This window comes from Pseudomonas sp. BP6, assembly GCF_017875935.1.
Classification (GTDB): Bacteria; Pseudomonadota; Gammaproteobacteria; order Pseudomonadales; family Pseudomonadaceae; genus Aquipseudomonas; species Aquipseudomonas putida_Y.
Map to the genome: position 1 here is coordinate 3,647,963 of NZ_JAGINI010000001.1, position 57,671 is coordinate 3,705,633.

Annotated in this window: 47 protein-coding genes and 5 tRNA genes (2 of these 52 running past the window's edge); 18 read left to right on the plus strand and 34 right to left on the minus strand. The window is 61.5% G+C overall.

Translation table 11 applies throughout. The annotated features are described in order from the left end of the window. Nucleotides 1-493, minus strand: the 5' portion of a protein-coding gene (gene cheR, locus J3A98_RS16535; RefSeq protein WP_004575768.1) for a protein-glutamate O-methyltransferase CheR. It extends 335 nt beyond the left edge of the window; 493 of the gene's 828 nt are visible here — the first part of the coding sequence; its start codon is at nt 491-493; the stop codon falls past the left edge of the window. Between the two features lie 52 nt (nt 494-545). Then, nucleotides 546-1,475, minus strand: coding sequence for a chemotaxis protein CheV (locus J3A98_RS16540; protein WP_010955104.1), 930 nt, complete (start codon nt 1,473-1,475; stop codon nt 546-548). A 77-nt stretch (nt 1,476-1,552) separates the two neighbouring features. On the opposite strand from J3A98_RS16540, the gene flgA reads away from it, so the two are divergent. The 4 genes from flgA (at nt 1,553) to J3A98_RS16560 (ending at nt 4,112) form a co-directional block, all read left to right on the plus strand. Then, complete coding sequence (gene flgA / locus J3A98_RS16545; RefSeq protein ID WP_209967381.1) at nt 1,553-2,293, plus strand: flagellar basal body P-ring formation chaperone FlgA; 741 nt, start codon at nt 1,553-1,555, stop codon at nt 2,291-2,293. A 164-nt stretch (nt 2,294-2,457) separates the two neighbouring features. Next, complete coding sequence (gene flgM, locus J3A98_RS16550; RefSeq protein ID WP_176685243.1) at nt 2,458-2,772, plus strand: flagellar biosynthesis anti-sigma factor FlgM; 315 nt, start codon at nt 2,458-2,460, stop codon at nt 2,770-2,772. Nucleotides 2,773-2,821: 49 nt separating this feature from the next. Next, nucleotides 2,822-3,289, plus strand: coding sequence for a flagellar protein FlgN (locus tag J3A98_RS16555; RefSeq protein WP_176685242.1), 468 nt, complete (start codon nt 2,822-2,824; stop codon nt 3,287-3,289). A 79-nt stretch (nt 3,290-3,368) separates the two neighbouring features. Beyond that, nucleotides 3,369-4,112 carry a flagellar brake protein gene (locus J3A98_RS16560; protein ID WP_209967383.1) on the plus strand — a complete coding sequence of 248 codons (744 nt, stop codon included), beginning with the start codon at nt 3,369-3,371 and terminating at the stop codon, nt 4,110-4,112. 93 nt (nt 4,113-4,205) lie between these two features. Here J3A98_RS16560 and J3A98_RS16565 read toward each other — a convergent pair whose 3' ends face one another. From J3A98_RS16565 to bkdR, 3 genes are all read right to left on the minus strand, one after another. Continuing rightward, on the minus strand, nt 4,206-5,546 hold the full coding sequence (locus J3A98_RS16565) for an MFS transporter (RefSeq protein WP_064614948.1): 1,341 nt from the start codon (nt 5,544-5,546) through the stop codon (nt 4,206-4,208). A gap of 132 nt (nt 5,547-5,678) precedes the next feature. Next, entirely contained in the window at nt 5,679-6,920 is a 1,242-nt protein-coding gene (locus J3A98_RS16570; RefSeq protein WP_209969879.1) for a glutamine synthetase family protein, read from the minus strand. A 229-nt stretch (nt 6,921-7,149) separates the two neighbouring features. After that, the gene (gene bkdR / locus J3A98_RS16575) at nt 7,150-7,635 is read right to left on the minus strand and encodes a Bkd operon transcriptional regulator BkdR (RefSeq protein WP_003254485.1); all 486 of its coding nucleotides are present in this window, start codon (nt 7,633-7,635) and stop codon (nt 7,150-7,152) included. Between the two features lie 198 nt (nt 7,636-7,833). On the opposite strand from bkdR, the gene J3A98_RS16580 reads away from it, so the two are divergent. Genes J3A98_RS16580 through lpdA form a run of 4 tightly spaced genes read left to right on the plus strand, consistent with a single transcriptional unit; the run spans nt 7,834 to nt 12,780 of the window. After that, complete coding sequence (locus J3A98_RS16580; protein WP_176685240.1) at nt 7,834-9,066, plus strand: 3-methyl-2-oxobutanoate dehydrogenase (2-methylpropanoyl-transferring) subunit alpha; 1,233 nt, start codon at nt 7,834-7,836, stop codon at nt 9,064-9,066. 1 nt (nt 9,067) lies between these two features. Beyond that, entirely contained in the window at nt 9,068-10,126 is a 1,059-nt protein-coding gene (locus tag J3A98_RS16585; RefSeq protein WP_012051588.1) for an alpha-ketoacid dehydrogenase subunit beta, read from the plus strand. After that, nucleotides 10,127-11,398: a dihydrolipoamide acetyltransferase family protein gene (locus J3A98_RS16590; protein ID WP_176685239.1), complete on the plus strand. Its 1,272-nt coding sequence runs from the start codon at nt 10,127-10,129 to the stop codon at nt 11,396-11,398. It begins immediately after the preceding gene. 2 nt (nt 11,399-11,400) lie between these two features. Next, nucleotides 11,401-12,780 (plus strand): dihydrolipoyl dehydrogenase, encoded by a 1,380-nt coding sequence (gene lpdA / locus J3A98_RS16595; protein WP_209967385.1) that lies wholly within the window; start codon nt 11,401-11,403, stop codon nt 12,778-12,780. A gap of 111 nt (nt 12,781-12,891) precedes the next feature. Here lpdA and J3A98_RS16600 read toward each other — a convergent pair whose 3' ends face one another. Continuing rightward, nucleotides 12,892-13,890, minus strand: coding sequence for a diguanylate cyclase (locus tag J3A98_RS16600; RefSeq protein ID WP_209967387.1), 999 nt, complete (start codon nt 13,888-13,890; stop codon nt 12,892-12,894). Between the two features lie 215 nt (nt 13,891-14,105). Here J3A98_RS16600 and J3A98_RS16605 point away from each other — a divergent pair, with 215 nt between their 5' ends. Continuing rightward, on the plus strand, nt 14,106-14,633 hold the full coding sequence (locus tag J3A98_RS16605) for a hypothetical protein (RefSeq protein WP_209969881.1): 528 nt from the start codon (nt 14,106-14,108) through the stop codon (nt 14,631-14,633). Between the two features lie 312 nt (nt 14,634-14,945). Next, nucleotides 14,946-16,328, plus strand: a complete 1,383-nt coding sequence (locus tag J3A98_RS16610) for an amino acid permease (RefSeq protein ID WP_209967389.1) — start codon at nt 14,946-14,948, stop codon at nt 16,326-16,328. A gap of 82 nt (nt 16,329-16,410) precedes the next feature. On the opposite strand, the gene J3A98_RS16615 is transcribed toward J3A98_RS16610, so the two are convergent. From J3A98_RS16615 to J3A98_RS16625, 3 genes are all read right to left on the minus strand, one after another. Beyond that, a tRNA-Arg gene (locus J3A98_RS16615) sits at nt 16,411-16,487 on the minus strand. A 111-nt stretch (nt 16,488-16,598) separates the two neighbouring features. Beyond that, nucleotides 16,599-17,192 (minus strand): phosphonate metabolism protein/1,5-bisphosphokinase (PRPP-forming) PhnN, encoded by a 594-nt coding sequence (phnN, locus tag J3A98_RS16620; RefSeq protein WP_209967392.1) that lies wholly within the window; start codon nt 17,190-17,192, stop codon nt 16,599-16,601. A 5-nt stretch (nt 17,193-17,197) separates the two neighbouring features. Next, the gene (locus J3A98_RS16625; RefSeq protein WP_176685190.1) at nt 17,198-17,467 is read right to left on the minus strand and encodes a hypothetical protein; all 270 of its coding nucleotides are present in this window, start codon (nt 17,465-17,467) and stop codon (nt 17,198-17,200) included. A 69-nt stretch (nt 17,468-17,536) separates the two neighbouring features. Here J3A98_RS16625 and J3A98_RS16630 point away from each other — a divergent pair, with 69 nt between their 5' ends. Next, entirely contained in the window at nt 17,537-17,863 is a 327-nt protein-coding gene (locus J3A98_RS16630; RefSeq protein WP_003254499.1) for an Arc family DNA-binding protein, read from the plus strand. Nucleotides 17,864-17,970: 107 nt separating this feature from the next. Here the strand turns inward: J3A98_RS16630 and mgtE are convergent, their stop codons facing one another. The 21 genes from mgtE to acs form a co-directional block, all read right to left on the minus strand. Then, nucleotides 17,971-19,413 (minus strand): magnesium transporter, encoded by a 1,443-nt coding sequence (mgtE, locus tag J3A98_RS16635; protein ID WP_176685234.1) that lies wholly within the window; start codon nt 19,411-19,413, stop codon nt 17,971-17,973. A 396-nt stretch (nt 19,414-19,809) separates the two neighbouring features. After that, nucleotides 19,810-19,886, minus strand: a tRNA-Arg gene (locus J3A98_RS16640). A 72-nt stretch (nt 19,887-19,958) separates the two neighbouring features. Beyond that, nucleotides 19,959-20,035, minus strand: a tRNA-Arg gene (locus tag J3A98_RS16645). Nucleotides 20,036-20,105: 70 nt separating this feature from the next. Continuing rightward, nucleotides 20,106-20,182, minus strand: a tRNA-Arg gene (locus J3A98_RS16650). A gap of 106 nt (nt 20,183-20,288) precedes the next feature. Continuing rightward, a tRNA-Ser gene (locus J3A98_RS16655) sits at nt 20,289-20,379 on the minus strand. 72 nt (nt 20,380-20,451) lie between these two features. Further along, a complete protein-coding gene (csrA, locus tag J3A98_RS16660) occupies nt 20,452-20,640 on the minus strand; it encodes a carbon storage regulator CsrA (protein WP_003254503.1) in 189 nt (62 codons plus the stop codon). Nucleotides 20,641-20,806: 166 nt separating this feature from the next. Next, a complete protein-coding gene (locus J3A98_RS16665) occupies nt 20,807-22,042 on the minus strand; it encodes an aspartate kinase (protein WP_176685233.1) in 1,236 nt (411 codons plus the stop codon). A 102-nt stretch (nt 22,043-22,144) separates the two neighbouring features. Further along, nucleotides 22,145-24,769, minus strand: a complete 2,625-nt coding sequence (gene alaS / locus J3A98_RS16670; RefSeq protein ID WP_176685232.1) for an alanine--tRNA ligase — start codon at nt 24,767-24,769, stop codon at nt 22,145-22,147. A 384-nt stretch (nt 24,770-25,153) separates the two neighbouring features. Further along, entirely contained in the window at nt 25,154-26,161 is a 1,008-nt protein-coding gene (gene astE, locus J3A98_RS16675) for a succinylglutamate desuccinylase (protein ID WP_209967394.1), read from the minus strand. A 10-nt stretch (nt 26,162-26,171) separates the two neighbouring features. Then, entirely contained in the window at nt 26,172-26,462 is a 291-nt protein-coding gene (locus J3A98_RS16680) for a topoisomerase II (protein WP_003254508.1), read from the minus strand. A gap of 14 nt (nt 26,463-26,476) precedes the next feature. Next, the gene (gene astB, locus J3A98_RS16685) at nt 26,477-27,826 is read right to left on the minus strand and encodes an N-succinylarginine dihydrolase (RefSeq protein ID WP_209967397.1); all 1,350 of its coding nucleotides are present in this window, start codon (nt 27,824-27,826) and stop codon (nt 26,477-26,479) included. 23 nt (nt 27,827-27,849) lie between these two features. Next, nucleotides 27,850-29,313: a succinylglutamate-semialdehyde dehydrogenase gene (gene astD, locus J3A98_RS16690; protein ID WP_209967399.1), complete on the minus strand. Its 1,464-nt coding sequence runs from the start codon at nt 29,311-29,313 to the stop codon at nt 27,850-27,852. After that, the gene (gene astA / locus J3A98_RS16695) at nt 29,314-30,342 is read right to left on the minus strand and encodes an arginine N-succinyltransferase (protein ID WP_176685229.1); all 1,029 of its coding nucleotides are present in this window, start codon (nt 30,340-30,342) and stop codon (nt 29,314-29,316) included. A gap of 78 nt (nt 30,343-30,420) precedes the next feature. Next, nucleotides 30,421-31,440: an arginine/ornithine succinyltransferase subunit alpha gene (gene aruF, locus J3A98_RS16700; RefSeq protein WP_209967401.1), complete on the minus strand. Its 1,020-nt coding sequence runs from the start codon at nt 31,438-31,440 to the stop codon at nt 30,421-30,423. Nucleotides 31,441-31,587: 147 nt separating this feature from the next. After that, nucleotides 31,588-32,808, minus strand: coding sequence for an aspartate aminotransferase family protein (locus J3A98_RS16705; protein ID WP_176685228.1), 1,221 nt, complete (start codon nt 32,806-32,808; stop codon nt 31,588-31,590). 602 nt (nt 32,809-33,410) lie between these two features. After that, nucleotides 33,411-34,391 carry a transcriptional regulator ArgR gene (gene argR / locus J3A98_RS16710; RefSeq protein ID WP_021783461.1) on the minus strand — a complete coding sequence of 327 codons (981 nt, stop codon included), beginning with the start codon at nt 34,389-34,391 and terminating at the stop codon, nt 33,411-33,413. Nucleotides 34,392-34,489: 98 nt separating this feature from the next. Then, nucleotides 34,490-35,254, minus strand: coding sequence for an ABC transporter ATP-binding protein (locus J3A98_RS16715; protein WP_028699586.1), 765 nt, complete (start codon nt 35,252-35,254; stop codon nt 34,490-34,492). 22 nt (nt 35,255-35,276) lie between these two features. Beyond that, nucleotides 35,277-35,975, minus strand: a complete 699-nt coding sequence (locus tag J3A98_RS16720; protein WP_176685226.1) for an ABC transporter permease — start codon at nt 35,973-35,975, stop codon at nt 35,277-35,279. Then, a complete protein-coding gene (locus J3A98_RS16725; RefSeq protein WP_176685225.1) occupies nt 35,972-36,661 on the minus strand; it encodes an ABC transporter permease in 690 nt (229 codons plus the stop codon). Before J3A98_RS16725 ends, J3A98_RS16720 begins: the two co-directional genes overlap by 4 nt. 88 nt (nt 36,662-36,749) lie before the next feature. Beyond that, complete coding sequence (locus tag J3A98_RS16730; RefSeq protein WP_012051577.1) at nt 36,750-37,535, minus strand: ABC transporter substrate-binding protein; 786 nt, start codon at nt 37,533-37,535, stop codon at nt 36,750-36,752. A 536-nt stretch (nt 37,536-38,071) separates the two neighbouring features. Then, nucleotides 38,072-40,033: an acetate--CoA ligase gene (gene acs / locus J3A98_RS16735; protein WP_176685224.1), complete on the minus strand. Its 1,962-nt coding sequence runs from the start codon at nt 40,031-40,033 to the stop codon at nt 38,072-38,074. A gap of 397 nt (nt 40,034-40,430) precedes the next feature. Between acs and J3A98_RS16740 the strand changes: the two genes are divergently transcribed. Continuing rightward, a complete protein-coding gene (locus tag J3A98_RS16740) occupies nt 40,431-40,685 on the plus strand; it encodes a DUF2790 domain-containing protein (RefSeq protein ID WP_021783457.1) in 255 nt (84 codons plus the stop codon). Between the two features lie 154 nt (nt 40,686-40,839). Here J3A98_RS16740 and J3A98_RS16745 read toward each other — a convergent pair whose 3' ends face one another. Further along, nucleotides 40,840-42,399 (minus strand): sigma-54-dependent transcriptional regulator, encoded by a 1,560-nt coding sequence (locus J3A98_RS16745; RefSeq protein WP_209967403.1) that lies wholly within the window; start codon nt 42,397-42,399, stop codon nt 40,840-40,842. A gap of 257 nt (nt 42,400-42,656) precedes the next feature. On the opposite strand from J3A98_RS16745, the gene phhA reads away from it, so the two are divergent. The 5 genes from phhA to J3A98_RS16765 all read left to right on the plus strand — a co-directional run bounded on the left by phhA (nt 42,657) and on the right by J3A98_RS16765 (nt 49,804). After that, nucleotides 42,657-43,445 (plus strand): phenylalanine 4-monooxygenase, encoded by a 789-nt coding sequence (phhA, locus tag J3A98_RS16750; RefSeq protein WP_003254528.1) that lies wholly within the window; start codon nt 42,657-42,659, stop codon nt 43,443-43,445. Between the two features lie 39 nt (nt 43,446-43,484). Next, nucleotides 43,485-43,841 carry a 4a-hydroxytetrahydrobiopterin dehydratase gene (locus J3A98_RS16755; RefSeq protein ID WP_003254532.1) on the plus strand — a complete coding sequence of 119 codons (357 nt, stop codon included), beginning with the start codon at nt 43,485-43,487 and terminating at the stop codon, nt 43,839-43,841. A gap of 186 nt (nt 43,842-44,027) precedes the next feature. Next, nucleotides 44,028-44,156 (plus strand): hypothetical protein, encoded by a 129-nt coding sequence (locus tag J3A98_RS27100; protein ID WP_003254533.1) that lies wholly within the window; start codon nt 44,028-44,030, stop codon nt 44,154-44,156. A gap of 157 nt (nt 44,157-44,313) precedes the next feature. After that, on the plus strand, nt 44,314-48,513 hold the full coding sequence (locus J3A98_RS16760) for a deaminase domain-containing protein (RefSeq protein ID WP_209967405.1): 4,200 nt from the start codon (nt 44,314-44,316) through the stop codon (nt 48,511-48,513). Between the two features lie 88 nt (nt 48,514-48,601). Beyond that, entirely contained in the window at nt 48,602-49,804 is a 1,203-nt protein-coding gene (locus tag J3A98_RS16765) for an MFS transporter (RefSeq protein WP_176685222.1), read from the plus strand. A gap of 132 nt (nt 49,805-49,936) precedes the next feature. On the opposite strand, the gene J3A98_RS16770 is transcribed toward J3A98_RS16765, so the two are convergent. Beyond that, a complete protein-coding gene (locus J3A98_RS16770; RefSeq protein WP_209967407.1) occupies nt 49,937-52,957 on the minus strand; it encodes an FAD-binding and (Fe-S)-binding domain-containing protein in 3,021 nt (1,006 codons plus the stop codon). Nucleotides 52,958-53,109: 152 nt separating this feature from the next. On the opposite strand from J3A98_RS16770, the gene J3A98_RS16775 reads away from it, so the two are divergent. Further along, entirely contained in the window at nt 53,110-53,994 is an 885-nt protein-coding gene (locus J3A98_RS16775; RefSeq protein ID WP_176685220.1) for a LysR substrate-binding domain-containing protein, read from the plus strand. A 673-nt stretch (nt 53,995-54,667) separates the two neighbouring features. Here the strand turns inward: J3A98_RS16775 and J3A98_RS16780 are convergent. Next, nucleotides 54,668-55,726 carry an IS110-like element ISPpu11 family transposase gene (locus tag J3A98_RS16780; protein WP_209969883.1) on the minus strand — a complete coding sequence of 353 codons (1,059 nt, stop codon included), beginning with the start codon at nt 55,724-55,726 and terminating at the stop codon, nt 54,668-54,670. Nucleotides 55,727-56,402: 676 nt separating this feature from the next. Continuing rightward, nucleotides 56,403-57,671: the 3' portion of an amino acid permease gene (locus J3A98_RS16785; RefSeq protein WP_209967409.1), read on the minus strand. Its footprint extends 150 nt past the window's final position; only the last 1,269 of its 1,419 coding nucleotides appear in the window; its start codon lies beyond the right edge, outside the window; the stop codon is at nt 56,403-56,405.

Genomic DNA, 57,671 nt, shown 5'->3' on the forward strand with positions numbered 1-57,671 from the left:
CAATCGCCAGGCTGTCGTATTCGCCAGTCTTGCAGTTGGTCAGCATGGTGCCGGAGAGGTCGGTGGCGACGATCTGCGCCCCCATCTTCAACTGGCCGAGGTTGCTGCGCTCGAACTCATCGATCGCCATCGAGATGGAATACGGCTCCTGCCCCGACGAACAGGCCGCCGACCACATGCGCAGTCGCTGGCCGGGGTTGTTGCGAATGAACTCGGGGATAACCTTGTTCTTCAGCACTTCGAACGGATAGGTGTCGCGAAACCACAGGGTCTCGTTGGTGGTCATGGCATCGACCACCTGCTCGCGCAAGCCGCCGCGCGGCTGGGCCTGAATGCGCTGCACCAGCTCACCCAGGCTCTTGATGCCCTGTTGTTCCATCAGCTTGTTGAGACGGCTGGAAACCAGGTACTGCTTATTCTCGCCCAGCAGGATGCCACAGGCTTTCTCCAGGAAGACCCGGAACTGTTCGAAATCCAAATTACCCGTAGACACTACTGCCGCCTCTTTTCAATCACTGGTGCCGAGGGGCATGCCCCCGGCTGCTTCAATGCGCTGCCTTGATCCGGTCGACCACCCGTTGGGCCAGGTCGTCCGGCTTGAACTTGGCCAGGAAGTCATCGGCGCCGACCTTCTTGACCATTGCCTGGTTGAACACCCCGGAAAGCGAAGTATGCAGGCAGATGTGCAACTTTTGCATGCGCGGATCGCTGCGAATCTCCGCCGTTAGCGTATAGCCGTCCATTTCCGGCATTTCAATGTCCGAGATCATCATCAGGAACTCTTCTTCCGGCTTTTTGCCCTCATCCACCAGCTGACGCAGGTAGTTCAGCGCCTGACGACCATCATTGAGCGCCACCACCTCGACCCCTACGGTCTGCAGGCAACGGCTGACCTGCTTGCGCGCCACCGACGAGTCGTCGACGGTCAGCACCCGCATCAATACCGCCTTGTCCTGCACCTCGGCATCGATCACACCGGCCGATACCGACTCGGACGACGGCGACACTTCGGCCAGCACCTTCTCCACATCGATGATCTCGACCATGCGGTTGTCCACCCGGGTGACCGCAGTCAGATAGTGGTCACGGCCGGTCCCCTTGGGTGGCGGATGAATCTCTTCCCAGTTCATGTTGACGATGCGCTCCACCGAATGCACCAGGAAGCCTTGGGTCTTGGTGTTGTACTCGGTGATGATCACGAAGCTGTTGCGTGTGTCTTCCTGCAGCGGCCGCAACCCGGTGGCCATCGACAAGTCGAGGATCGGGATGGTCGCCCCGCGAATATTGGCAACGCCACGCACCACAGGGTGCGCCTTGGGCAGCAAGGTCAGCGCAGGGCATTGCAGTACTTCCCTGACCTTGAACACATTGATGCCGTAAAGCTGTTCGCCATTGAGGCGGAACAGCAGCAATTCCAGGCGATTCTGCCCCACCAGCTGCGTGCGCTGGTTGACCGAATCCATAACACCCGCCATGCCAGACTCCTTAACGTTTCAGCCTTTCGTTGCCACTCAGGTAGCGAGTCGGCACGGGCTTTGCTTTTTTGAGTGTCATGCACACGAAAACGACATTTTCCCGACGATTGACACGCCTGCTGGCCACGCTGTGCCTGCTGATGCCCGGCGTTCGCACGGTAGCGGACGCGTTCACCTTGCCTGAACAGCTTATCGGTGTCACCCAAGGGTTTCTTGAATTCACCGTTGAAGATTATCTGTCCACCACCCAGACGGCCGGCCGCTATGAAATCCAGGTCAACCCGCTGGACCCACGCCTGCGCATGCCGTTGTGCAGCCAGCAGCTGGACGCTTCGTTGGAAAGCCCGGCCAAGCCGCTGGGCCGGGTGACGGTAAGGATACGCTGCAACGGCGCAGCACCGTGGACGGTATTTGTACCGGCCACCGTGCGACTTTTCCGCGATGTGGTAGTGGTAACCCGCCCGCTCAAGCGCGACAACACGGTCGGCGAAGGTGACGTGGCCCTGCGCGAGCGCGATGTCGGCACCCTGGGCCAGGGCTTTCTGACCGAACTGGACCAGGCGGTGGGCATGAAGATGCTGCGCCCCACGGTGATCGACCAGGTGCTCACCCCGCAACACCTGGAACAGGCCGAGGTGGTTCGCAAGGGTGACCATGTGGTGATCATTGCCCGCAGTGGCAGCCTGAGCGTGCGCATGCCGGGCGAAGCCCTGAGCAAAGGCGGCCTGAGCGAGCAAATCCGGGTACGCAACCTCAACTCCAAACGCGTGGTCAAGGCCAGGGTGACCGGGCCTGGCCAGGTCGAGGTCAGTATGTAGGCCAACCACCAGATTGCGCTGGCAGTGAGGAACCGCTTTTCCTAAACTGTGTCAGAACACGGGTTCGCGGGCTTGCCGACAGGCGGCAGTGCATTTGTGCCTAAAGTTTATATCGGGTTGGCCGAAAACAAGGCAAGCGTCCAAATACCCAGAGGTTTCTGATCATGGTCATCGACTTCAGTCGTTTGAATAACTCTCCGTCCGTCACGGGCGGCGTACGCGGCAACACCGCGTCCGGCAGCGCCGAAAAACCGGCAGCCAGCCAGGAAGCGGCAAGCGCCACCAATGCCAGCGGAGAAGCAGTACACCTCAGCCAGGAGGCCCAGCAGTTGCAGAAGATCAGCGACAAGCTGCGCGACGAGCCGGTGGTCAACAGCGCCCGCGTGGCCGAGTTGAAACAGGCGATCGCCGACGGCAGCTACCAGGTCGATGCCGGCCGGGTCGCCAGCAAACTGCTTGATTTCGAAGCCCAGCGCTGACCGTACGGCGCGCTGACTTCACGGACGCTAGAAAAGCCAAGAGTTAGCCATGCACGACACCACCTTGCTGCAACTGATCGAAGATGACATTGCCCCGATGCAGGAACTGCTCGACCTTCTGCACAAGGAAGCAATCGCCCTGCATGGCCGCGACATGCCGCTGCTGGAGCAAATCCTGGCGCGCAAGCAGTCGTTGATCATCTTGCTCGAGCAGCACGGCCAGCGCCGCAGCCAATTGCTCGGCAGCCTGGGCCTGAGTGCCGACCGCACCGGTGTGCAGGCTGTAGCCGCGCAGTCACCCCATGGTGATGTGATGCTGCAGCGGCTCGACATGCTGTCGCAACTGATGGACGACTGCCAGCAGGTCAACCAGACCAATGGCCGGATCATCCAGGTGCAGCAACAGGTCACCAACAACCAGATCCGCATCCTTCAGGGCGGCGATTCGCCCTCACTCTACGACAGCCGTGGCAGCACCTCGCCTCTGGCCAAGCCGCGTGCGCTCAGCCAAGTGTGATTTTTCTATCAAGGCACAGAACATAGTGGCAAAATGCCGTTACTTGCGTGTGTCGCTTTTGCCTGGAGAACGATAAGCTGTGTTCAATGAATCCGATGCCCCGCAGCCACCCAAGGTGTTGAGCACCCCCTTGGAGATTGCGGCCAACTTGCGGCAGCTGCAGGAAAGCCACGACCCCCTGATCATCACCTTCCACGACCGCAGCCAGCGCTTCCAGAGCTATGTGGTGCGCGTGGACCGCGAAAGCAACACCCTGGCGCTGGACGAGATGATCCCCCGTGACGGCGAGAAATTCATCGAGAACGGCGAGCACTTCCGCGTCGAAGGCTTCCACGATGGTGTACGCATCGCCTGGGAATGCGATCACGAGCTGAAAATCAGCGAAGTCGACGGCCACCGCTGCTACAGCGGCGCCCTGCCGCAAGAGATGACCTACCACCAGCGCCGCAACGCCTTCCGCGCCGCGCTGAAGCTATCGCAACTGGTCGACATCATCCTCGACGGGGCTCACCTCAAGGGCAACGGCGCCATGCGAGGCAAGCTGCTGGATATCTCGGCCACCGGCTGCAAACTGCGCTTCGAAGGCAATATCGAAGACCGCTTGCAACTGGGCCAGGTGTATGAGCGTTTCAAGGCGGGCAACCCGCTGGGCCTGGTGGATACCATGGTCGAACTGCGTCATCTGCACTATGAAGAGCGCATCAACACTACCTTTGCCGGCGTGCGCTTCCACAATCTGAGCGGGCAGGCTCAACGCAAGATCGAGAGTTTCGTGTACCAGCTGCAGCGTGAGGCGCGGCGGTTCGACAAGGACGATTATTGATCGTCAGTCGGTAAAACAGAAAACGCCACCTGCTGAGGTGGCGTTTTCATTTGTGTTTCTGCTGGGCTGGCCTCTTCGCGGGTAAACCCGCTCCTACACTGACTTGCTGACCTCTTCAGGTTCAGGCGCCTGTTGCTGCGCGCCCTTCTCTTCATCCTCGGTGTCTTCAGCCGCCACCGGCGCCTGCATCACGTCCTGCACGGTCTGCTCATCCACCCGCGGGTCCAGCGCCGCCGACAACGGCGAACCGGCCGCCGGCATCGCCACGTGGCCCAGCGGTGCATCCTGTACCTGATGCAGGCCGGTAACCGCTTTCGGCCGAATGCGCCAGACCAGCACCAGGGCAAAGAATACGAAGAAGGCATACAGCATCTGCGCACCCAATACCTTCATCAGAACCCCTGCCGCCAGCGGGCCGACACATGCACCCACACCGTAGGTCACCAACAGCATCGCCGTCAGCGATACCCGGCGCTCGCTTTCAACGTGGTCATTGGAGAAGGCAACCGCCAGCGGGTACAGGCAGAACTGCAGCAACGAGATCAGGAAGCCGATACCAAACAGCAACTCCAGCGGCACACTGGGCAGTATTGCCAATGGCGCAGCAGCCAGTGCCAGCCCCACCGCCACGCTACGAATCAGCACGGCCCGGTCATAACGGTCAGACAACCAGCCCAGCGGCCACTGCACCAGCAGGCCGGCAAAAATGCAGCTACCCATGAACAGACCGATCTGCTCGGTACTCATCCCCTGGCTTGACGCATATAAAGGCGCCAGACCGTAGAACGAGCCGACAATCAGGCCCGAGCCCAACACCGTACTGAGCGACTGCGGCACACGCTTGATGAAGAACTTCGGCTCCATCGGTGCCGGGCGCAAGGGCGCCGGGTGAATACGCCGGGTCATCGCCACGGGCACCAGGCACAGGGCAAAGCACATCGCCACCAGCATCAGCAACTCAGGGCCGAGCTGCGGGTGCACCACCAGGATCAACTGGCCAAGCACCAGCCCCAGGTACGAGGCAATCATGTAACCGCTGAACACCGCGCCCCGGTGTTTCACATCGGCCTGCTCATTGAGCCAGCTCTCGATGACCATGTATTGGCACATCATCCCCAGGCCGACGATCATGCGCAGCCCGACCCAGGCCGGCAGCCAGCTGGTCAGGCCATGACCGAGCACCGCAGCGCCGACGATACCGGCACAGGTGGCATAGGCGCGTATGTGCCCTACCCGCCCGATCAGCCGGTGGCCAACCTTGCCGCCAACCGCCAGGCCAAAGTAGTTGGCCGCCATCAAAGCACCCACCCACAGGCTGTCGACATGGTCGGCAGCCAGGCGCAGGGCCAGGTAGGTGCTGAGCAGGCCTGAGCCGATCAACATCATCAGCGCGGCGAAATACAACGACTGAAACGGCTTCCATACATTTCGCATACGTCCCGTGGAGCTCCCTGGTCAGGTGGCAGTTTTGGGTGCTAGCAGCATAAATGCAAAAACCGCCTGGCGCAGGCCCCCCGACAGCTATTTGGCTGTGCGGGGGCGTGCCCGGTGCAGGTTGTGTCGCGCTCAGGCCTGTGCCGCCAGCACCCGGCGCTCCCACGGCGTGATCTCGTCGAAGAAATCGCTCAGCTCAAGGGTCTTGCTGGCGATGTAGCCTTCGATGAACTCGCTGCCGAACAGTTCCCGCGCCAGCGTGCTGCGCTCGAGCCTTTCAAGGGCCGCGTGCAGCGTACACGGCAGGCTCAGGTGCTCGGGCACCTCGAATTCGCCCTGGATGGCCGGCGATGGCTGCAAGCGCTGCTCGATGCCATGCAGCCCGGCGGCCAGGCTGGCAGCAATGGCCAGGTACGGGTTGGCATCGGCGCCAGGCAGGCGGTTTTCCACCCGTCGCGCGACCGGCGCACTGGCCGGAATGCGCAATCCAGCAGCACGATTGTCCTCGGACCAGCATGCATTGTTCGGCGAGGCATAGGGGTGGCACAGACGCTGGTAGGAATTGACGTTGGGCGCGAACAGGGCGGTGAAGTCGGCCATGCACGCCTGCAACCCGCCGATGAAATGGTGGAAGGTGTCTGTCGGCAGGCCTTGTTTGTCACTGAACACGTTACGCCCGCTGCTGGCCTCGACCAGGCTCTGGTGAATATGCATGGAGCTGCCGGGCGTACGCGCCAGCGGCTTGGCCATGCAGACCACCGTCAGCCCGTGCTTGAGCGCCACTTCCTTGAGCAGGTGCTTGAACAGGAAGGTCTGGTCGGCCAACAGCAGCGGGTCGCCATGCAGCAGGTTGATCTCGAACTGGCTGACACCCATTTCATGCATGAAGGTGTCACGTGGCAGGCCGAGCGCGGCCATGCAGTGATACACCTCCTTGAAGAACGGGCGCAGGCCGTTGTTGGAACTGACACTGAACGCCGAATGGCCCAGCTCGCGGCGACCATCGCTGCCTACCGGCGGCAGGAACGGTTGCTGCGGGTCGGTGTTGGGGGCAAAGACGAAGAACTCCAGCTCGGTTGCCACTACCGGCGCCAGGCCCAGTACCGCATAGCGGGCTATCACGGCCTTCAGCTGGCCCCGGGTGGACAGTGCCGAGGGGCGGCCATCCAGCTCGTTGGCATCGCAGATGGCCAAGGCGCGGCCGTCATCGCTCCAGGGCAGGCGGTGGACCTGACCGGGTTCGGCCACCAGTGCCAGGTCGCCGTCGTCACTGCCATAGAATTTCGCTGGTGGATAACCGCCCATGATGCATTGCAGCAGCACGCCCCGGGCCATCTGCAGACGACGGCCTTCGAGGAAGCCGTCGGCGGTCATCACCTTGCCGCGCGGGACGCCGTTGAGGTCGGGGGTGACGCATTCGATTTCATCGATGCCCTGGAGCTGAGCGGTGCTCATGACGCTTGTCCTTGTTGTTGTAGGCTGACAACAACATAGGCTGCGGGTGTTTAAAATATCAAGCAGCCCATTGGGTGGCTGTACCGGCCTCTTCGCGGGTGAACCCGCTCCTACAGGTGGATGCGATCCTTGTGCCGGCGCCGCCCCCCTACTCCCGCAAGGTCATGCCATTGGCCGGCAACGGCAACGCCGTCTTGTAGCGCACCTGCTTCAGGGCAAAACTCGAGCGAATATTGGCTACCCCTGGCAAGCGCGTCAGGTAATCGAGAAACCGCTCCAGCGCCTGGATGCTGGGCAATAGCACCCGCAACAGGTAATCCGGGTCACCCGTCATCAGGTAACACTCCATCACCTCGGGCCTTTCGGCAATTTCTTCCTCGAAGCGATGCAACGACTGCTCCACCTGTTTTTCCAGGCTGACATGGATGAACACGTTCACATCCAGCCCCAGCACCTCCGGCGACAGCAAGGTCACCTGCTGGCGGATCACCCCCAGCTCCTCCATGGCCCGCACCCGGTTGAAACAAGGCGTGGGCGACAGGTTCACCGAGCGTGCCAGCTCGGCATTGGTGATGCGGGCGTTCTCTTGCAGGCTGTTGAGAATGCCGATATCGGTACGATCGAGTTTGCGCATGAGACAAAATCACCGGTTTTTTGTGTTTATGCGGAATGTTTATCTGCCCTGCTCAGCAAAGGCAATCAACTTGAGAGAAAAATTCTCCTGCCGGGCCACTAAGATGTAAGTGACGCTGACTTACCAGTCACAAGCCGGTACTCAGCGGCGGCCGCTTCAGAGCTCACAAAAACAAATACCCGAGCGAGCGTAAAAAGCATGAACGAGTACGCCCCCCTGCGTTTGCATGTGCCCGAGCCCACCGGCCGGCCAGGCTGCCAGACCGATTTTTCCTACCTGCGCCTCAACGATGCAGGTCAGGCCCGTAAACCCGCTATCGATGTCGATGCTGCCGACACTGCCGACCTGTCCTGCAGCCTGGTCCGCGTGCTCGACGAGCAAGGCGACGCGCAAGGCCCGTGGGCCGAGGACATCGACCCGCAGATCCTTCGCCAAGGCATGCGCGCCATGCTCAAGACGCGGATCTTCGACAGCCGCATGGTGGTTGCCCAGCGCCAGAAGAAGATGTCCTTCTACATGCAAAGCCTGGGCGAAGAAGCCATCGGCAGCGGCCAGGCGCTGGCGCTGAACCGCACCGACATGTGCTTCCCGACCTACCGCCAGCAAAGCATCCTGATGGCCCGCGACGTGTCGCTGGTCGAGATGATCTGCCAACTGCTGTCCAACGAGCGCGACCCCCTCAAGGGCCGCCAGTTGCCGATCATGTACTCGGTGCGCGAAGCCGGCTTCTTCACCATCAGCGGCAACCTGGCGACCCAGTTCGTGCAGGCGGTCGGCTGGGCCATGGCCTCGGCGATCAAGGGCGATACCAAGATCGCCTCGGCGTGGATCGGTGACGGCGCTACTGCCGAGTCGGACTTCCACACCGCCCTCACCTTTGCCCACGTGTACCGCGCCCCGGTCATCCTCAACGTGGTCAACAACCAGTGGGCCATTTCCACCTTCCAGGCCATCGCCGGTGGCGAGTCGACCACCTTTGCCGGCCGTGGCGTGGGTTGCGGGATTGCTTCGCTGCGAGTTGACGGTAACGACTTCGTCGCCGTGTACGCCGCCTCGCGCTGGGCTGCCGAACGCGCCCGCCGTGGCCTGGGCCCAAGCCTGATCGAGTGGGTCACCTACCGTGCCGGCCCGCACTCGACGTCGGACGACCCCTCCAAGTACCGCCCTGCCGATGACTGGAGCCACTTCCCGCTGGGTGACCCGATCGCCCGCCTGAAGCAGCACCTGATCAAGATCGGCCACTGGTCCGAGGAAGAACACCAGGCCACCACGGCCGAACTCGAAGCTGCCGTGATTGCCGCGCAGAAAGAAGCCGAGCAGTACGGCACCCTGGCCAACGGGCATATCCCGAGCGCCGCCTCGATGTTCGAGGATGTGTACAAGGAGATGCCCGAACACCTGCGCCGTCAACGCCAGGAACTGGGGGTTTGAGATGAACGACCACAACAACAGCATAAACCCGGAAACCGCCATGGCCACCACTACCATGACCATGATCCAGGCCCTGCGCTCGGCCATGGATGTCATGCTTGAGCGCGACGACAACGTGGTGGTGTACGGCCAGGACGTCGGTTACTTTGGCGGCGTGTTCCGCTGCACCGAAGGCCTGCAGAACAAGTACGGCAAATCGCGCGTGTTCGATGCGCCCATCTCCGAGAGCGGCATTGTCGGTACCGCCGTGGGCATGGGCGCCTATGGCCTGCGCCCGGTGGTGGAAATCCAGTTCGCCGACTATTTCTACCCGGCCTCCGACCAGATCGTCTCCGAGCTGGCCCGCCTGCGTTACCGTTCGGCCGGCGAATTCATCGCCCCGCTGACCCTGCGCATGCCTTGCGGCGGCGGCATCTATGGCGGCCAGACTCACAGCCAGAGCCCGGAAGCGATGTTCACCCAGGTGTGCGGCCTGCGCACCGTCATGCCGTCCAACCCTTATGACGCCAAAGGCCTGTTGATTGCCTCGATCGAATGCGACGACCCGGTAATCTTCCTGGAGCCCAAACGCCTGTACAACGGCCCGTTCGATGGTCACCACGACCGCCCAGTAACGCCGTGGTCCAAGCACCCGCACAGCGCCGTGCCCGACGGCTATTACACCGTACCGCTGGACAAGGCCGCCATTACCCGCCCTGGCAATGACGTGACCGTGCTGACCTACGGCACCACGGTGTACGTGGCCCAGGTGGCCGCCGAAGAAAGCGGCGTCGATGCCGAAGTGATTGACCTGCGCAGCCTATGGCCGCTGGACCTGGACACCATCGTCGAGTCGGTGAAGAAGACCGGCCGTTGCGTGGTGGTGCACGAGGCCACCCGTACCTGCGGCTTCGGTGCCGAACTGGTGTCGCTGGTGCAGGAGCACTGCTTCCACCACCTGGAGGCGCCGATCGAGCGCGTCACCGGCTGGGACACCCCCTACCCTCACGCACAGGAATGGGCTTACTTCCCCGGCCCTTCGCGGGTAGGTGCGGCACTGAAAAAGGTCATGGAGGTCTGAATGGGCACGCACGTCATCAAGATGCCGGACATTGGCGAAGGCATCGCGCAGGTCGAGTTGGTGGAATGGTTCGTCAAGGTCGGCGACATCATCGCCGAGGACCAGGTGGTGGCCGACGTCATGACCGACAAGGCCACCGTGGAAATCCCTTCGCCGGTCAGCGGCACAGTGCTGGCCCTCGGTGGCCAGCCCGGTGAAGTAATGGCGGTCGGTAGCGAACTGATCCGCATCGAAGTGGAAGGCAGCGGCAACCATGTGGATGTGCCTCAGCCAAAGCCGGTAGAGGCCCCGGCTGCCCCGATTGCAGCACAGCCGCAACCGCAGAACGATGTAAAACCCGCCGCGTACCAGGCGCCCGCCAACCATGAAGCTGCGCCCGTCGTGCCGCGCCAGGCGGGCGACAAGCCGCTGGCTTCGCCGGCCGTGCGCAAACGCGCCCTGGATGCCGGCATCGAACTGCGTTATGTGCATGGCAGCGGCCCGGCCGGGCGTATTCTGCACGAAGACCTCGACGCCTTCATGAGCAAGCCGCAAAGCACTGCCGGGCAAACACCTGATGGCTATGCCAAGCGCACGAACAGCGAGCAGGTGCCAGTGATCGGCCTGCGCCGCAAGATCGCCCAGCGCATGCAGGACGCCAAACGCCGTGTCGCACACTTCAGTTATGTCGAGGAAATCGACGTCACCGCCTTGGAAGCCCTGCGCCAGCAACTCAACAGCAAGCATGGCGACAGCCGTGGCAAGTTGACCTTGCTGCCGTTCCTGGTTCGCGCTCTGGTCGTGGCGCTGCGTGACTTCCCGCAGATCAACGCGACCTACGACGACGAAGCGCAGATCATCACCCGCCATGGCGCGGTGCACGTGGGCATTGCCACCCAAGGTGACAATGGCCTGATGGTACCCGTACTGCGCCACGCCGAAGCGGGTAGCCTGTGGGCCAATGCCGGCGAGATTTCACGCCTGGCCAACGCCGCACGTAACAACAAGGCCAGTCGCGAGGAGCTGTCCGGCTCGACCATCACCCTGACCAGCCTTGGCGCCTTGGGCGGCATTGTCAGCACGCCGGTGGTCAACACCCCGGAAGTGGCAATCGTCGGGGTCAACCGCATGGTCGAACGGCCAGTGGTGATCGACGGCCAGATCGTCGTGCGCAAGATGATGAACCTGTCCAGTTCGTTCGACCACCGCGTGGTCGATGGCATGGACGCCGCACTGTTCATCCAGGCCGTACGCGGCCTGCTCGAACAGCCCGCCTGCCTGTTCGTGGAGTGAGCATGCACCAGACTATCCAAACGACCCTGCTGATCATCGGCGGCGGCCCTGGCGGTTATGTGGCTGCCATCCGCGCCGGGCAACTGGGCATTCCTACCGTACTGGTCGAAGGCCAGGCACTGGGCGGCACCTGCCTGAACATCGGCTGCATTCCGTCCAAGGCCCTGATCCATGTGGCCGAGCAGTTCCACCAGACTTCGCGCTTTGCCGGGGCGTCCGAGCTGGGCATCAGCGTAGCCTCGCCGCGCCTGGACATCGGCCAAAGCGTGGCCTGGAAGGACGGTATCGTCGACCGCCTGACCACTGGTGTTGCCGCCTTACTGAAAAAGCACGGGGTCAAGGTAGTACATGGCTGGGCCAAGGTGCTCGACGGCAAGCAGGTCGAGGTCGATGGCCAGCGCATCCAGTGTGAGCACCTGTTGCTGGCCACCGGCTCCAGCAGTGTCGAACTGCCGATGCTGCCGCTGGGTGGCCCGGTGATTTCCTCGACCGAGGCCCTGGCACCGAAAGCACTGCCGCAACACCTGGTGGTGGTCGGCGGTGGCTATATCGGCCTGGAGCTGGGCATTGCCTATCGCAAGCTGGGTGCACAGGTGAGTGTGGTGGAAGCGCGTGAGCGCATCCTGCCGACCTACGACAGCGAATTGACCGCCCCGGTGGCCGAGTCGCTGAAAAAACTGGGCATAGCTCTGCACCTGGGCCACAGCGTCGAGGGCTACGAAAATGGCTGCCTGCTGGCCAGCGACGGCAAGGGCGGGCAACTGCGCCTGGAGGCCGACCAGGTACTGGTGGCCGTGGGCCGCCGGCCACGCACCCAAGGCTTCAACCTGGAATGCCTGGACCTGAAGATGAACGGCGCCGCCATTGCCATCGACCAGCACTGCCAAACCAGCATGCGCAACGTCTGGGCCATTGGCGACGTGGCTGGCGAACCGATGCTGGCGCATCGGGCCATGGCCCAGGGCGAAATGGTCGCCGAGATCATCGCCGGCAAGGCACGCCGCTTCGAGCCGACTGCGATTGCCGCCGTGTGCTTCACCGACCCGGAAGTGGTGGTGGTCGGCAAGACCCCGGAACAAGCCAGCCAGCAGGGCCTGGACTGCATCGTCGCGCAATTCCCGTTTGCCGCCAACGGCAGGGCCATGAGCCTCGAATCGAAAAGCGGTTTTGTGCGCGTGGTGGCGCGGCGTGACAACCACTTGATCCTGGGCTGGCAGGCGGTTGGCGTGGCGGTTTCCGAACTGTCCACAGCGTTTGCCCAATCGCTGGAGATGGGCGCGCGCCTGGAAGATGTGGCCGGCACCATTCATGCCCACCCCACGTTGGGTGAAGCGGTACAGGAAGCCGCGCTGCGCGCCTTGGGCCACGCCTTGCATATCTGACACTGAAGCGGCCGAGGCCGATTTGGCCCGCTGCGCCGAGAGGCGCTGCGGGTCTTTTTTCATTCAGGCCATGTAACCTTCCAGAAAACAGCGCCCTCTCCGAGGGGCGCGCTACTCGGCAATTGCGTTCTTGCCTGCCCTCTTGGCCCTGTATAGCGCCTTGTCGGCACGCGCCAGCAGCGCGTGCTGATCCTCCCCTTCCAGCCATTGCACCACGCCATAGCTCATGGTCAGCCGACAATCACCCACCGGCTCCACCTGCTCCAGCACCTGGCGCAAGCGCGCTGCCACCTCCAGCGCCTCCCCCAACGCGGTCTGCGGCAGCACGATGACGAACTCGTCGCCGCCCCAGCGCGCCAGCAGGTCCAGTTCGCGCAAGCAGGTGCGCAGGTTTTCGGCCACCCGCACCAGCGCCGCATCGCCACGGGCGTGACCGTAGCGGTCATTGATCGGTTTGAAATCATCCATGTCCATGGCAATCAGCGACAACGGCTGGCGGAAGCGCTGGGCGCGCTGGCACTCCAGTTGCAATGCGCTCTCCAGCCGGTAACGGTTGGCGACGCGGGTCAACGCATCGCGTTCGGCCAGTTCACGGTTTTCGTCCAGTTGCCGCTGCAACTGCTGGTTCACCCAGGACAACTCGCGAGTGCGTTCGGCCACCTGAAACTCCAGCGACTGGTTCTTCTGTTCCAGTTGAGCTACCAAGCGCTTGCCAGCGTCGATATTGCGATGCGCACCCAGCATGCGCGCCACGGAACCGTCCTCGTTATGCGCGATGATGTAGCCGCTGTCTTCGATCCAGATGTAGCTGCCATCCTGACAACGGCAACGGTATTCAATGCGGTAGCGCTCGTTGCGCTGATTGATATAGGCCTCGAAATGCGCCATTACCCGTGGGTAGTCTTCAGGATGGATCACGCTTTCCCAGGTAAATACCGAGTTGGCCATGGAATGGCTGGCATACCCCAGCATGCTGTACCAGCCCGGATTGCGATAAACGTAGCCAGTATTGGTACTCCAGTCCCAGATGCCATCGCTGATCAAATCGAACAAGGTGTGCAACTGCTGTTCACTGAAGCCGGCAGGTACCGGCCTGGTTTCTTGACTCATGGACACTCTCCCTGATGCCCAGCAACTGCGCTCCGATCAAGGGGCTGCCGACAGTGGTGGTAATTGCCGCAGGCGGCAAGATCATGCCTGACACGGGCAAGCATATGCCCGCTCGCGTGTAACGGAAATAGCGCAAAAGCCCTGATTTCGACCGGCACAGCGCTGGCATGGCTTTTGCGCTGGGTACCTGCCAACGAGATTTCCAAGGAGGAAACATGATAATCGCCCATAACGGCGTGAGCTGGCAGCCCACGCTCCATCAGCCTCGGCACGCCAGCGATGAGCAGGCAGTGGCCCAGATTGCGCCTGTCCGCACGCCAATATCCACCGCCAACACGGCAAGCCAACAGCAGAACGGAGGCAGTACCGCTCAGCAAAACGCTGAGGATGCTCGTGCAGAAGCCTTTGCCAAATTCAAGGTGATGCTGCAAAACCTGGGTTCTGCGACCACCGATCCGGTCATCGGAGAACCACTGCCGCCCAAGACTGCCCGGCAGGAATTTCATGACTTCATGTCCAAGTCGCCTGGCGAGATGATCAAGGAAAAGCTGCTGCGTGAAATAGGCCTGACCGAAGAAGAGTACGACGCCCTGCCGCCAGAAATGAAAGCAAAAGTCGACGAGTTGATTGCCCAGCGCATGAAAGAAGACATCGAGCGCAAGATGGAGGAGAAAGCGCAAGAGCAGGTCGCCAAGGTGGATGGCGGCCAGGATGAAGAGCAACAAGCGGCAAGCCCGGCATGAGGGAGTGGCAGCGCTCGACTGGTATAGCGCCGCGGTTCGTCCAAGGCTCCCCGACCTGACCGGTTTGAAGGCGTCAGGTGGCGTCGATGTTCAGGTGGTGCATGGCTTCGTCAACTGCACCGCTATCGGCGCCATCACCGGCCTCAGGAAAAATCGGCAGGATGTTGTGCAGAGAATTCGTTTGAGGTCCTTGGCCTTATTGTCCAGGGTGGCAGGCTGGTAGCTATTTGCCACGCGTGGACGCAGGCGCATGACGATGCCTGCGTTGGGGGACGATGTCGGATCCCTCCAAGAATAAGAGAGGACAAGGAAATGCAATCCAACAGTTTGAAGCAAAGCCTCAAGCAGCGGCATATCACCATGATCGCGCTGGGTGGGGTGATCGGTGCAGGCCTGTTCATGGGCTCGGGCTCACTGATCGCATCGGCAGGGCCCGCGGCCATACTGTCGTATTTCATTGGTGGCCTGGTGGTCACCCTGGTCATGTTCATGCTGGGCGAAATGGCCTGCCGCAACCCGGATGCAGGGTCGTTCTCGACCTACGCCAACACCTACCTCGGCGACTGGGCAGGGTTTGCGGTCGGCTGGCTGTACTGGTTCAAGTCGATGATGACCATCACCCTGGAAGCGGTACTGCTGGGTGCCATCCTGCATGACTTCCTGCCCTGGCTGCCGATCTGGGCAGGCGCCTTCCTGATGCTGGTGACACTCATGGCCAGCAACGCCTACTCGGTACGCTCGTTTGCCGAAGTAGAGTACTGGCTAGCCGCGATGAAGGTCGCCACCATCCTCATCTTCATGCTGCTGGGCATCTCGATCCTGCTCGGCCTGCACAGTGAGATTCCCGCCCCCGGCCTGGTCAACCTCACCGCCCATGACGGTTTCATGCCCAACGGCCTGTCACCGGTGATGGCCGGCGTTATCGTGGTGATCTTCTCACTGGGCGGCAGCGAAATTGCCGCTGTGGCCGCGGGTGAATCAGAGAACCCCCGACAGAACGTGATCCGCGCGATCAAGAGCGTGATCCTGCGTGTGATGCTGTTCTATGTGGGTTCCGTGTCGATCCTGATCCTTTGCCTGCCCTGGACCGACAAGGCCAACCTGGCCTCGCCCTATGTTTCGCTGTTCAGCCTGGCCGGGTTCGGTGGTGCTGCAGTGGCCATGAAACTGGTGCTGTTCGTCTCGTTCATGTCGGTCATGAACTCGTTCATGTTCTCCAACTCGCGCATGCTGTTCTCGCTGAGCCAGCGCGGTCACGCGCCCAAACTCTTCTCGCGCACCAGTGCCAAGGGCGTACCGATCAATGCACTGCTGCTGAGCCTGTCGATCTGCACGATGATCCTGACCGTGCACTTTGTCAGTGGCGGCGACCTTTTCATGACCTTGGCCAAGAGTACCGGCAGCCTGGTCATGGTCGTGTGGATCTTCATCATCATCGCCCACGTGGCCATGCGCAGGAAAACCCGCCACGAAGCGGTCGCCCCAAACGCCTTCCGTGCCTGGCTGTTCCCCTACACCAATATCATTGCGCTGTTCGCCTTGCTGGCAGTCATCGGCACCCAGGCGTTCGACCCAGCATCGCGTTTCCAGTTCTGGTTCACGGTGCTGACGGTACTACTGGTGGTGGCGGGGTACTTCCTGATGCGCCAGCGGCTGGCATCAAGCGCGGCGTTAGCCCACGGACGTGATGCATGACAGCGCTGGCCGAGCGCAGGTGCTGTCAACAGCAGCACGGCGGCAACAAAGGCGACGGAGACAATGATGGGAATGACGAGAATGGCGTCCCAGGCAGGAATTGAACCTGCAACCTTCCCCTTAGGAGGGGGATGCTCTATCCAATTGAGCTACTGAGACGCTACGACCGGCAGCGAGCGCTGCACAGCGGGATGGCCAGCATGTTAACCAGCATGCTGGCGTTTGTCATGCCTGAACTGGGCTTTTTCGCGTAATCCTTTTCTGCGGCTGCTATCCTCGCGGTAGCACGCCCTGATTGCGCAGCAGCGAAAGGAATGCAGCGACCGCCGCCTCCAGTGTGGAAGAATTATCCAGCACATGTACCGACGGGTCGGCTGCAGCCTGCAAGCGTGCGCTGCGCGCCAGGCGCTGCTCTACTTCTTCTGTGGTTTCACGGCCCCGGGCCAGCAAGCGCTGGCGCAGCACCTCAGGCTTGACCTGGACCAACACGACCAACAAATCCGGATAGCGCTGACGGGCCTCTGCCAGATAAGCCCGCGAGCCGTTCACCAGCACCGCCCTCCCCGCCGCCAACCACTGGTCCACCTGCCGGGGTATGCCATAGTCCAGGCCATTGGCCCGCCAGTGCATGGCAAAAGCACCCTGCGCACGCAGGGTATCAAACTGCTCGGGCGTGACCCCTTGGGCGGCTTCGCCTTTGGCTTCGGCCGAACGGGTGATGACCCGGCGGGCAATTTCTACCCCCGAGACGGCCAGTTGCTCACGCAAAGCGTCGATCAGGGAATCTTTCCCGGAACCCGACGGCCCAACCAGAAATAGCAACCGGCCTTTCCCTGATCGGCGGTCGCTTGCGTCATGTTGCATAGCCACTATGCTCTATGGAGGGAACCGGCGCATTCTAGGGTTTTTCCGGGCATTTTTCTGCGTTTTACCAATTGTTGACGGCAAAAGACTGACGGCCAGGCTAGCCAGAGCATGTGAAACTTTTCAAACCAGTGCTCATTTCTGATAATTGGTACTGGCATAAAGCCTTTATCCGGCTCACTATTTGTCACATAATTGACGCCAAGCAAACGGCGACCTTGAGGCAAGATGAGCATCCATTTTTCACTGGCGGTTGAACATTTTGTCGTCGCCACGGTCGTACTTCCATCCCGTGCGGCCAATTTGAGAACCGCTTCCCCTGAACTAAACTCCGGTCAATTTATATGCGCCCAATGAAACAGGCTATTTATTCGAGCCGCACCGCTGACAAGTTCGTCGTCCGCCTGCCAGACGGAATGCGTGAGCGCATTGCCGAGGTAGCGCGCAACCACCACCGCAGCATGAACTCCGAGATTATCGCACGCCTGGAACAGAGCCTTATCCAGGAAGGTGCGCTGGGTGACGAGCTGAGCATGCGCCTGGACAGCCCCGAACTGTCCCTGCATGAGCGCGAGTTGCTGCAGCGTTTCCGCCAACTGTCCCACCGCCAGCAGAACGCTCTGGTCGCCCTCATCGCTCACGATGTGGAAATGGCCGCAGACGCCTCCTGAGGCCTGCACCAAACACAAAAAAGCCAGCGTAAGCTGGCTTTTTTGTGGGCGACTGACTGACAGCAAACACATCTCCCTGCGGGATTGTTCCCACAGGGAGGATCGGCTTACAACAGGAACACCGTGGCCAGCCCAAGGAAGATGAAGAAACCACCGCTGTCGGTCACAGCAGTGATCATCACGCTCGCCCCCATCGCAGGGTCTCGCCCCAAGCGGGCCAATGTCATTGGGATCAGCACGCCCATCAGCGCCGCCAGTAACAGGTTCAAGGTCATCGCTGCGGTCATCACCACCCCCAGCGACCAACTGCCATACAGCCAGAAAGCCACCGCACCGATCACTCCACCCCAAACCAGGCCGTTGATCAGCGACACCGCCAACTCCTTGCGCATCAAGCGACTGGTATTGCCTGGCGACACTTGGTCCAGGGCCATGGCGCGGACGATCATGGTGATGGTCTGGTTACCAGAGTTGCCACCAATACCCGCCACGATCGGCATCAACGCAGCCAACGCCACCAGCTTTTCAATCGAGCCTTCGAACAACCCGATCACTCGCGAAGCAACAAAGGCGGTAATCAGGTTGATGGCCAGCCACGCCCAACGGTTGCGTAACGAACGCCAGACCGAGGCGAAAATATCCTCCTCTTCACGCAGACCCGCCATGTTGAGGACTTCGCTCTCGCTCTCCTCACGGATCAGGTCGACCATTTCGTCGATGGTCAGACGGCCGATCAGGCGTTCGCTCTTGTCCACCACCGGGGCGGATACCAGGTCATAACGCTCGAAAGCCTGCGCTGCATCGTAGGCATCTTCCTCGGGCTGGAAGGAGACAGGGTCGGTCGCCATGACCTCCGCCACCTTCTTTTCCGGGTCGTTGACCAGCAGGCGCTTGATCGGCAATACCCCTTTGAGGATGCCGTCGTAATCGACCACGAACAATTTGTCGGTGTGGTTCGGCAGTTCTTTCAGGCGGCGCAGGTAGCGCAGAACCACTTCCAGGCTGACGTCTTCGCGGATGGTGACCATCTCGAAGTCCATCAACGCACCGACCTGCTCCTCGTCGTAGCTCAGCGCCGAACGTACCCGTTCGCGTTGCTGGGCATCGAGCGTTTCCATCAGCTCGTGAACAACGTCACGCGGCAGCTCTGGGGCGAGGTCGGCCAGCTCGTCGGCGTCCATCTCCTTGGCGGCAGCCAGCAGCTCGTGATCGTCCATGTCGGCGATCAGCGATTGGCGAACCGAGTCGGAAACTTCCAGCAGGATGTCGCCATCGCGCTCCGAGCGCACCAGCTGCCAGACCGTCAGGCGATCTTCCAGGGGCAAGGCTTCGAGGATGTAGGCGATGTCGGCGGGGTGCAGGTCATCGAGCTTGCGCTGCAGCTCGACGAGGTTCTGGCGGTGGACCAGGTTTTCCACCAGGTCGTTGTGCGCGCCTTCCTGGCGATGGGTCAGGTCTTCGACCATGCGCTGGCGCTGCAGCAGTTCGACCACCTGGGCCAGGCGATCCTGCAGGCTTTCTTGCGCTTTTTTAACTTCTACTTCGGTCATAGGCGAACTCCACTCCCAGCAGCGGAGCACGCCGAGGGAATCAATCGGTCAGATCTTTCTGTATGAATCTTGTTAGCGAGTAACTACTGGGTAAGTCCATGGTGGTTTTCCACAAGCCCCGGCGGGGCTGACGGGCGCAATCATACACTGCTAAAGCTGTCAGATCGCTTAAATTTTTGGCCAGAACAATCGTTTGCGTGATAAAGCTGGGACAACGCTCGAAGCTATCAGTGCGACGGTTGTTATGGATGGGAAAGCACATTCGATTTTTGAGGCCGCGCAGCGGCTCCAAACTACACCGCAATCATTACAGAAGAGCGTAGATCGACATGATCAAGAATTCATTGGCGCACAAACAAAAAGCCCGCTCTATTGAGCGGGCTTTTTGAGGGGGTGTGGCGGACTCAGGAGGATTCGAACCTCCGACCGCTCGGTTCGTAGCCGAGTACTCTATCCAGCTGAGCTATGAGTCCGTGGTGGTAGTTTTAGACCAGGTTACCACTGGTTGACTGAAGCAGCTTTGCAAGCATAACCACTTCAAAAAGTGGCGGACTCAGCAGGATTCGAACCTGCGACCGCTCGGTTCGTAGCCGAGTACTCTATCCAGCTGAGCTATGAGTCCGCATTGGTATTTTTAGACCAGATTACCACTGGTTGTTTGAAGCAGCTTCTAAGCAAAGCCACTTCAAAAGTGGCGGACTCAGGAGGATTCGAACCTCCGACCGCTCGGTTCGTAGCCGAGTACTCTATCCAGCTGAGCTATGAGTCCGTGTCTTGCCGCGCATTATAGGTCGCTGAAACATTTTTGCAAGAACTTTTTCGTTTTAAATCAACTACTTAGCGTTCTTACCGTTTACAGCGCCCTAAGCGAATAATGGCGGTGAAGGGGGGATTCGAACCCCCGATACCCTTATGAGGTATACTCCCTTAGCAGGGGAGCGCCTTCGGCCACTCGGCCACCTCACCGCAACACGAGGCGAATATTAAAGAACCTCTTTCACCTTTGCAACCCTTTTTTTGAAAAAAACTTCAAAAAAATTAAAGGCTTGGCTCTTCATCCTTCTCCTTCTTGATCCGCAGGTAGATTTCCTCGCGGTGAACTGCCACTTCTTTCGGGGCGCTCACGCCAATACGCACCTGGTTGCCTTTGACGCCAAGCACCGTCACGGTGATCTCGCCGTCTCCAATGATCAGGCTCTCGGCGCACCGACGAGTCAGAATCAACATAGCTTTCTCCTTACGCAAAACATTCAGGGGTAACAGTCTTGGATATCGGGCCAGGTCGCGGACGACGACCACGGCCCCGGTTACTCGCCGCACAGGGCAGGACAGGGCCTGCGTGGCGAGCAGAAACGCGAAGGGCGCGGCAAGCCGCGCCCTTCCAGGCAGCGCCTTACTCGCCCTGTCGGGCAGGAGCATCCAGCTCGAACGCGGTATGCAGCGCGCGTACGGCCAGCTCCAGGTACTTCTCTTCGAGCACCACCGAAACCTTGATCTCGGAAGTGGAGATCATCTGGATGTTGATGCTCTCCTTGGCCAGGGCTTCGAACATGCGGCTGGCAACACCGGCGTGCGAACGCATGCCAACGCCAACGATCGAGACCTTGGCGATCTTGGTGTCGCCGATCACTTCACGGGCACCGATCTCGCGCGCAGTGTTTTCCAGCACGCTCTGGGCCTTCTCGTACTCGTTGCGGTGCACGGTGAAGGTGAAGTCGGTGGTGTTATCGTGAGCAACGTTCTGCACGATCATGTCGACCTCGATGTTCGAAGCGCTGATCGGGCCGAGGATCTTGAAGGCCACGCCCGGGGTATCCGGCACGCCGCGAATGGTCAGCTTCGCTTCATCACGGTTGAAGGCGATACCGGAAATGATCGGCTGTTCCATGGATTCCTCTTCATCAATGGTAATGAGGGTACCCGGACCCTCCTTGAAGCTGTGCAGCACGCGCAGCGGAACGTTGTACTTGCCGGCGAACTCCACCGAGCGGATCTGCAGCACCTTGGAACCGAGGCTGGCCATTTCCAGCATCTCTTCGAAGGTGATCTTCTCCAGGCGACGAGCCTGTGGCACGACGCGCGGGTCGGTGGTATAGACGCCATCGACATCAGTGTAGATCTGGCACTCATCAGCCTTCAGCGCCGCCGCCAGGGCCACGCCGGTGGTATCAGAGCCACCACGACCCAGGGTAGTGATGCTGCCGTGCTCGTCGACGCCCTGGAAGCCTGCAACCACGACCACGCGACCTTCCTTGAGGTCGGCACGAATCTTCTGGTCGTCGATTTGCAGAATGCGCGCCTTGTTGTGCGAGCTGTCGGTGAGAATACGCACCTGGTTGCCGGTGTAGGACACCGCTGGCACACCACGCTTGATCAAGGCCATGGTCAGCAAGGCAATGGTGACCTGCTCACCGGTCGACACGATCACGTCCAGTTCACGAGGAACCGGCTGATCGGTAATCTGCTTGGCCAGGTCGATCAGACGATTGGTTTCACCGCTCATGGCCGACAGCACAACCACCAGGTCGTCGCCCGCTTCACGGTGTTTCTTGACCTTTTCGGCTACCTGCTCGATCCGCTCGATGGAACCGACAGAGGTGCCGCCAAATTTCTGTACGATCAACGCCATTTCAATGGTGCCTCAGCCCATACAGGGCCCCAAAAAACAATCCAACATGAAGGGGTGGACGGGATTGGCCTGTGTGGCCACTAGACCATCCACCCCTTCATCTCAAAGTCCCTGCTCTGCGAATGGCACGGCCAGCGCCAGGGCCTGGTCCAGGGCAGCGACGTCGACGCCACCACCTTGGGCCATGTCCGGACGGCCACCGCCCTTGCCACCCACCGCCGCAGCGGCTTGTTTCATCAGATCGCCAGCCTTGAGTTGGCTGGAGAGGTCCTTGGTCACGCCGGCCACCAGCACAACCTTGCCCTCATGCTCACTGCCCAGCAGGATCACTGCGTGGCCGAGCTTGTTCTTCAGCTGATCGACCAGGGCCAGAAGGGCCTTGCCATCCTGCCCATCCAGGCGGGCGGCGAGGACCTTGGCACCCTTGACCTCAACAGCCGCGTTGGAGAGATCGTCCCCGGCGGCGCTGGCGGCCTTGGCCTGCAGCTGTTCCAGCTGCTTCTCCAGCTGGCGGTTGCGCTCAAGCACAGCCGACAGCTTGTCGATCAGGTTGTCGCGGTTACCTTTCACCAGTTGTGCGGCTTCCTTGACCTGCTCTTCGGCAGCGTTCAGGTAAGCCAGCGCAGCGGCACCGGTTACGGCTTCGATACGGCGCACGCCAGAGGCCACGCCGCTTTCGCTGATGATCTTGAACAGGCTGATGTCACCGGTGCGCTTGGCGTGGATACCGCCGCACAATTCCACCGAAAAATCGCCGCCCATGCTCAGCACACGCACGGTGTCGCCATATTTCTCGCCGAACAGCGCCATTGCACCTTTGGCCTTGGCAGTTTCGATGTCGGTCAGTTCGGTTTCAACGGCAGTGTTCTTGCGCACTTCGCGGTTGACGATGTCTTCCAGCGCCTTGATCTGCTCTGGCTTCACCGCCTCGAAGTGACTGAAGTCGAAACGCAGGCGCTGGCTGTCGACCAGCGAGCCCTTCTGCTGTACATGCTCGCCCAGCACCTGGCGCAGCGCTTCGTGCAGCAGGTGAGTGGCGGAGTGGTTCAACGAGGTAGCGTGTTGCACCTCTGCATCGACCTTGGCCTCGACTGGCGAACCGATCACCAGCGCGCCGCTGGCTACCACGCCGTGGTGCAGGAAGGCACCGCCGGTCTTGGTAGTGTCGCGCACGTCAAAGCGTGCAGCGCCAGCCTGCAGGAAGCCGGTGTCGCCAATCTGGCCGCCGGATTCGGCGTAGAACGGTGTGCGGTCGAGCACGACCACGCCCTGCTCGCCTTCACCCAGCTGGTCGACGGACTGGCCGTCCTTGTACAAGGCGATGATCTTGCCCTGGCCTTCAGTGGCATCGTAGCCGAGGAACTCGGTGGCGCTGTCGACCTTCACAAGGCTGTTGTAATCCATGCCGAAGGCGCTGGCGGAACGGGCACGCTCACGCTGGGCGTCCATTTCACGCTCGAAGCCGGCTTCGTCGATAGTCAGCTCACGCTCACGCGCGATGTCGGCAGTCAGGTCCATCGGGAAGCCATAGGTGTCGTACAGCTTGAACACCACGTCGCCCGGTACCACGTCGCCTTTCAGCTGGGCCAGGTCCTGCTCGAGGATGCGCAGGCCCTGCTCCAGGGTTTTGGCGAACTGCTCTTCTTCGGCCTTGAGCACCCGCTCGATGTGCGCTTGCTGGCTCTTCAGCTCTGGGAAGGCTTCGCCCATTTCAGCGGCCAGTGCGGCAACGATCTGGTAGAAGAAGCTGCCCTTGGCGCCCAGCTTGTTGCCGTGACGGCAAGCGCGGCGAATGATGCGGCGCAGCACGTAGCCACGGCCTTCGTTGGACGGCAGCACGCCATCCGCAATCAGGAAACCGCACGAACGGATGTGGTCTGCGACCACTTTCAGCGAGGCCTGGCCGTCATTGCTGCAACCGATGGCCTTGGCTGCGGCAGCCAGCAGGTTCTGGAACAGGTCGATCTCGTAGTTCGAATGCACGTGCTGCAGCACGGCGCTGATGCGCTCCAGGCCCATGCCGGTGTCCACCGACGGCGCTGGCAGCGGGTGCAATACGCCGTCGGCGGTGCGGTTGAACTGCATGAAGACGTTGTTCCAGATCTCGATGTAGCGGTCACCGTCTTCTTCTGGCGAACCGGGTGGGCCGCCCCAGATATCCGCGCCGTGATCGTAGAAAATCTCGGTGCACGGGCCGCACGGGCCGGTATCGCCCATGGTCCAGAAGTTGTCGGAGGCGTACGGGGCGCCCTTGTTATCGCCGATGCGCACCATGCGCTCGGCCGGCACGCCGACTTCCTTGGTCCAGATGTCGTAGGCTTCGTCGTCGGTGGCGTAGACGGTGACCCAGAGCTTTTCTTTGGGCAGGTTCAGCCACTGCTCAGAGGTCAGGAAGGTCCAGGCGAAGGTAATGGCGTCGCGCTTGAAATAGTCGCCGAAGCTGAAGTTGCCCAGCATTTCGAAGAAGGTGTGGTGACGCGCGGTGTAACCGACGTTTTCCAGGTCGTTGTGCTTGCCACCGGCACGCACGCACTTCTGGCTGCTGACAGCACGCGTGTAGGCGCGCTTCTCCGCACCGAGGAAGCAGTCCTTGAACTGGTTCATGCCTGCGTTGGTGAACAGCAGGGTCGGGTCGTTGTTCGGGATCAGCGAACTGGAGGCGACTCGGGTATGTCCCTGCTCTTCGAAGAAGCGAAGGAAGGCTTCACGGATTTCTGCGCTTTTCATAGGTTCTTCCACGGAAACGGCGGCCCTGTTGGGCAAACGCGTCGACGAAACGACGGCAAAGGGCCGCATTATATCGGTCCTGCAGTCTCGATGCAGTGTGTTTATACGATAGAAGCCATCGTTTGGACGGTTTTTCGGGCTACGCAAACGAAAACGACATGACCGGATGCTAAATCCTGTGTTTCGCCACTGGCAAGCCAATTACCGCTCAAGGGAAGGGAAAATGGAACAGGCGGTGAATTAAAAGGTTTTCATCATGGATAGGATCCGAAATCGTGTCGCCTGCTTCGCGGATAAACCCGCTCCTACGGGCACGGCGCCACATTGAGACCTTGCACATATCTCGTAGGAGCGGGTTCACCCGCGAAACAGGCGACACCGGTCTCACCCCAGGTGCTGCCCCGAATCCGGCACGATCAGAATGCCGGCGCGCAAGCCATTCTTGACCTTGGGGTTGGGGAAGATGATGCGTGCGCCCTCCTCCTCGACCACCCAGCGCATCTCGGCCAGGTCTTCAGCCAGCAGGTAACCCTTGCTCAGCTCGGAGAAGTTTTCGATGTCCGCCGGCAGGTGCAGATGGAAACTGTCGCTGTGCTTGATGACTTCTCGGGAAACCCTGAACAGTTGCAGGCCATCCAGCGAACTTTCGTCCTCTGGCTCGGTAGCCTCGATGATGCGGACCAACCGCTCTTCGAGCTTGTCGAGGTTGACCTGCTCGTTCTGGCCGAACGGACGGGCCCTGCCCAGCTCCAGGGTGAAGGCTTCAGCCTCAAGCTGTTCGTAGGTGAATGCGCTGAAGGTGATGGACGACTTGCTTTGCAGCAACACCGCTTCCATACCTGCCGCCGCCAGGCGCGCCAGTTCGCGACGGGAGTGCTTGCGCCCCTCTTTATAAGGGTACAAGGCGAATTGCTCGATCTTAGAACCGCGGATGGCAGTATGCAGGTCGTAATGCAGGCGGTTGCGCCCCGGTTTGCTGAAAAACACCCGGGCAAACTGCTCCAGCTCGGCAGCACGCAATGCTTCGAAGCCGCTGGACAGCTCATGGCGGCCATTGAACAAGCGGTTGATGTCCTGTTCGATAAAGCGCTCACCCTTGCGGATCGCTGGCGGGTTGCCGAACAGGAACAGCACTCGAGCCCTGGGTTTGATCTTGCCGTTGGCCACGCCGTGCAGCAGCCGCTCGAGCAATTCGATCGGCGCTGTTTCGTTGCCATGAATGCCGGCGGACAACAGCAAGTCCAGCCCGCAGTCTTCGCTTTCGGCCGGACGCACTTCGAGCGCGCCCTCCCCCAGCCACCGCAAACGCGCGCCCTTGGGTGTCACTTGGGTCTTCTCGGCCGGTTCGTGATCGGTGAGGGTCAGCTCAAGCAATTTGCCAAGGGCGAGCATAGGTGCTTCCTTAGTGGTGGTGACCGCAGTCAGGGCCATGAACGTGATCGTCGTCTTCGCCAAGCTCTGCCGGTTCCATTTCCAGCTGCAGGCTGACCAGGTTGGTGGCCATCGGGCGTAGCAGCAAGTTGGCATACTCAGTGTCGTCTTCCTCGACATCCACACCGATCAGCAGCTGGCCACGGCCATCCTGCTGAATCCACACTTCCTTGCCTTGCCAGACCACAGCAAAGCGGGTGCAGGAAGTTTCCAGCTGGGTGCCGTCTTCATCTTCGAGGATCAGGCGCAAGGCGTCGGTCATTACAGAGTCTCTCTTCAAGGTTGGCGTTGGAACGGATACACCGAGCCCAACTTCAGGATCTGGGTCAATTCGTCCAGTGCCGTACGGCACTCCACCAGCAGTTGCGGGTCAGCCAGGTCAGCTTCGCCAAGGCGATCGCGGTAGTGCCTGTCCACCCACTGCAGCAGCGTGTCATACAGCGAGGCCGTCATGATAACGCCTTGGTTGACCGCCGCCAGTTCCGATTCCTTCAAAGCCACGCGCAAACGCAGGCAGGCTGGGCCGCCGCCGTTTTGCATGCTCTGCTTGAGGTCGAACACCTTGACCTCCTTCACCGGGCCTCCCTGGCTGGTCAACTGGCCGAGATAAGCCCAGACCCGCTCGTTGTTGCGGCACTCTTCCGGCACGACCAACAGCATGGAACCATCGTCGCGGCTCAGCAGCTGGCTGTTGAACAGGTAGGAACGCACCGCATCCTCCACCGCCACCGCGGCCCTGGGCACGCAGATGGCCTGGAAGTTGCCACCCTTGCTGGCCAGTTTAGCTCGCAACTGCCCAAGTACCGCGTCGGTCTCGAGGAACGCGTCCTCGTGGTAGAACAGCACTTCGCCGTTACCCACCGAAATCACATCATTGTGGAACACGCCCTGGTCGATCACCGACGGGTTCTGTTGAGCGTAGACCACTCCGTCATCGCTCAGGCCGTGCAGCCGGGCCACAGCCTGCGAGGCCTCCAGGGTTTGCCGGGCCGGGTACTTCTGTGGCGCCGGGTAACGGCTGTCGAAAGCGCTGCGGCCGTAGACAAAGAACTCCACACCAGGCTCGCCATAGGCGCGGCAGAAGCGCGTGTGGTTGGCCGCACCCTCATCACCGAACTGTGCCACGGCAGGTAGCGCGCCGTGGTGGGCAAAGTGCCTGTCGTTGTTGAACATGGCGCCCAGCACGCGGCTGGTGGTCGGGTGCTCGATGCTGCGGTGATATTTGCAGTTGAGGTTGGCGGCGGTGAAGTGCACGCGACCGTCAGCAGTGTCGGCACTCGGGCTGACTGTCGCGGCGTTGGCCACCCACATGCTCGAGGCCGAGCAACTGGCCACCAGCAACGGCATGGCCTCGCGGGCGGCGCGCTGGATAACTTCGGCATCGCTACCACTGAACCCCAGGCGGCGCAGCGCCGCCACGTCCGGGCGCTCTTGTGGCGCCAGAACACCCTGCTTGAAGCCCATGTCGGCCAGCGCTTTCATCTTCGCCAGGCCCTGGCGCGCTGCCTCACGCGGGTTGGACCCCTGCTGGCTGTTGCTCTGCGAAGCCACGTTACCGTAAGACAGGCCGCCATAGTTGTGGGTAGGCCCCACCAGGCCATCAAAATTCACTTCATAGGATTTCATCGGCTAGGCTCCGTGACCTGTTGTTATAGGGTGACGCCCGGCGTCAGGGTCGCCGGCAAGGCAAGGCTGGCGGTCTCCAGCGAAGCCACGGGGTAAGCGCAGTAGTCGGCTGCGTAATAGGCACTGGCGCGATGGTTGCCACTGGCTCCCACACCACCGAACGGCGCGCTGCTGGCAGCCCCCGTCAGCTGTTTGTTCCAGTTGACGATGCCGGCGCGACTGCGTAGCCAGAAGTACTGGTAGCGGGCTCGCGAATCAGACAATAAGCCAGCGGCCAGGCCATACTGGGTGTTGTTGGCTTCATCGATGGCAGCATCGAAGTCGGCGTAGCGGATCAACTGCAGCAGCGGGCCGAAAAACTCTTCGTCCGGGCGGTCAGCCACGGCGGTGACATCGACAATGCCCGGGGTCAGCAGTGCGGCATCGGCCTGTGGCTGGGTCATTTCCAGCAGTTTCACGCCACCTTTGGCGGCCAGTTCGGCCTGGGCCGCAAGCAGCGCCCGAGCCGCCTGCAGCGAAATCACCGAGCCCATGAAAGGCGCCGGCTGCTCATCGAACGCCCCCACCGTGATGGTTTTGCACACCTCGACCAGGCGCGCGATCAGCGCATCGCCCCAGGCGCCTTGCGGTACCAGCAGGCGCCGCGCGCAGGTGCAGCGCTGGCCAGCGGAAATGAACGCCGACTGGATAATGGTATACACCGCCGCGTCGAGGTCCTTGACCTCGTCCACCACGAGCGGGTTGTTACCCCCCATTTCCAGGGCCAGGATCTTGTCTGGGCGCCCTGCGAACTGTTGATGCAGCAGGTTGCCGGTACGGCTGGAGCCGGTGAAGAACAGGCCATCGATACCTGGGTTGGCGGCCAGAGCCACACCGGTTTCGCGTGCGCCCTGCACCAGGTTCAGCACACCCGCCGGCAGGCCGGCAGCAATCCAGCAGTTAACGGTAAGCTCAGCGACCTTGGGGGTCAGCTCGCTGGGTTTGAACACCACGCAGTTGCCTGCCAGCAGCGCCGGCACGATATGGCCATTGGGCAGGTGCCCGGGGAAGTTGTAGGGGCCGAACACTGCCACGACGCCGTGAGGCTTGTGCCGCAGCACAGCCGTGGCATCGGCCAGCGGGCCACTCTTTTCGCCGGTGCGCTCGCGGTAGCTCTGTACCGAAATCGCCACCTTGTTGATCATGCTGGTGACTTCAGTCGCAGATTCCCACAGCGGCTTTCCGGTTTCCTCGCCAATGCACTGGGCCATGGCTTCGGCATGCACTTTCAACTGCGCGGCAAACTTCTCCAGCACATCGATACGTGCCTCCAGGCTCAACTGCGCCCAGGCCGGGAAAGCCTGCCGCGCAGCCTGCACGGCAGCGTCGACCTGGCTGGCGTCAGCGCCCTGCCCTTGCCAGATCACGGCCTGTGTCACCGGATTGAGCGACTGCAGGGTTTCACCCTGGCCGGCCTGCCAACTGCCTGCGATGTAATGCGTGGTCATTTACTGGGCCTCCCGGCTGGCCGACAGCGGCACGGCGCGCACATTGTCGCCGACGCCCATGCGCAGGCGCTTGGCGGTCAACGGGTCGACCACCAGAGTACCGGCAGCCAACCGTGCAGGTGCAGCAGTGATACGGCAGTCGTCGCGCTTGCGGTTGTGGATGATGAAAGGGGTCGCGTCATCGCCTGGCGTACCGATCGCCAGCACCAGGGTCTGGCTCTCGCGCACGGCGCGGATCTTGGCAGTGTCACATTCGATGGCCGGGCCGGCGTCGAAGATGTCGACGTAGCCCTGGTAGTTGAAGCCTTCCTGCTTGAGCATGGCCAGCGCCGGCTCGGTGTCTTTGTGCACGCGGCCGATCACGTTGCGCGCGGCCTCGGACAGGAAACAGGTGTACAGCGGGAACTTGGGCATCAGCTCGGCGATGAACGACTTGTTGCCCACACCGGTGAGGTAGTCGGCCTGGCTGAACTCCATCTTGAAGAAATGACGACCCAGGCTTTCCCAGAACGGTGAACGGCCCTGCTCGTCAGACATGCCGCGCATCTCGGCAATGATTTTCTTGCCGAAAAGCTCCGGGAACTCGGCAATGAACAGCATACGCGCGCGCGACAGCAGGCGGCCATTGAGGCCGGAGCGGTGGTCGCTGCGCAGGAACAGCGAGCACAGCTCGGAGTTGCCAGTCAGGTCGTTGGCCAGGAACAGCGTCGGGATTTCGCGGTAGATCTTCAGCTCCTGCGAGGCGCTGACCGTCAGGCCGACCCGATAGTTGTACCAGGGCTCACGCAAGCCGACGGCGCCGGCGATGGCGCTGATGCCCACCACCAGACCTTCGTCGTTTTCCAGCACGAACAGGTAATCGGTGTCGCCACGCTCAGCCTCGCCACGAAAGCTTTTTTCCGCCCAACCAACGCGATGCCCCAGGCGCTCTTCGTTGGCCGGCAGCGTAGTCAGCCCGGTGGTGCCGGTGCTGCGTGCCAATTCGATCAACGCAGGCAAATCGCTGCTGCGTACAGGACGAACGATCATGCTATCTCCTTGTGCGGCGGCATCGGCCGCCGCGAAACTCTGCTAACGCATCAATCCCGAAACGTCTGTTGCCAGACCTCAAACCGCAACCAGGCGCACGCTGGCGCCCTCGCCCACGCCCAGCGCGTCGGCTGCAGCCACGCTCAGGCCGACCGGTTTGCCAGGCACCCAGTCCAGGTCCAGCAACACCGCGCGGTAGTCTTGCAACAGACCGTTGCACACCAGGTACGGGCGCCCGCCCTTGGCCGGGGCCTCTTCGATCTTCACCGGGACCACCCGGCTCTGAGCGATCGAGCGGATGCCAGAGGTGCGCGCATGCAGGGTCGGGCCGCCGTCGAAAATGTCGATGTAGTGCTCGGTCTCGAAGCCTTCGCGCATGAGTATGTCGAAGGTGATCTGTGCCCGCGGATGTACCTGGCCCATGGCTTCCTGCGCCAGGTCTGGCAGCAACGGCACGTAGATCGGGTAATGCGGCATCAGCTCGGCGAGAAAGGTACGGCTCTTCAGGCCGCACAGCCGCTCGGCGTCGGCATAGTTGAGGTCGAAGAAGTTGCGGCCGATGGCGTCCCAGAACGGTGATTCACCCTGCTCGTCGCTGAAGCCGACAATCTCGGTCACCACTGAATCGGCGAAACGCTCCGGGTGCGCAGCCATGAACAGCAGTCGGCCGCGCGAATTGAGCTCGGCCCAGCCACTGTTGACCAGTTCCGGCGCCACATAGAAGCTGGTCAGCAGGCTGTTGCCGGTCAGATCGTGACACAGCGACAGCACATGGATCTTGTTGTGTATCTTCAGCTCACGCGAGGCGTGCACGAATGTTTCGTTACGAAAACTGTAGAACGGCTCAGAGTACCCAGCCGAAGCGACGATGGCCGAGCAGCCGGCCAACTTACCTGTTTCACTGTCTTCAAGCACGAAAAAGTAACTCTCTTCACCGTTAAAGCTGACCTCGGCGGCGAAGGATGTCTCAGAGGCGGCAATCTTGTCGCCCAGACGAGCAGTGTCGTCCGGCAGCGAGGTGACACCAATGGGGCTGTCTGCAGCCATGCGCTGCACGTCGTTCAGATCAGCCATTTGCGCGGGGCGCATCACCAGCATGGTGTCACTCCTTTGGAATACGGGCCGTTCACGGCGGCACGGAAAAACGGCAGGCGCCCAGGCACCTGCACTGGAATCGGGTATCGCCGGCCCGGTTCAGCCTCGTGCCGAGGCTGGGCCGGGGCCGGCGAAAGGACCGCTGGCGGATCAGCCTTTGGTCAGTGTGGCCACAGCGCGTTCGAAGCGATCCAGGCCTGCGTCGATGTCGGCGTCTTCAACCACCAGACTTGGCGCGAAGCGGACCACGTCCGGGCCGGCCTGCAGCACCATCACGCCTTCTTTCTCGGCAGCGTTGAGCACGTCCTTGGCCTTGCCTTGCCAGGCCTCGGCCAAGACGCAGCCCAGCAGCAAGCCAACGCCACGCACCTGGCTGAACAGGCCGTACTGCTGTCCGATCTGCTCCAGGCGGGTTTTGAAGCGCTCGTGCTTTGCCTTGATACCGGCCAGGGTTTCCGGGGTGTTGACCACATCCAGCACAGCGCAGGCAACGGCGCAGCCCAGCGGGTTGCCGCCATAAGTGGTGCCGTGGGTACCAACGGCCAGGTGCTTGGCCAGCTCGGTGGTGGTCAGCATGGCGCCAATCGGGAAGCCGCCGCCCAGGCTCTTGGCACTGGTCAGAATGTCCGGGGTCACGCCGTAGTGCTGGTAGGCATACAGCGAGCCGGTACGGCCCACGCCCGTCTGCACTTCGTCGAAGATCAGCAGAGCGTTGTGCTCGTCACACAACTTGCGCGCGCCTTCCAGGTAGGCCTTGTCGGCCGGCACCACGCCGCTCTCGCCCTGGATCGGCTCGATCACCACGGCGCAGGTCTTGTCGGAAATCTGTGCCTTCAACGCTTCCAGGTCGTTGTACGGCACATGGCTGATACCGGTGATCTTCGGGCCAAAGCCATCGGAGTACTTCGGCTGGCCACCCACGCTGACGGTAAACAGGGTGCGACCGTGGAAGCTGTTCACGGTGGCGATGATTTCGTGCTTTTGCGGACCGAAGCGGTCATGCGCCACACGACGGGCCAGCTTGAAAGCGGCCTCGTTGGCCTCGGCGCCGGAGTTGCAGAAGAACGCGCGGTCGGCAAAGGTGGCGTCCACCAGCTTGTGGGCCAGGCGCAGGGCCGGCTCGTTGGTGAACACGTTGGATACGTGCCAGAGGGTGTTGGCCTGTTCAGTCAGGGCCTTGACCAGTGCCGGATGGCAGTGGCCCAGGGCATTGACCGCGATGCCGCCGGCAAAATCGATCAGCTCGCGACCCGACTGGTCCCAGACACGGGAACCCTCGCCTCGCACAGGAATGAAGGCCGCCGGAGAATAGTTGGGGACCATCACCTGGTCGAAATCGGCACGTTGCACCGGGGCTTGCTCAACGGACATCTGAGTCTCCTGAAGAGGAACGCTGGCCTGGAAGTGGCGAGCGATGGGGGGATTGTAAGGACTGATCCGCGCCTGTCCTTGCGGCCAAGCGACAACTTGTTACAGCGCAAAACCCAGTTTTGACAAGGCTTTCGGCAATGCGACAAACACTGTCGCAATCGCGCAGTGTACGGGAGAGAGGGAGCTGGGTGAACGGGTGTTCACACAGGATTGTGAGGGGGCGGGATGTACGGGTGTTCACACAGGATTGTGAGGGGGACAGGATGTACGGGTGTTCACATAGGATTGTGAGGGGGCAGGATGTACGGCGATGTTGATGTGTTGACGGGGAGATCGAGCGCCGCCCGCGCGGCGCTTCGCGGGTAAACCCGCTCCTACGTTCGTTTCGGGCCAGTCCATCCTGTGCCTGGCGCGCGCGACCGCCTTGTTGGTACGACGCGATATCGAGATAGGCACCCAGGCGTTCGCGCGCAAATGCCACAGGCATAACTGGCCCGAAACAAACGTAGGAGCGGGTTTACCCGCGAAGCGCCGCGTGGGCGGCGCTCGATTTGCGCCCCAACACCACCCCCAAGGCATACACCCCGAACCCACCCGAAATCTCAGCCCTTTTCAGCCGGCGCCGAGCTCAACTCAAACGGGCTGCTGCTGCGTCGCTGATTACGGTCTTCCCGCGGCGTGGCACCAAAGAAGTTGCGGTAGGCACTGGAAAAATGCGGCCCCGAGGAAAAACCACAGGACAGCCCGATCTGGATGATCGACTTGCTGGTCTGCATCAGCATCTGCCGCGCCTTGTTCAACCGCAACTCCAGGTAGTACTGGCTGGGCACGCGGTTCAGGTACTGTTTGAAGATACGCTCCAACTGCCGACGCGACACACACACATGCTGGGCAATCTCGTCGGTGGTCAGCGGCTCTTCGATGTTGGCTTCCATCAGCAACACCGCCTGAGTCAGCTTGGGATGACTCGAACCCAGGCGGTTCTGCAGCGGGATACGCTGGCGCTCGCCACCCTCGCGGATGCGCTCGACCACCAGCTCTTCCGACACAGCCCCAGCCAGCTCAGCCCCGTGATCGCGCGCCAGCACCGCCAGCAACAGGTCGGTCACGGCCATACCACCGCAGGCGGTCAGACGGTCGCGATCCCAGTCGAACAGGTGGCTGGTGGCGATGACCTTGGGGAAGCGTTCGGCAAAGTCATCCTGCCAGCGCCAGTGCACGGCTGCCCGGTAACCATCGAGCAGGCCCAGCATTGCCAGCGGATATACCCCGGCCGACAGGCCACCGATCAGGCAGCCACTGCGCGCCAGTTGCTTGAGCGCCGTTGAAAAGGCAGCCCCCATCGCCGCAGGCGGCTCGTCGGCCAGCAGAAATAGCTTGTGGCAACCCTCCAGGCGGCCGAGCCACGGCTCGCCCGGCAACCGCCAGGCACCTTCCTGCGCAGGCTCGGCCTGCAGGAAGACCAACTCGTAGACCACATCCGGATGCACCCGCTGCGCCACCAGCAACACTTCCTCGGCCAACGCCAGGGTCAAAGGCCTGGTGCTGGGCCAGATGAGAAAACCGATTCGCTGGGTGGTCATAGGGTACGGTCCGAAACCTGAGGTCGTTCGAGTCTGTGCGCCGGGTCAGGCTGCGCTCGCCGCGCAGCATGCCCTATTCTGGTGCAAAAATGCAGCTTTTACTTCAGGCTGCCGGAGAGGAACTGCTTCAGGCGCTCCGACTGCGGGTTGGCCAGCACTTCACGCGGGCAGCCGGTTTCTTCCACCAGGCCTTTGTGCAGGAACACCAGCTGGTTGGACACCTCGCGAGCAAAGCCCATTTCATGGGTCACCACCACCATGGTCCGACCTTCCTGGGCCAGCGCCTGCATTACCTTCAGCACATCACCTACCAACTCAGGGTCAAGCGCCGAGGTCGGCTCGTCGAACAGCATGACCTCCGGCTCCATGGCCAATGCCCGGGCAATTGCCACACGTTGTTGCTCACCACCCGACATATGCCCGGGGAAGGCATCCTTGCGGTGGGCAACGCCGACCTTGGCCAGGTAGTGCTCGGCCTTCTCCAGGGCTTCCTTGCGGTTCACTCCCAGCACGTGCACCGGCGCTTCGATGATGTTCTCAAGCGCAGTCATGTGCGACCACAGGTTGAAGTGCTGGAACACCATCGACAGGCGTGAGCGCATGCGCTGCAATTGACGTGGGTCGGCGGCCTTCAGTGCGCCATCCTTGCCGGCGACCAGCTTCAGCTCTTCGTTGTTGAGCAGGATCTTGCCGGCGTGCGGCTGCTCCAGCAGGTTGATGCAGCGCAGGAAGGTCGACTTGCCCGAACCGCTGGAGCCGATGATGCTGATGACGTCGCCGGCCTTGGCCGCCAGCGACACGCCCTTGAGCACTTCGTGGCTGCCGTAGCGCTTGTGCAGGTCTTGGACTTCGAGTTTGTACATGCTGTCGATTCTCACAAAGCGGTCAGTGCTTGCGCGGCGCCAGGTAGCCGAGCCAGCGGCGTTCGGCCATCTTGAACAGGCGCACCAGGATGAAGGTCAGGCACAGGTAGAACACGCCCGCCGTGATATAGGCCTCGAAAGGCAGGTAGTACTGGGCATTGACCGTGCGCGCAGCACCGGTGATGTCGATCAGGGTAACGATCGACGCCAGGCTGGTGGTCTGCAGCATCATGATCACTTCATTGCTGTACTGCGGCAGTGCCCGACGCAGTGCCGATGGCAGCAGGATGCGGCGGTACATTTTCATGCGCGACATGCCCATGGCCTTGGCGGCCTCGATCTCGCCATGCGGCGTGGCCTTGAGGCTGCCGGCAATGATTTCGGCGGTATAGGCACTGGTATTGATGCCGAACGCCAGGCAGGCGCAGAAGGTGGCACTGGACAGCAGCGGCCAGAAGATACTCTCGCGCACCGCTTCGAACTGGGCCAGGCCGTAGTAGATCAGGAACAGCTGCACCAGCATCGGCGTGCCACGGATGACGTAGGTGTACAGCCATGCAGCAAGGTTGACCACCGGCTGCCTGGATACTCGCATCAGGCCCAGTGGCACAGCCGCCAACAGGCCGAAGAAAAGCGAAATCGCCAGCAGCTTCAGGGTGGTCAGCAGGCCGCCGAAGTACATCGGCAGCGCTTCCCAGACGACGTTGTAGTCGAAAATCATAGTTCAGCCACCTTGACGCCCACCGAGTAGCGGCGTTCCAGATACTTCAGGGCCAGCAGCGAGACACTGGTCAGCACCAGGTACAGCGCCGCCACTGCCAGGAAGAAGGTGAAGGGTTCGCGGGTGGCGTCAGCCGCCTGCTTGGCCTTGAACATCATGTCCTGCAGGCCGACGACTGAAATCAGTGCAGTAGCCTTGGTCAGCACCAGCCAGTTGTTGGTGAAGCCCGGTATGGCCAGGCGGATCATTTGCGGCACCTGGATGCGGAAGAACACTTGGCGGGGGCTCATGCCATACGCCACGCCCGCCTCGGCCTGGCCCTTGGGAATACCCAGGAAGGCCCCGCGGAAGGTCTCCGAGAGGTAGGCGCCAAAAATGAAGCCAAGCGTACCGATACCCGCAACCAGCGGGTTCAGGTCGATGTAGTCGTCGTAGCCGAGCAGCGGCGCCACCCGGTTGATGATGTCCTGCCCGCCGTAGAAGATCAGCAGGATCAGGACCAGGTCCGGAATACCACGAATCACCGTGGAATACAGATCGCCCAGCCAGGCCAGCCAGCGCACTGGCGACAAACGCAGCGCCACACCGATCAGGCCGAGCACGATGGCCAGGGCCATCGACGACAGGGCGAGCTGCAGCGTCAGCCACGCCCCGTCGAGGATGACTGCCCCGTAGCCTTTCAACATGATGAGGTCCTCGACCTAGAGAATGAAAAATGGTGCAAACCTCAGAGCCTCTGCTGTTTGCACCATTGCACAGGTGAAACCCGACGTCTTACTTCGAGTCTGGACCGTAGATGTCGAAATTGAAGTACTTGCTCTCGATTTCTTTGTACTTGCCGTTGGCACGGATGGCGTCGATAGCCGCGTTGATGCGGTCGACATTCGCCTTGTCACCCTTGCGTACGGCGATACCGATACCGTCACCGAAGTACTTGGCATCGGTGAAGGCCGGACCTACGAACGCGAAGCCCTTGCCGGCATCAGTCTTGAGGAAGCCGTCTTCCAGCAGGGTGGCGTCAGCCACGGTGCCGTCGAGACGACCCGCAGCGACGTCCAGGTAGATTTCGTTCTGGGTACCGTAAGGCACCACGGTGGCACCTTTGGCACCCAGCACTTCCTTGGCGAAGCGGTCGTGAATGGAGCCGCGCTGCACGCCGATCTTCTTGCCTTTCAGTTCATCGAGGCTGTCGCTGACGGTAGTGCCGTCCTTCATGACCAGGCGCGCCGGAGTCAGGTAGTAGCGCTTGGTGAAGTCGACCGACTTCTTGCGGTCATCGGTGATCGACATGGACGACAGGATAGCGTCGATCTTGCGCACCTTCAGCGCCGGGATCAGGCCGTCGAATTCCTGCTCGACCCAGGTGCACTTGGTTTTCATCTCTTCGCACAGGGCGTTGCCGATATCGTAGTCAAAGCCGGCAATGCTGCCGTCAGGTTGCTTGAAGGCGAAGGGTGGGTAAGCAGCTTCGATACCGATTTTCAGCGGTTTTTCATCAGCCTGCGACACCAGGGAAAACACAGACAGCGCCAGGGCGCCAAGCAGTGCGAGCTTCTTCATCAGGTAACTCCATCGGTACGGGGCAATACAAGGCAGGTAACGGCTGCCCGATATGCGAATGAGTACAACGCGAGCCGCGCAGGGTTCGACCAAGGCCGCATACCACGAGCGAGTGAGTGGCATTTTAACGACAGCCCGGTAGTCGATATTTCTTCAAAGCGACAACTACTTATAGAAGCGCCTGAAACCGCCGCGAGCGATGTTGACAGCCAGTGCAGAATATGCAATGGCGCAAGAAATAGAACCTATAGACCTAGCAATTCCTGGGCCTATTATTGGCAAAGCCTTGTACGACGGCAAGTGTAGCGTGCCGTGATGCACAAAATGGCGACCCCGACGCACCGAAACGGGCCGGAATTGTTTCCTCGCGCCCCGAACCTGTGCAGGGCCGGTGACAGAACAGTTACCGATGATTGTCGGGTAACAATGCAAAAGCGGGCTTGCCCGCGAATGCGTGAGGTCAGGAGACAGCTTAGCCTGAACTGACGCATTCGCGGGCAAGCCCGCTCCTACAAGGGGTATTGCCGGCGAGGGAATTAGGCCGAAGCCAGGCTCATCGCCTTGTGGGTATCGATCAGGTGCTGCACCACACTCGGGTCGGCCAAGGTCGAGATATCGCCCAGCGCGTCGTATTCACCGGTGGCAATCTTGCGCAGGATGCGGCGCATGATCTTGCCCGAGCGGGTCTTCGGCAGCCCCGGCGCCCACTGGATCACATCCGGCGAAGCAATCGGACCGATCTCCTTGCGCACCCAGTTCTTCAGCTCCAGGCGCAATTGCTCGCTGGCCTCGATGCCGGCATTGAGGGTGACATACACATAAATGCCCTGCCCTTTGATGTCATGCGGCACGCCAACCACTGCAGCCTCGGCAACCTTCGAGTGCGCGACCATGGCGCTTTCGATCTCGGCAGTCCCCATGCGGTGGCCGGACACGTTGAGCACGTCATCCACACGGCCGGTAATCCAATAGTAACCATCCTCGTCACGGCGCGCACCGTCGCCGGTGAAGTACATGCCACGGAAGGTCTTGAAGTAGGTGTCGACGAAGCGGTCGTGGTCGCCGTACAGCGAACGCGACTGACCCGGCCAGGAGTCGAGGATTACCAGGTTGCCTTCGGCAGCACCGTCGATCAGGTTGCCCAGGTTATCGACCAGTGCCGGCACCACCCCGAAGAACGGACGGGTCGCCGAACCCGGCTTGAGGGCAGTGGCGCCAGGCAGCGGACTGATCAGGATGCCGCCGGTCTCGGTCTGCCACCAGGTATCGACGATCGGGCAACGCTCCTTGCCGACGGTCTTGTAGTACCAGTTCCAGGCCTCAGGGTTGATCGGCTCACCCACCGACCCCAGCAGGCGCAGGCTGGAACTGTCGGCGCCCTCAACAGCTGCCTGCCCTTCAGCCATCATGGCGCGAATGGCAGTTGGCGCTGTGTAGAGGATGTTGACCTTGTGCTTGTCGACGATCTTCGATACGCGGGTAATGTCCGGGTAGTTCGGCACGCCCTCGAACAGCAAGGTGGTGGCGCCGTTGGCCAGCGGGCCGTAGACGATATAGCTGTGGCCGGTGACCCAACCGACGTCGGCCGTGCACCAGTACACCTCGCCCGGGCGGTAATCGAATACGCGTTCATGGGTCAGCGCGGCGTAAACCAGGTAACCGCCTGTGGTGTGCAGCACGCCCTTTGGTTTGCCGGTGGAACCGGAGGTATAAAGGATGAACAGCGCCTCTTCAGCACCCATTTCTTTGGGTGCGCAGTGGCTGGAGGCCACTTTCATCAGGTCTTCGTACCAGATGTCGCGGTGCTGGTGCCAGGCAATGTCGCCACCGGTGCGCTTGCACACGATGATTTTCTGCACGCTGCTGGTTTCAGGGTTGGTCAGCGCCAGGTCGACATTGGCCTTGAGCGGGGTACGACGACCACCACGCACGCCCTCATCGGCAGTGATCACCACCTTGGACTCGCAGTCGATGATGCGACCAGCCAGTGCCTCGGGCGAGAAGCCACCAAACACCACCGAGTGAATCGCACCAATGCGGGCACAGGCCAGCATAGCGACCACAGCTTCAGGGATCATCGGCATGTAGATGGTGACCACGTCACCACGGTGCACATCCTGGCCACGCAGGGCGTTGGCGAACTTGCAGACCTGCTCGTGCAACTCGCGGTAGGTAATGTTGCGGTGCTCGGAAGGGTCGTCACCTTCCCAGATGATGGCCAACTGGTCACCGCGCTCTTCAAGGTGGCGGTCCAGGCAGTTGGAGGAAACGTTCAGAGTGCCGTCGGCGAACCACTTGATATCGACATGGTGGTCGTCGAAGGAGGTCTGCTTGACCTTGGTGAACGGCTTGATCCAGTCGATACGCTGGGCCTGCTCGCGCCAGAAGCCGTCCGGGTTGATCACCGATTGCTGGTACATGGCCTTGTAGGTGGCCTCGTCGGTCAGGGTAGTGGCCGCAACCTCGGGACGAACGGGATACAGTGGAGCCGCACTCATCTGTGTTACCTCGGTGTAATAGTTGTTTTTGTATGGAACCGTTTGTAACTGTACCAGAGCGACAAAAGCCATTCGACGTTGGTAGTAATTTGGTACACCCGTTCCGGCAAAGCGCTCTGGCGCGGGCATTACAGCCCTTCCTGAGAAAAACGAGGGGCTTTGGCACAGGATTGTTACAGATTCTGTCAAAACACTTTATCAAAACACCCACTGTTTCCGCATTGGCCACCGCCATAAAATTCATCTCGCCAGCAACGGCAAGGCGATTAACAACTGGTAACAGCCCCCACGAAGGCAAGCGTTAATCTCCCTCTAATCCTGATAGTTAAAACTCGCTGTACTCGCGGCGCCATAAGCGCCGCGTGCCCCCTCACGACCTTAGACAGGTAAATAGAAAATGAAAGCTTTACTGGTATTGGTACTTGGCAGTCTTTGCGGCGCGGCGATGGCCGGTGAAGCAAAAGATGCCGAGCAGATTCCGGTTGAACAGTACAGTTACTCGCAGCACCTGGACATCGCCCGCGTCATCTCCATGAGCGAAGTGCCCAACGTGTGCGAAGTCGTGCCAGCCCGCATGACCTATGAAGACTCCAAGGGCCAGAGACACATTCTCGAATACCGTGTGATGGGGAACGGCTGCTCTAACGGCTGACACCTTGTGAATTGGGGGCCCTGCGGGCCCCTTCGCGGGTGAGCCCGATCCTACGAGCACCACGCACACCATGAATGCGGCGCGGTACCTGTAGGAGCGGGTTCACCCGCGAAGCATTCACCACCCGATTAACAGGCTATTAACTTACAGCCATTTAATCAGTCGACTTGCCCAACGAATAATCCCTCAACTTGTTGGCTATCGTGGTATGCGAAACGCCCAGTCTTTTGCCCAAGGCCCGGCTACTGGAAAACTCTCCCATCAAACTTTCCAGCACCGCCTTTTCAAAACGCCCTACAATTTGCGAAAGGTCCCCTTCCAGCGAAAACTCGCCCAACGGTTGCCGCACGCCATAATCCGGCAAACGAATATGCTCGCTTTTAACCACGCCGCCGTCACATAACGAAACCGCCTGAAACAAAACGTTTTCCAACTGCCTTACATTACCCGGCCAGTGATACTGCCCAAGTTTGTCCATTGCCGCCGGCGCCAGGCGCGGCATGGCACAGCCAATCTGCCGACTGGCCTGATCAAGAAAATGCTGCACCAACCCCTCCAGGCCATCCATGCACTCGCGCAAAGGCGGAATGTGCAGCGACAGTACGTTGAGGCGGTGATACAGGTCCTGGCGAAACTCGCCACGGGCACACAACTCGGACAAGTCCACCTGGGTTGCACAAATCACCCGCACATCCAGGTAGACCTCTTCATCGCTACCTACCCGACGGAAGCAGCCGTCCTGCAAAAAGCGCAGCAGCTTTACCTGCAGGCGTGGGCTCATCTCCCCTACCCCGTCAAGAAACAACGTGCCGCCCGCAGTCAACTCCAGCAGCCCCAGCTTGCCTTCGGCGCGTGCCCCTTCAAATGCCCCAGGGCCGTAACCGAACAGTTCGGTCTCGGCCATCGATTCGGGCAACCCGGCGCAGTTGAGGGCCATCAGCGGCGACTGGCCACGCGGGCTGGCCAGGTGACAGGCACGCGCCAGCAACTCCTTGCCGGTACCGGTTTCGCCCTCGATCAGCAACGGTGCGTCCAGCGGCGCCATGCGCCGCGCCTCACGCACCACCGCAGCCATCACCCGCGAGCTCTGGAAGATGCTGTCGAAGCCGCGCAGCTCTTGCTTGCGCACATTGTAGATGCGCTCGCCGATCCGGTCGGCGCGGTGCAAGGTAAGCACCGCGCCGGCCAGCGCCTCGCTGTCATCGTGCTCGGACTGCAGCGGTGCGATATCGGCCAGGAACACATCACCTTTGACTTTGATGCGCAAGCCATTGATACGCGACTTGTTGGCCCGCACCAGCTCCGGTAGGTCGAAGTCTTCGACATAGCGCGCCAGCGGCATGCCCGGCACCTCATCAACCCGCACGCCAAGCAACTGCGCCGCTGCACGGTTGGCGGCAACGATGCTGCCGCCCATGTCGATCGAAAGCACCGGGAAGTCCAGCGCCCCCAGCAACGCATTCAGCTCCATGTGCCGGCGTTCGCTGGGCATCAGGCCCACACGCTTGACGCCGAACACCCCGGCAATCGCTTCGAACTTCGGCCGCAGGGCCTGAAATTGCAGGTTGATCAGGTTCGGGCAGTGCAGGTAGATGGCGTTGCCATGATCACCGCCGACCTCGCCGCGCAGCACGTTGATGCCGTACTCCACCAGCAGGTTGAGGATGTCGCGCAGGATGCCAATGCGGTTCTGGCAATGGACTTTGATACGCATGAGGGCTCTCGAAGCGCCGATGTTTTTCAACACCGCGCAGAAAAGTCGTAAAGATAAGCTGACAAAAACGGGGTTTCCACCAGCCATATACCTCGAATTTTCCGACACTTGCTGAGTTTTGTAAAATTATCGTTACGAAAACCCGCATCAGCACCCATCCCGGCCAAGGCCCGCCCCCGTGCAAAACCGCTGGTGAAGGGATATTCCTTTAGGCATGTCCTGCACATAACAAGAAAAGCCCTCACCAGGAGAGCCTCATGAAACAGACGCAATACGTGGCACGCGAGCCCGATGCGCATGGTTTTATCGATTACCCGCAGCAAGAGCATGCGGTGTGGAACACCCTGATCACCCGCCAGCTGAAAGTGATCGAAGGCCGTGCGTGCCAGGAATACCTGGACGGCATCGACCAGCTGAAGTTGCCGCATGACCGCATTCCGCAACTGGGCGAGATCAACAAGGTGCTGGGTGCCACCACCGGCTGGCAGGTTGCCCGGGTACCGGCGCTGATCCCCTTCCAGACCTTCTTCGAACTGCTGGCCAGCAAGCGCTTTCCGGTGGCCACCTTTATCCGCACCCCGGAAGAGCTGGACTACCTGCAAGAGCCGGATATCTTCCACGAGATCTTCGGCCACTGCCCGCTGCTGACCAATCCCTGGTTCGCCGAGTTCACCCACACCTACGGCAAGCTCGGCCTGGCCGCGACCAAGGAACAACGTGTGTACCTGGCGCGCTTGTACTGGATGACCATCGAGTTTGGCCTGATGGAAACCGCGCAAGGCCGCAAAATCTATGGTGGTGGCATCCTCTCGTCGCCGAAAGAGACCGTCTACAGTCTGTCTGACGAGCCTGAGCACCAGGCCTTCGACCCGATCGAGGCCATGCGTACGCCCTACCGCATCGACATTCTGCAACCGGTGTATTTCGTGCTGCCGAACATGAAGCGCCTGTTCGACCTGGCCCACGAAGACATCATGGGCATGGTCCATAAAGCCATGCAACTGGGTCTGCATGCACCGAAGTTTCCACCCAAGGTCGCTGCCTGAGCGACCTTGCCGATAACAACTCGAACCGGAAAACACCTCATGAATGCCTTGAACCAAGCCCATTGCGAAGCCTGCCGCGCCGATGCACCGAAAGTCACCGACGAAGAGCTGGCCGAGCTGATCCGCGAAATCCCGGACTGGAACATCGAAGTACGTGACGGCCACATGGAGCTGGAGCGCGTGTTCCTGTTCAAGAACTTCAAGCACGCCCTGGCGTTCACCAATGCCGTGGGCGAGATCGCCGAGGCCGAAGGCCACCACCCGGGGCTGCTGACTGAATGGGGCAAGGTCACCGTGACCTGGTGGAGCCACTCGATCAAAGGCCTGCACCGCAACGACTTCATCATGTGCGCACGCACTGACAAGGTGGCGGAAACGGCTGAAGGCCGAAAGTAATCACCAGAAAGGGGCCAGCGGCCCCTTTTTTCATGGGGCATATGTGCGTTGTTCGCCCGCAAAACCGACAAACGACCAGGAAAAAAACCAAACTGTCATCCAGACTTGTGTATCCTGCCCCAGCTTTTTGAAGCTCCAAACGCGCCTGGCGCAGACTTTTCACTCACACTTGCGAGGAACGACGAGATGCATGAAATCCCGAATCTTCCCTTCCCAAGCCTGAACCCAGAAGAGCCATCCGTGACCGTTCACGCCGAACCGGCAGCTGCCGCCGAGCAGGATGGTGACGATCAATCCAGCGCTGACCAGGAATAACTGCGCATCCCCGGCTGTGTGAAAACGGCTGACCTGCGGGCTACCCCCGTCATCACGTTTTCACACCGTCTAAAATCAACGTTGTAACAACCCACTACCCCCTACCCCGCCCCTACCCTACGCAGACTCGTGCCTCCAACCGCAAAGAGGCAGAGCCATGTCATCCATCACTGACGCCGCCGACCTACTCGCCCGGATAAACACCCTGGACGCCGAAAGCGTGCGCCTGCACAGCGACCTGTCCGGCCCAATGGACCTGGCCACATCGCTGCGCGAACATTTCAACCAGGCACTGGGCTTCACAGACCTGTTCCCCGTCGACCTGAGCGATCATGACCTGCGCCAGCAGCTGGCCGAAGCTTTCGCCCGTGAACCAGCGCATGAGCACTTCAACCGCATGCTGCGACGGCCCGCCGGCAGCAAAGTGCAGGCGAACCTGGTGGCGACCTTGCAGGCAAAACTGGCCCATATCGTGATCACGGCAACCGATGCCTCACTGATCGCCGAGTTGAGCGAAGGCCTGCCCTATCCATGGCCCTACGCCAGTTGCAGCCTTGCCCAGGCACTCTGGGCCCGCCGGGTGTGCCTGACCCAACGTGACTGCTTCGTAGCGGCCGCCTTGCTGCTCTACCCCAGCTTGCCAACTACCCCCCTGCCCCCACGATCGCCTTCCCGTCCACTGATGCTGGACAACTACCTGGAGCTCCCCACGCTGGCCAGACACCTGCTGAAGCCTCCAGCCGGCGTTCACCTTGCCGTACACCTGTTCAACACTCTCGGTGCCACCGTCTATGCACAAGGCAGGCGTTACCGCCCGCCCACTGCCCGCGAACGGGAGGCTGGCGTAACCCCTGATCAAAATGGAAAGGTGTTTTTCCCAGGCCCGGCATTGAATGCGCCAGCAGCTCAAGCGCTCGACGCCCTGTTGCATTCATCCATGTTCACCCGATGGGCCGGCGAACTGGCCGCCTCGGCAGAATGGGACGCCAGCTCCGATCACTTGGCCTTGGCCGAACAAACCTTGATCGATGTGTTGTACCCACCCGATGACCGCCAGCCGGGGCTGATCATGGCTTTCGATCTGTTCAGCCCGGGCAATGCCACGCTCCCCGTGGAGGAGATCCGCCTCGACCTGATCAACAGCGTGCAAATCCGCCTCGCCTGCACCCCGGCGATTGCGCAACTGGCCGGTGAACTGTTGATGCGCCGCTTCGCCCCCGAACTACTGCTCAGTGGCTACCCGGCCGATTTCAGCCTTGAGCCCGACCTGCGCTGGGCCAGCATCCGCCAGGGGGCCCTGATACTCAGCGCCCGCCAGCAACCGATGACCTTCGACAACGCAGAACAGGTCACGCGCCAGGCCCTGCAAGAGGATGACCCTGTTCCCGACGAAGCACTGCGCCAGACGCTGGCCGTGTGGGCACCCTTGCGCGGATCATTCGAACTCCCCCCGCCCTGGTCGCACCAGCAATGGCAATTGGCGTTGCACCGCTACCTGGCGGTCAGGGACGTTGAAAGCCTCAACGATCTCCCCGACCGCTTCGAGGAGGCGCGTCGTCAGTTGCTCCAGAGCCGGATAGCGCCAGAGTCGCGTAATGCTGACGGCCAAGAGCACCTGCTGATGTACCTCGACCATGGCGCAGGCTACCGAAACAACCCCCGCTTACCGAACGTGACCGCCTGGTATGAAGTGGCCTTCGGCGCTTGGGAACAGCGTGCCATCATCCTCTATCAAGGTATCCTGCACCGCTGTTTTAACCACCTGCCGGAAGACATCAAGGACCGCCTGCGTGACGGCCCCTGGACCGCCTACGCCGTTACCTGGCCGGTCTACGTGGGCCCCCATAACCGACCTGAGTACGGCTCCAGCCCCAGAGCGGACTGGCACATGCAGACGGCCACCCAGGGTTTCGTCGTACATGCCCCCGGCACCGAGGGCGATTGGCTTTACGAGCTGTTCCCCGAACGGCTGCACTGGCAAGCGCACGCCATTGCCCGCACGGCGCCGGCGGGCCTGGCCGAGCAATTGACGCTGCTCTACAGCGAATACAACCAATCGCAACTGCCGTGGCTTGCTGCTGACTTTCCCGCCTTGCGACAAGTGCTCAGCGCCCCCTCGCAAGATCGCCTCGACTCACTGGCCAGGCACTACGCCAGCGATATCGCCCTAGGCAACCGGGATGCCTTGCATGCACTGGGCAAAGGCGCTACCCCGCATGAACAATTCCTGGCCAGGCGTCAGTCCGTGAGCACTGGGCGCTACTTGCAACGGTTGTTTTCCAACCTGATACCAGGCTTGAGTTGCTTGAACCCAGAGGATGGCAGCGATGCACTGGCTTGCGTCCTGGACATCGCCGCGCTGAAAGGCGCGGCAGTCACGCTCGGTGGACGGGCCTTCAAACCATTGGCCAAGCTTCCCGGCGTACTGGGCCAAAGTGCCAGCATCGCACGCCTGAACGCCGCACGTGCCGCCCGACGCTGGAGCAGCATCCCCGTCACGCCAGACTTCAGCGAGCGCATTACCCCGCCCAAGCGCTGGCGCAGCGCGCCCGAACTGACGACGGTCGTTCCCGAATCCCGGGAGCTCATGGTGCAGCGAAGGGTACTGCCGGGCCAAACGCCCGATGCCCTGCTACTTGACCAGGTACCCGACAGCCATGGTCCGTTGCCACGGGAGCTGCCTGGGACCGCCACGCTCATACCCCGCGACAATGCCATGGTCGATGCAATCATTCACGGCGCCGCCTATCGCCTGCAAACGCCGAACACCTCGGGGCTGGTCCGTCGGGTTGCCCATGAGCCGCTACTCGGCCAGCCGCCCACCGTGGTGCCGCCGCCCTACCCCGGCGGCGAAGCGCAAATGGCCCTGAGCTTCTCGCCCTTGCCCAATGACGCGGGCACACCCGTGTTCGGACAACACGTCAGTCACGCCTTCCAAACCGTGCGGATCGAGCCGGTACCGATTCGTTACCGCCCGCAGCACACACGCTTCGACATCTGGGCGCAGGTCATGGTGCGCGAGGGCAAGGTCGTCGTGCACGCCCCTAATCACCCCAGGCAATTGAAAGCCTTGCCCGTCGGAGAAACCCAGTTACGCCTTGGCGTCATCTCGCCGCCCGTGTACCACAGGCGCATCGTGGTCGACCCATCGCCTGAACTACGCTTTGGCTTGCCTGCGGACATGCCGATCGAGCAAGTCAGGCAGATTACCGAGCACTGCCCTCCCGTGCGCCTGGGCGGGCTGGCGCGGACCATCCCCGACCGCCGTACCCTGCGCGGCGCATTGATCGACTGGCGCGGTGAGCAGTGGTTGATCGTCGAGGCCGATCTGGGGGTATTTTATGGCGCCCCCCATCAGCCCTGGGCGTGGCAGACAAAGCTGCTGGATGCCCCGGCAGTGCCAGCTTCGCTGCCACATCCACCCAGAGGGCTGCGTCGCAAGTTCGAGAGAATCACCGACCACGAGGCCATCGAGCGATACCTGGAAATCAGCGAAACCTACCGCATCGTCGCCGAGCGCCCCAACCTGCAGCGCGATGTCGATAACGTGACCAGATTGCTGCGCGACTGGATAGAACAAGGGCGAACATGGCAGCTCCGCCACCCCTCGCGATTCCTGCAGTTCATCGAAGCCATGGAGTCGCGCCTGCTCCCGGATTACGCGCGCAACATCCTCACGCAGAGCGCGGCCCAGGACGCTTTGGCGGGCCCCGCCAGTCGCGGCATCGCAGCGTTGAACCGGGAGATAATCCCGATCTGGAGGCAGTTCCACAGCACCAGCGCCGCAGACCGCCAACACATCCTTGGCGTACTGGACGATCTGCTACCTGCGCGCGGCGCCACTACCCCTTACACACCGGCAGCAGGTGCGCAGTCGCTCGACGACAACGCGATGGCCGCCCTGCGTCAGCACCTCTACCCAGTCAACCTGGCCTTTGCCAGCGTCACGCTGAAGGACCATAGCCGCGTGGTGTTCTTCGCCCTGTCAGGCAGCCCTGGCCGACGCGCATTGCATATCATCCCGACGCCCCGCCTCACACCGGCTGTGGACTACGTCGATGCACGTCAGGTTAACCAGTTTTTCCCGCCAGACCCGCGGTTTACCGAGCTGCCCACCCTGCGGCGCGCAGATTTCCTGTGGACGCGCGTCCATAAGCGACATCTCGATGCCGAACGGCACATCGCCAGCGCGCTGAACCGCAGGCTGCTTCACCGCCACACGGAGGTCGAGCGTATCGAAGTCTTCACACTGCTCGACTCTTGTCGCTCCTGTGGTGGCTTCGTCCTGCCGCGCTTGCGGCTGGATTACCCGCAAGCCGAGTTCAGTGTGACCTGGATGCTCGATTACACCAACTGATTACAGGCTGACAGCTTCGCCCGCAAACACCCTTGCTGTGGTTAAGATGGCGGCACACCGCCATCCTTACCGCAGCAACGGATCCCCAATGCCAGTTCGCAGTCCCACGTCCCTTGCCGTCACTGGGCAAGTCGTCTCCATCGTCCTGTTCACCTTCATCGGCTACCTGAACATCGGCATCCCACTGGCCGTGTTGCCCGGCTATGTGCACAACGACCTGGGGTTCAGTGCCGTGGTCGCCGGCCTGGTGATCAGCGTGCAGTACCTGGCCACCCTGCTCAGTCGCCCTGGCGCCAGCCGCATCATCGACAACCACGGCAGCAAGAAGGCGGTCATGTATGGCCTGGCCGGCTGCGGGCTCAGCGGGGTATTCATGCTGGCCTGCGCCTTCCTCACCCACCTGCCTTGGCTGAGCCTGACCTGCCTGCTGGTCGGCCGCCTGGTGTTGGGTAGCGCCGAAAGCCTGGTGGGCTCTGGCGCGATCGGCTGGGGCATTGGCCGGGTGGGTGCCGCGAACACGGCCAAGGTCATCTCCTGGAACGGCATCGCCAGCTATGGTGCGCTGGCCATCGGCGCCCCGCTGGGCGTGCTGATGGTCAAGGGCCTCGGGCTGTGGAGCATGGGTGTGAGCATCATCCTGCTGTGCGTACTCGGTATGCTGCTGGCCTGGCCCAAGCAAGCCGCCCCCATCGTCAGCGGTGTACGCCTGCCGTTCCTGCGGGTGCTGGGCAAGGTATTCCCGCATGGCTCGGGGCTTGCTCTGGGCTCGATCGGCTTTGGCACCATCGCCACCTTCATCACCCTGTACTACGCAAGCCGTGGCTGGGCCAATGCGGCGCTGACCCTGAGCCTGTTCGGCGCCAGTTTCATCAGCGCACGGCTGCTCTTTGGCAACCTGATCAACCGCATCGGTGGTTTCAGGGTGGCGATCGCCTGCCTGTCGGTGGAAACGCTCGGGCTGTTGATGCTGTGGCTGGCACCCAACGCCGAACTGGCCTTGGCGGGGGCTGCACTGAGCGGGTTTGGTTTCTCCCTGGTGTTTCCGGCATTGGGCGTGGAGGCCGTGAACCAAGTGTCGGCGGCTAACCGCGGGGCCGCAGTGGGGGCGTATTCGCTGTTCATCGACTTGTCACTGGGGGTGACCGGGCCATTGGTCGGTGCGGTGGCGGCGGGGTTCGGCTTTGCTTCGATGTTTCTGTTCGCGGCGGCTGCGGCAGCGTGCGGATTGGTGTTGAGCTTCTATTTGTACCGCCAGGCGCGCCGTGGCAGGGACCGTACAACAGAAGCCTGAAAGCCGCTGCCGGCCTCTTCGCGGGCAACCCCGCCCCTTCAAGGTTGACGCGCCAGCCTGGCGTGCACGATCCCCCGTAGGAGCGGGTTCACCCGCGAAGGGCTGCAAAGCAGCCCCCAAAGGCCCAGAACCTTAGCGCTGAGCGTACTGCAACACCACCTCAAGCGGGTGACGCATCTTCCGCTCGGTCATGCGCTTGACCTGGCTACGGCACGAATAACCGGTCGCCAGCGGCTCCCCTTCCTTGTCCAGCTTGGTCGCCCAGCTCTGCTCGAATATGACCCGAGACGTTTCCTGGTTGCGGGCTTCGTGCCCATAGGTACCGGACATACCGCAGCAACCGGTGGCCTCGGTCACCAGCTTCAGCCCCAGACGGGCGAACACCTGCTCCCACTGCCGGGTGCTGGCCGGCACGTTGGTCTTCTCGGTGCAGTGCGCCATCAGGCGGAAACTACCCGGTGCGGTCGGCGCCTGCTCGGGCAGCACATCCATCAGCCATTCCTGCGGCAGCAGCACCTTCGGGCAACCCTCCAGGCCTGGCACTTTCTGATACTCCTGGCGATACACCAGCGTCATCGCCGGGTCCAGCCCCACCAGCGGCACACCGCAATCGGCCAGGGCCTTGAGCTGCGTGGCGTTGCGGATCGCCGCCTTGGCGAACGCACCAAGGAAACCCTGTACGTGCAACGGCTTGCCGTTGGCGCTGTACGGTGCCAGGAATACCCGGTGGCCCAGGCGGTGGGCCAGGTCGATGAAGGCCGACAGCAGCGGCGTTTCGAAGTAGCGGGTGAAGGCGTCCTGCACCAGCACGATGCTGCGCTCGCGCTGGGCCGGGGTCAGCTCGCGCAGGGCCGGCACCGAGGCCACGCCGACGCGGCAACGGGCCAGGGTAGCCTGGAAGTTGAAGCGGCTGATCAGCGGGCTGTCGACCATGCCCACCTTGTCGGCCAGCAGCTGGCTCACCCACTTCGAGCCCATCACTGCGTTGTACAGCCCCGGCGCGTGCGCCAGGTAGGGGATGGTGAACTCGAGCGAGCCGATCAGGTAGTCACGCAGCGGGCGCTGGTAGCGACCGTGGTACAGCTCGAGGAAGCGCGAGCGGAAGTCCGGCACATTGACCTTGATCGGGCACTGCCCGGCGCACGACTTGCACGCCAGGCAGCCGGCCATGGCGTCGTACACTTCATGGGAGAAGTCTTCCTGGCCCTGGTTGCGCGCGCGGTTGTTGCGCAGACGCGCCGGCAGGCCCTTGAGCCACGACACCTTGTTGCGCGCCGCAGCCAGCACATCAATGTTCGCCTCGCCCTGCAGGCGCAGCCACTCGCGCATTAGCGAGGCGCGGCCCTTGGGCGAATGCTGGCGTTCGCGGGTAGCCTTCCACGACGGGCACATGGCGTCGTTGGGGTCATAGTTGTAACAGGCGCCATTGCCGTTGCAGTGCACGGCGCTGGGGAAGTCCTGCCATACGCGCTCGTCAATGGTACGGTCAAGGTCGCCGCGCAATGTCACGCCATCGACCGGGGTCAGGCTCTCGGCGCTGTCCGGCGGCGTGCAGATCTTGCCCGGGTTGAGCTGGTTGTGCGGGTCAAAGGCGCCCTTCAGGCGCTGCAATGCCGGGTACAGCTCGCCGAAGTACTCGGGCACGTATTCCGAGCGCAGGCCCTTACCGTGCTCACCCCACAACAGGCCGCCATAACGCTTGGTCAGCGCGGCAACGGCGTCGGAAATCGGCTTGACCAGCGCAGCCTGCGCCGGGTCTTTCATGTCCAGTGCCGGGCGCACGTGCAGCACGCCGGCATCGACGTGGCCAAACATGCCGTAGGCCAGGCCGTAGCCATCGAGCAATGCGCGGAAGTCGGCAATATAGTCGGCCAACTGCTCTGGTGGTACTGCGGTGTCTTCCACGAACGGCTGCGGGCGCACTTCGCCTTCGACGTTGCCCAGCAGGCCCACCGAACGCTTGCGCATGGTATAGACGCGGGTGACTGCCTCGGCGCCTTCGGCCAAGGTGTGGCCCAGGCGCTCGACGCAGGTGTCGCTTTGCAGGTGCTGGATGAACGCCTGCACCTTGGCGTTGACCTCGGCCGGTTCGTCGCCGCAGAACTCCACCAGGTTGATGCCCAGCGTAGGGCGCTCGGGGTCCGCCGGGAAGTACTCGGCAACGCTGTGCCAGACGATGTCTTTCATCGCCAGCATCAGCACCTTGGAGTCGACCGTCTCGATCGACAGCGGCTTGTGCGCCATCAGCGCGTTGGCATCACGCAGCGCATCCATGAAGCTGGTGTAGCGTACGTTGACCAGCACCGCATACTTGGGAATCGGCAGCACGTTGAGTTTGGCTTCGACCACGTAGCCCAGCGAGCCCTCGGCGCCGCACAGCACGCTGTTGAGGTTGAAGCGGCCCTGCTCGTCGCGCAGGTGCGCCAGGTCGTAGCCGGTCAGGCAACGGTTGAGCTTGGGGAAGGTGGTTTCAATCAGTTCGGCCTGGGTTTCCTGAATTTCCCGGGCCATGCGGTACACCTCGCCGACCCGGCCCGGCGCGGCGCAGGCCTGTTCCAGCGTAGCATCGCCGATCGGCAGGCTATGCAGGCGCTCGCCACCGAGCAGCACGCTGTGCAGCTCCAGCACGTGGTCGCGGGTTTTACCGTAGGTGCAGCTGCCCTGGCCACTGGCATCCGTGTTGATCATGCCGCCGACCGTGGCGCGGTTGGAGGTGGACAGCTCAGGGGCGAAGAACAGCCCGTGCGGCTTGAGCGCAGCATTGAGCTGGTCCTTGACCGTACCGGCCTGTACCCGCACCCAGCGCTCTTCCACGTTGATTTCGAGAATGTTGTTCATGTGTCGCGACAGGTCGACGACGATACCGTCGGTCAGCGACTGGCCGTTGGTGCCGGTGCCACCACCGCGCGGGGTCAGCTTGACCTGCTGGAAGCGCGGCTCGCCCATCAGCGTGGCGACCCGCGCCACATCGTCGGCATCCAGCGGGAACACCGCCGCCTGCGGCAAACGCTGGTAGATCGAGTTGTCGGTGGCCAGTACCGTGCGGGTTGCGTAGTCGGCACTGATCTGGCCACGGAAGCCGCTGTTGCGCAGGGCTTCGAGGAATTCGGGGTAATTGGCGCTCGGTGCAACGGTGGACAGCTGGGCGATCATCGAAGGATGGCCTCTTGATATTGGCTAGATCACGGGATACCTGTCGCTCCAGCATGGGTTCAGGCATGCAGGGATGACGTATAGGCCAATGTTCCTGTAGTTTCGCGTCAGGGGCAAACGGATAATCCTGCCGCTATCAATGACTTTTATGAATGAATTACCGCCACCTGACCCCATCCATGTCACTGCTGCTGGCTTTCGAGGCCGCCGCCCGGCATGAAAGCTACACCCGCGCCGCCGCCGAACTGTCGCTGACCCAAAGCGCGGTCAGCCGCCAGGTACAGGCCCTGGAGCAGCAGTTGGGCCTGACCCTGTTCCGTCGCGAGGGGCGCCAGGTGCAGCTGACCGATGTCGGCCGCCTGTACCAACGCGAGCTCAGCGAGGCACTGGGGCGCATCCGCAGCGCTACCTTGCAGGCACTGGCCTATCAATCGGGGGTGGGCACCTTGCGCCTGGCTACCCTGCCAACATTCGGCTCGAAATGGCTGTTGCCGAGGCTGCATGCGTTCTACAGCGCTCACCCGGGCATGCTGGTGCACATTCATTCACGCATTGAAACCATCAACTTCGACACCAGCGAAATCGATGCCGCCATCGGCGTGGCCAGCCACGACTTGCCGGGGCTTGTCTGCCATCGCCTGCATGCCGAGGAACTGGTGGTGATCTTGCCGCCGGAAGCCGGTGCCGACAGCCAGGGCTGGAGCCCGGCCAGGATCAGCGAAGAGGTGCTGCTGAATGTGGCCAACAACCCGCATGCGTGGGGCGAGTGGTTTACCCATCATGGCCTGCCGCATCGGGCGATGCGGCTGGGGCCTAGCTTCGAGCTGACCTCGCACCTGATCCAGGCGGTACGTGCCGGGATCGGAATCGGGCTGGTGCCGCGCATATTGGTGGAGGAGGAACTGGCCAAGGGGGAGCTGTACAGCCCGGGTGTGGCGTTTGCCAGCCAGCGCAGTTATTACCTGATCTACCCGCCAAGGAATGAGGCGCTGCCATCGTTGCGGGCATTCAGAGGGTGGTTGCTGGAGCAGATCTGATTTTTGGCGGGGTCACCTGATCTGAGGGCAACGCTGTACCTGTAGGAGCGGGTTTACCCGCGAAAGGGCCGGGCCTGCTGGCCAATCTCCACCTGCCGCTCACCGTTGCCGCCGCTACCGTATTCGCGGGTAAACCCGCTCCTACAAGGGTTACGCAAGCCTCAGGTATACCAGGTCGTTGCAGGAGCGGGTTTACCCGCGAAAGGGCCGGGCCTGCTGGCCAGTCTCCACCTGCCGCTCACCGTTGCCGCCACCACCGTATTCGCGGGTAAACCCGCTCCTACAAGGGTTACGCAAGCCTCAGGCATACCAGGTCGTCGTAGGAGCGGGTTCACCCGCGAAAGGGCCGGGCCTGCTGGCCAATCTCCACCCGCCGCTCACCGTTGCCGCCGCTACCGTATTCGCGGGTAAACCCGCTCCTATGTATGGACTCGCCCACACTGTCTAGCTGCTTTTTGAACATAGGAACCCGGTTGCATCTATGTATCAGGCCTATTCGAGGAAGCTTTTTGCTTCTGGCCAACATCGTGGTGAGCTCGCAGTGTGCCGTTTACATTGAGGCCACTATCAGCCTGTAGGAGCGGAGGCATCGGTCTGCGACGGTCTTACCTAGGGTCAATGTTCACTAGCAGGGGTTGGAGCGCCTAGCGCCCCGGTGGCATTACCCGGTTGGTCAGAGGCTCATAGCCGCCTCCGGTTTTTCGTTCGGTTTGCGTTGGTAAACCTGATCGCTCTGTAACAGGGCCCAGATAATCCGCAGATTTCGATTAGCCAGCCTGATCGCCGCCTCCTTGCGCCCAAGGCGGGATAGCCAGCGCAAGAGGCGGCGATCATCTGGCTGATCGGAATCAGGCCTTAACTGACTCAAGACGGCATGCGCGCCCTGGATCATCAGGCTGCGTATGTAGCCGTCACCGCGCTTGCTCATCTTGCCCAATCTGATTTTGTTTCCGCTGCTGTGCTGATCGGGCACGATACCGAAGAAGGCGGCATACATTCGGCCACTGGCGAAGCGGCTGGGTTCGGTCTGTTTCGCCACGATCGCCGTGGCAATGATAGGGCCGACGCCGCGAATGGTGATCAGTCGCTGAGCGACTTTATCCTCTTGGGCAGTCGCTTCGAGCCGTCGGCTCAGCACCGTTATGCGTTCACCTAGAGACAACCAGTCCATCAGCAACTCATCGAGCAACTCGCGCAACAGGTCGGGCAGAGGCAAGGAAGCATCCTCAAGCGCCTGAGGCACATGCTTATTGATCGCGGCATCACCCTGGGGCATGGATACGCCATGCTCAAGTAGCAAACCACGGATCTGATTACCCAGCGCGGTATGTCGCTTGATGTTACCGCGCCGGATACGGTGCAGCGCTTGAATAGCCAGTGCTGTGGTGCTCTTGATCGGTATCGAAGCGATGCTCGTATCGCGACCGGCACGCAAAATGGCATAGCAGTCGTTACGATCGTTCTTTGCACCGCTGCGATGTTCGGCGACACGTTGCGCCGGCAGGATGCGAACCGGATTACCTTTGGCCTGCAGCAGTCTGGCCCAGGCTTGTGCACCTGGACCGCACTCCATCAAGACGGCCACGGTAGTTGGCAGCCTGAGCAGGAAATCATGGAACGCTTGGCGGGATTTGATGCGATCTTCGTAGATCACCCGCCCAGTAGCGTCCTCGCCTGCTAATTGGAAGACCTGTTTGGCCAGGTCTACGCAGATGGTTGTGCAAAGCTCCACATCAGTGGAAGACAGGGAATCGTGTTTCGAACTATGCTTTTTCATGGTCTCGCCCTCGCTGCCGTTGGCTTCTTCGAACACCACCGTGGCACTGTGATGCCTCGGCGGGGGCGAGTCCATCGATTACAAGGGTTACGCAAGCCTCAGGCATACCAGGTCGTTGTAGGAGCGGGTTCACCCGCGAAAGGGCCGGGCCTGCTGGCCAGTCTCCACCTGCCGCTCACCGTTGCCGCCACCACCGTATTCGCGGGTAAACCCGCTCCTACAAGGGTTACGCAAGCCTCAGGCATACCAGGTCGTTGCAGGAGCGGGTTCACCCGCGAAAGGGCCGGGCCTGCTGGCCAATCTCCACCCGCCGCTCACCGTTGCCGCCGCTACCGTATTCGCGGGTAAACCCGCTCCTACAAGGGTTACGCAAGCCTCAGGCATACCAGGTCGTTGTAGGAGCGGGTTCACCCGCGAAAGGGCCGGGCCTGCTGGCCAATCTCCACCCGCCGCTCACCGTTGCCGCCGCTACCGTATTCGCGGGTAAACCCGCTCCTACAAGGGTTACGCAAGCCTCAGGCATACCAGGTCGTTGTAGGAGCGGGTTCACCCGCGAACAGGCCCGCACAGGCAACAAAAAACCCGAAGCCAGTCACCTGACTCCGGGTTTTCGCCTACCACTTATGGCGCCTTACTTGGCGACAGTCTCAACAGCACCGCCCGCATTCACCTGGCGACGCGACTTGACCATGTACACCACCAACATCGCAAGCAGCCACACCGGGATCGCATACACCGACACCTGGATACCCGGGATCATCAGCATGATGCCCAGAATCAGCACCACGAAGGCCAGCACCACATAGTTGCCGTACGGGTACCACAGCGCCTTGAACAGCGGCTTCTGGCCGGTACGGTCGAGGTGCTGACGGAACTTCAGGTGCGAGTAGCTGATCATCGCCCAGTTGATCACCAGGGTGGCCACGACCAGCGACATCAGCAGTTCCAGCGCGTTTTGCGGCATCAGGTAGTTCAGCAGCACCGCGACGAAGGTCACGGCAGCCGACACCAGGATCGAACGCACTGGCACGCCACGCTTGTCGACCTTGGCCAGCGACGCCGGGGCATCGCCCTGCTCGGCCATACCCAGCAGCATGCGGGCGTTGCAGTATGTGCCGCTGTTGTACACCGATAGCGCCGCAGTCAGCACCACGAAGTTCAGCAGGTTGGCAGCCACGTCACTGCCCAGCAGCGAGAACACTTGCACGAACGGGCTGCTGCCATAGCTGCCACCCGAGGCGTCGATGCTGGCGACCAGGGTGTCCCACGGGGTCAGCGACAGCAGCACCACCAGGGCACCGACATAGAAGATCAGGATACGGTAGATGACCTGGTTGATCGCTTTGGGGATCACAGTCTTTGGCTTGTCCGCCTCGGCGGCGGTGAAGCCAAGCATTTCCAGGCCACCAAAGGAAAACATGATGAAAGCCAAGGCCATTACCAGCCCGCTGACGCCATTGGGGAAGAAGCCGCCGTGTGACCACAGGTTGGCCACGGTGGCTTCAGGGCCGCCGCTGCCGCTGGTCAGCAGGTAGGCACCCAGGCCGATCATGCTGACGATGGCGACCACTTTGATGATGGCGAACCAGAATTCGGCTTCACCGAAGAACTTCACGTTCATCAGGTTGATGGCGTTGATCAGCACGAAGAAGGCTGCCGCCGTGACCCAGGTGGGGATCTCCGGCCACCAGTAGTGGACATACTTACCGACCGCCGAAAGCTCCGACATACCCACCAGGATATACAGCACCCAGCAGTTCCAACCCGACAGGAAGCCGGCGAAACCACCCCAGTAGCTGTGGGCGAAATGGCTGAACGAGCCGGCCACCGGCTCTTCGACGATCATTTCACCCAGCTGGCGCATGATCATGAAGGCGATGAAGCCGCAGATGGCGTAGCC

What these genes read in the sequence shown, in the direction of transcription:
- J3A98_RS16760 (WP_209967405.1), top strand. Translation starts at nt 44,314, where the DNA reads ATGTCATCCATCACTGACGCCGCCGACCTACTCGCCCGGATAAACACC.
- mgtE (WP_176685234.1), bottom strand. Translation starts at nt 19,413, where the DNA reads ATGACCGAAGTAGAAGTTAAAAAAGCGCAAGAAAGCCTGCAGGATCGC.
- J3A98_RS16720 (WP_176685226.1), bottom strand. Translation starts at nt 35,975, where the DNA reads ATGATTTTCGACTACAACGTCGTCTGGGAAGCGCTGCCGATGTACTTC.
- phnN (WP_209967392.1), bottom strand. Translation starts at nt 17,192, where the DNA reads ATGCAACATGACGCAAGCGACCGCCGATCAGGGAAAGGCCGGTTGCTA.
- flgM (WP_176685243.1), top strand. Translation starts at nt 2,458, where the DNA reads ATGGTCATCGACTTCAGTCGTTTGAATAACTCTCCGTCCGTCACGGGC.
- aruF (WP_209967401.1), bottom strand. Translation starts at nt 31,440, where the DNA reads ATGCTGGTGATGCGCCCCGCGCAAATGGCTGATCTGAACGACGTGCAG.
- J3A98_RS16540 (WP_010955104.1), bottom strand. Translation starts at nt 1,475, where the DNA reads ATGGCGGGTGTTATGGATTCGGTCAACCAGCGCACGCAGCTGGTGGGG.
- alaS (WP_176685232.1), bottom strand. Translation starts at nt 24,769, where the DNA reads ATGAAAAGCGCAGAAATCCGTGAAGCCTTCCTTCGCTTCTTCGAAGAG.
- J3A98_RS16725 (WP_176685225.1), bottom strand. Translation starts at nt 36,661, where the DNA reads ATGTTGAAAGGCTACGGGGCAGTCATCCTCGACGGGGCGTGGCTGACG.
- J3A98_RS16610 (WP_209967389.1), top strand. Translation starts at nt 14,946, where the DNA reads ATGCAATCCAACAGTTTGAAGCAAAGCCTCAAGCAGCGGCATATCACC.
- J3A98_RS16715 (WP_028699586.1), bottom strand. Translation starts at nt 35,254, where the DNA reads ATGTACAAACTCGAAGTCCAAGACCTGCACAAGCGCTACGGCAGCCAC.
- bkdR (WP_003254485.1), bottom strand. Translation starts at nt 7,635, where the DNA reads ATGCGCAAACTCGATCGTACCGATATCGGCATTCTCAACAGCCTGCAA.
- J3A98_RS16605 (WP_209969881.1), top strand. Translation starts at nt 14,106, where the DNA reads ATGATAATCGCCCATAACGGCGTGAGCTGGCAGCCCACGCTCCATCAG.
- J3A98_RS16570 (WP_209969879.1), bottom strand. Translation starts at nt 6,920, where the DNA reads ATGACCGCCGACGGCTTCCTCGAAGGCCGTCGTCTGCAGATGGCCCGG.
- J3A98_RS16555 (WP_176685242.1), top strand. Translation starts at nt 2,822, where the DNA reads ATGCACGACACCACCTTGCTGCAACTGATCGAAGATGACATTGCCCCG.
- J3A98_RS16770 (WP_209967407.1), bottom strand. Translation starts at nt 52,957, where the DNA reads ATGATCGCCCAGCTGTCCACCGTTGCACCGAGCGCCAATTACCCCGAA.
- flgA (WP_209967381.1), top strand. Translation starts at nt 1,553, where the DNA reads ATGCACACGAAAACGACATTTTCCCGACGATTGACACGCCTGCTGGCC.
- astE (WP_209967394.1), bottom strand. Translation starts at nt 26,161, where the DNA reads ATGCTCGCCCTTGGCAAATTGCTTGAGCTGACCCTCACCGATCACGAA.
- J3A98_RS16580 (WP_176685240.1), top strand. Translation starts at nt 7,834, where the DNA reads ATGAACGAGTACGCCCCCCTGCGTTTGCATGTGCCCGAGCCCACCGGC.
- J3A98_RS16680 (WP_003254508.1), bottom strand. Translation starts at nt 26,462, where the DNA reads ATGACCGACGCCTTGCGCCTGATCCTCGAAGATGAAGACGGCACCCAG.
- phhA (WP_003254528.1), top strand. Translation starts at nt 42,657, where the DNA reads ATGAAACAGACGCAATACGTGGCACGCGAGCCCGATGCGCATGGTTTT.
- J3A98_RS16705 (WP_176685228.1), bottom strand. Translation starts at nt 32,808, where the DNA reads ATGTCCGTTGAGCAAGCCCCGGTGCAACGTGCCGATTTCGACCAGGTG.
- astA (WP_176685229.1), bottom strand. Translation starts at nt 30,342, where the DNA reads ATGATCGTTCGTCCTGTACGCAGCAGCGATTTGCCTGCGTTGATCGAA.
- csrA (WP_003254503.1), bottom strand. Translation starts at nt 20,640, where the DNA reads ATGTTGATTCTGACTCGTCGGTGCGCCGAGAGCCTGATCATTGGAGAC.
- astB (WP_209967397.1), bottom strand. Translation starts at nt 27,826, where the DNA reads ATGAAATCCTATGAAGTGAATTTTGATGGCCTGGTGGGGCCTACCCAC.
- J3A98_RS16745 (WP_209967403.1), bottom strand. Translation starts at nt 42,399, where the DNA reads ATGCGTATCAAAGTCCATTGCCAGAACCGCATTGGCATCCTGCGCGAC.
- J3A98_RS16765 (WP_176685222.1), top strand. Translation starts at nt 48,602, where the DNA reads ATGCCAGTTCGCAGTCCCACGTCCCTTGCCGTCACTGGGCAAGTCGTC.
- J3A98_RS16600 (WP_209967387.1), bottom strand. Translation starts at nt 13,890, where the DNA reads ATGAGTCAAGAAACCAGGCCGGTACCTGCCGGCTTCAGTGAACAGCAG.
- J3A98_RS16565 (WP_064614948.1), bottom strand. Translation starts at nt 5,546, where the DNA reads ATGCGAAATGTATGGAAGCCGTTTCAGTCGTTGTATTTCGCCGCGCTG.
- argR (WP_021783461.1), bottom strand. Translation starts at nt 34,391, where the DNA reads ATGACCACCCAGCGAATCGGTTTTCTCATCTGGCCCAGCACCAGGCCT.
- astD (WP_209967399.1), bottom strand. Translation starts at nt 29,313, where the DNA reads ATGACCACGCATTACATCGCAGGCAGTTGGCAGGCCGGCCAGGGTGAA.
- J3A98_RS16740 (WP_021783457.1), top strand. Translation starts at nt 40,431, where the DNA reads ATGAAAGCTTTACTGGTATTGGTACTTGGCAGTCTTTGCGGCGCGGCG.
- J3A98_RS16665 (WP_176685233.1), bottom strand. Translation starts at nt 22,042, where the DNA reads ATGGCGTTGATCGTACAGAAATTTGGCGGCACCTCTGTCGGTTCCATC.
- J3A98_RS16775 (WP_176685220.1), top strand. Translation starts at nt 53,110, where the DNA reads ATGAATTACCGCCACCTGACCCCATCCATGTCACTGCTGCTGGCTTTC.
- acs (WP_176685224.1), bottom strand. Translation starts at nt 40,033, where the DNA reads ATGAGTGCGGCTCCACTGTATCCCGTTCGTCCCGAGGTTGCGGCCACT.
- J3A98_RS16755 (WP_003254532.1), top strand. Translation starts at nt 43,485, where the DNA reads ATGAATGCCTTGAACCAAGCCCATTGCGAAGCCTGCCGCGCCGATGCA.
- J3A98_RS16585 (WP_012051588.1), top strand. Translation starts at nt 9,068, where the DNA reads ATGAACGACCACAACAACAGCATAAACCCGGAAACCGCCATGGCCACC.
- J3A98_RS16590 (WP_176685239.1), top strand. Translation starts at nt 10,127, where the DNA reads ATGGGCACGCACGTCATCAAGATGCCGGACATTGGCGAAGGCATCGCG.
- lpdA (WP_209967385.1), top strand. Translation starts at nt 11,401, where the DNA reads ATGCACCAGACTATCCAAACGACCCTGCTGATCATCGGCGGCGGCCCT.
- J3A98_RS16630 (WP_003254499.1), top strand. Translation starts at nt 17,537, where the DNA reads ATGCGCCCAATGAAACAGGCTATTTATTCGAGCCGCACCGCTGACAAG.
- J3A98_RS16730 (WP_012051577.1), bottom strand. Translation starts at nt 37,535, where the DNA reads ATGAAGAAGCTCGCACTGCTTGGCGCCCTGGCGCTGTCTGTGTTTTCC.
- J3A98_RS27100 (WP_003254533.1), top strand. Translation starts at nt 44,028, where the DNA reads ATGCATGAAATCCCGAATCTTCCCTTCCCAAGCCTGAACCCAGAAGAG.